Here is a 57671-nt window from a genome sequence, read left to right on the forward strand (position 1 = left end):
TTCAAAGGAAAGCGGCGGAAGCTCACTTTTGGGACCAAAGCCAAGCTCTAAGCCGACAGGTGCAAAACCGCTCACCTTTGCATGTTCACTTAAAATTACCGAAGCTCTTGTAATGATTTGCTCAAGCTTCCTTTTGATATAGGCGTGACGGTTTGAGCTCAATAGAATTTCATTTTGGAGCCTTGGCGCCAACGCTTCCACCGCTGCTTTTGCTAATTTTTCCGATTGTTCCTTAGTTAAATCTGCCCACGTTAGATTATTTGTCATAACGGTTTCAGCAATATATTTTAAAGCTGAATGGAACAAATCGCCAATATCTGGTGCTTCCAGACGGAAAACCTGCCTGTCTCGTAGGCGCAAACCATGCTGTACAAAATGCGAAAATGGACAGCTTTGGAACAGCTCCATCCTGGATACACTTGCTTGAATCACATCTCCGTATAACTCCTCTGCAACCTGCTCGGAAAGCGGTTTGACAGGGTTTTTATAGTCTAAACTGGAAAGAACAAGGACGGCACTTTCTTTATCACGGCCTGTTACATACCAGTTATAAACATCCCACCAAAAATCAGCTAAAGGATAATTCCGTTTTTTAAGCTGAAGCTGTGCTGTCAAATAAGACAAGCTTCTATTCCTGTGTGAAATGTAATTAAGCTGTTCTTCATCAGCCAGTTCAGATGGATCTGCCATATAGAGTAGCTCTTTATGCTCTGGGAATAAATCCTGAATTCTTTTTATATAAAGAGATGGGATTAATGCTTTGCCTTCTTCATTTGCTAACGGATAACTAATAAACAAGCTTTCAGATGGAGTCACGAAAGCCTTATAGGCGAGAAACTCCTCATCTAATAATCTTGTCTTGCTTGAAGGAGCTATTTTCAACCCATTTGTAAGCAATTTCTCCCGATCTTCGTCAGCAAGTATTCCATCCTCGGTAAATTTCGCCGGCAGGACCCCTTCATTTAATCCAATAATAAAGGCTACCTTTACATCTGACAGTCGTGATTTTTCCAAATCTCCTGCCAGTACTTGATCGATTGCCGGCGGAACAAGAGAGAATCGCAATGCTTCAAGCCCTGCATCCAGGATTTTTGAAAAGGACTTTAGAGATAATTCTTCATCACCAAGTATCTCGACAAATTGATCCAGTATATCCATAATTGCATTCCAGGCCTGATCATGCTCGCGTGCCTTAACAAGGTTTCCTTTTTCTTCTTCAGCAAATTTCCAATTCTCCAATTTTGCGGGAATATCTAATTCTTCAAGGAATAAATAAAGAGCTTCTGCGAGATTCCTCCCTGTTTCCCCTCTTTTCAACCTTCGTGACAATCGTAAAACAGGTGCTGTGACCATAAGTCGAAGCTCGTTTAATTCCTGCTCCTTTCGCTTCTCCCTATCGGTTTGTGCAATATTTTCATACTCTAATCCCCGAATTCGACGATAAATCCAGCGCTCCCGCCTCGTCCATTTATCTCCTTTGATTCCGTATGCTAATACATAGTTTTCAAGGTTATCCATTTGCTCACGAAGCTTATTGCTGTTTTGTCCGTGTGGAAACAACAGTTCGGTTTTAATGGCACGAAAAACAGGTTCATAGCGCCAATTTCCATCAATAATCTCAAGAACCGACCGTATCAGCTCCACTAATGGATGATGCAGCATGGTCCTTTTCTGATCAATAAAATAAGGAATCTCATAATCACGGAAAATCGTTTCAATCATTTCATGGTAATCTTGTCCATTTCTCATGAAAAGAGCGATATCACGATAGCGGTAATTCTTTTCCGATATAAGGCGCTTAATATTTCGGGCTATCCCTTCAATCTCAGTTCGCCGATTAACCGCTTGAGCAATATGAATAGATGGCGAATGAGGATATGCGAAAGCAGGTCTAGAATCGAAATGGGTTTCAAGATGCTGCAAAGCTGCATCCTTCCATCTTTTCGGCTCATTTAACATGACTTCTTCAACAGATACTCCGTTTACAGAAGCAATCTCATATAATGTCCGGCAGTTCTCCCCTGAAAGACGGAACAAATGTAATTCATCTGGTGCCTGACTATGGAAAGAGCGATCGAGTGTTAACGTAATCGTGACTTGCTTACAATGCTTCATTAACTGCTCAATAATCATATATTCCTGCGGTGTAAAGCTATAAAAACCATCTATATAGATTTCGGCAGTCTTTAAATAGTCGGATTGACCGATCTTTTCAGACAGCAGCCGAAAATAATCTTCTGTATCAACGTATTTATTTGATAAGCCTGCCTCAAAGCCTTCATAAATAAGCTGCAGGTCATGGAGCTTATCCTTTAATGTATGCTCAGACTGCTGGCTCTTCTCTGCCAATTCCTCCGGCTGCACACAGTAACGCTTAAATTCTACAAGCATTTGCTCCATTTGACTGATAAAGCCTGTTTTATCAGCAGCACGTCCGAATAGATGCAGCTCTTCCTTTTTCTCTTCAATTATTTTTTGAATCAGCATATTAATGCCTGTAGTGCTTAAGTGATAGCGGCTGATGCCACCTGTCTCTTGAAGAATTCTCCATGCGAGACGCGTAAAAGAGAAAACCTGTGCACGTATCATTCCACCAAGCCCAGGTGTATTAATTAATTGGTATTCAGATAAAAAAGTCATTTGGTCCGGCACTAAATAAATAAGCGGATCCCCCTCAGGATCAGCTGCTAATTTCGCTCGTATTTCATCGAGACACGCTGTGGTTTTCCCACTGCCCGATCGACCAATTAGTAAACGTACTGACATCCTTTCTCACCCTCTCTAGGTACAGTCTATTAAATATCTTATCATATTAAGGCAATAAAAAAAGACTCGCTGTTTTATCACGAATCTTTTCCTATCAATAATTAAAATGAGACAGCTACCTCATCCATTGGCCAGTATCTAAGGTTTACCTTTCCTACAACTTGCTCAACGGAAACAAAACCAAATTCACGGCTGTCCCGGCTCCCAAGACGATTATCCCCTAACACAAATATCATATCCTTTGGGACGTTCTTTTGGCCCGTCAACTCAAAAAGAGAAAAATTACCGGTCAGTCTTCCGCCAAATGTTTGTTTACGATATTTTTCTAAATAGGGTTCTTCATATTTTTTTCCGTTAATGAATAGTTGATCATCACGATACTCTACTTCGTCACCAGGCAACCCAATTACTCGTTTTACATAATCCTCACTCTCATTCGCATGAAAAACAATTACATCAAACCTGTGCAACTCACCAAACTGATAACCGATCTTATTAACAACAAGCTTATTCCCATCCTGGAGTGTTGGCATCATTGATTCGCCTTCAACCACATAATTCGAGAAAAAGAACATTCGTATAAATGCAAAAATCACAATGCCAATCGCGAGTGCTTTAATCCATTCAATGCTTTCCTTTTTGATTTCCTCCCTCATATGACTGATTCCTCCACTATCAAATTCGCCCGCCGAATTTGCGCCCGGATTTTTATCGAGCTTGCTCGATAAATTTCCGTAAAAAATCGCAAGGCTCGCCGGAGGCTTAACTTTATTCAGCCAGGGTTTACCCCCTCTAAATTAGAATATTTTTTTCATTTACCCCCACTTTTAGAAGTGGGAGATTTTTGCTGAATAAAGTTAAAATACACTCGAGACGTTTATCCATTTTGTCTGCTATGCTCTTTATCCATACTCTTATTTATTTTTACTTCGATTATCTTCCCAACATACCAAAGAATAAAAATAACAAGGCCCACTATAGCAGTCCTAATTGGCTGTGTCATAAGCGATTTTATATCATGCCCAACGAAGCTTATGATAAAAATCATCACGAGTTTCCCAGACATAACCGCTAACATATACTGATATGTACTGATTTTGGAAAGCCCTGCAACAATATTAACAATCGCCGAAGGAGTAAATGGAAAACAAAGAAGGATGAATAACGGGCCAAATCCATGACGTTCTACCCACAGCATCAGCCTTTGAACCTGTGGATGACGTTTTAAAAACTGCAGGATTCTTTTTTGACCAAACTTTCTAACCAGTAAAAAGACAAGAAATGCACCTGTACAGGCTCCAACCCATGAAAATAAAAATCCAAACCATAGCCCGAATGCATTTGCATTGGCCATGACAAACAGAAATAACGGTAAGAAAGGCAAGAAGGCTTCAAGCATTGGAAGTAATATACCTGGCAGCGGACCAAATGATCGATATTCATGAATCAATGCCATAATATTTTCAAATGTAAACCATTCTTTTAATACATTAAAATCCATTAATAGTAACTCCCGGTTCAGAACAACACAGATTCTTCAATTTGATGTACCCACCTATTTTCTCGAATTTCATTTGTTCTCATAATAACAGATAATATTCTATGGGTTATATTACTAACTTAAAAACGAATGAAATAGCCCTTTATCTCATTTTACACCTGGTCTAAAAAAATGGAAAAGAATAACTCCTATTTTGCTAAAAAATCTCCGATTGCGTCTGCATTATCTTCAATGTCCAGCCGGAGCACTTCCCCTATCCCACTGATTCTTTCTGGATTAAAGGTTCCATCAACTGGAATCCGAAATGTATCAATATCACGATTATCCTTTGAGATATAATCTTTTCCTATAAATATAATATCTGAAGTATCCATATTTGTATTCACATAAGGTTTCATAACACCAACTAATTTTGGCAGCTTTGATAGGGTTTGGAAAGAAGCAAATTGGGAAGATACCTCTTTCAATGCCTTTTGCTGTCGTTTAACACGGTCGAAATCCCCCATCGCATCATGTCTAAACCGAACATATGAAAGGAGATGCGCCCCATCAAGACGCTGCAGACCTGGCTCTAATGGTACATCTACATAAGCTGACATGGCTTTTTCCACCTCGATTTCGACCCCCGTTGGAAAAGCTTCATCAATTAAGTGAATAAATCCATCAAAATCAACAATGGCATAATATTTTATATCAACATCAAAGTTCTCTTTTATGGTCTGTCTCAATAATTCCGGTCCTCCGAGGGCAAAGGCAGCATTAATTTTGTTTTTCCCATGGTTTGGAATATCTACATAGGTATCCCGCATAATGGAAATCAATTTATAGCTGTGCTTTTTCGGATGGTACTGTGCAATCATGATTGTATCTGAGCGGGCACTTTCTTCACCTCTTGAATCACTTCCTATCAAAAGAATGTTTGTACCGCCATATTGGTCCTTTACACCATTAAATTCGTATACTTCCTGATCAATCGTTGACTCTTCCCCCGCTTTGTTTATGCCTTGTTTATATTGAAAATAGGCAAATCCAAAGGTAACAGCCATTAGCAAAAATAAGACTAAAACAGTTGTTTTAAGCAATCTCTTTCTTTTTCGTTTCTTCTGAAGCTTCTTTTCATGCTGTTTTTTTTCATATCTCATATCCATTAACCCTTCCTAAAATGATAACAGTATATAACTGTAATCATCTTCCAGTTTATGCTTATATAAGTTAATAATCTACTATTTTCATTTTACATTAAAAATAACTTGGAGACCTATACATTACTAGATTTATTTCTTCTTTGCAGGTGCATTGCATTAGTGCAAAATAACTTGAAATAAGTAATCATTTCCTTTATGATTAAATAGGAACAAATGTTCCTATTTATTTAAAGGAGGTTTTGGGGCTATGACCAGAATCCCGGAGTACGACCGAAATATTATGGAGCAGGCAATTTATTTACCTATGGTACTAACCATTCTTAATCGCGACCTTGCAATAGTAAACACAAGTCCCTTTAAATTAAAACAGCCTTACACAGAGTTAATCGAAGAAACCATGAAGGTCATTCAATATGAATTGAAAGAAATTAAGCAATATATGCTACAACAAAAACTAAAAGTCATGCAGGTCAGCCACGATAATGCTTTTACTGGTTTTCTATTCATGTATCAAGGCTTTGAAGAACAGCATAATTATTTTAATCCCCGTATTCGAAACAAGGTTCAAGAAATGCTAAGCTTCTATCTATTTAAAAGATATATTTCTCCAAAAACAGAAAAAACAATCCAATAAAACAGCTAAAAATAGAAAAACAGAAGTATGTTATATATTTCACATACTTCTGTTTCATTCTACCTTTTACTCTTCTTTGTTTGATCTGTAATCAAGACTATTTTCAGATGCCCTGAATATATAGCGAGATCTGGAGATCGTGTTTCGATCATGGCCGCCATTTTTTTTCGTTTGCATCAGATTAGTACGTAATAAGGCCGTTCTCAGCATTTGATTTTCAAATGTATAGGATGAGACAGGGATTATGGCTGTTTTTTTATTTCTAAAATATACAAGTGTATTTATTGAATCAACTTTTTCATAATGTAGTACATGAGCGTGAGAAACCCAGGCACAGCGCTTACTTAAAGGAGAAGCTGTTGGAAAAAAGTACATCATATTTGTGGAATCAATTGTAACGGGGATTTTGTGTGTGAAGCCAATTAGTTGTCTACTTCCTTCTTTACGACCTTCATAGCTTGAACAAAATGAACGGCAGCCCTTCTTAATCAGGTCAAGCGGCTTTAATGGAGAAAATTGATCGTTTTCAAGATCATAAATCTGTGAATACAACTTACTTCCATACTCAATTGGAAGTATTGCAAGTGTTGAACGACTAATCTGATATTCCTCGGTGATAACGGTTTTTACCATGTCAAATCTCATCTCCTTTTATATCAAAGTCAATTACCATCATACCATTTATATTCCATTATTTACTATATAATCATTCTTTTTTCTTAATATATACATATTTGTCGATATGACTAAATATTTTCTAAAAATTTTCAAAATTCAGTTGATTAATGAAGCATTATTCCATATAATATAAAAAAGCACCCGAGGTGATTTTCATGAAAGATAATTCTTACACAGAATTGATGAAATCCAGTGCCATGAACAAAAAGAAACTAAAAGAAAACTACATGTTAGATCTGTACATTGAAATGTTCCTAACTGAAATCCTATTAAAAGCGGAGAAAGAAAGTTTATTGGCGCGAATTGACAAAGCAATTGATGAGCGAAACACAGAAAACTTTTATCAGCTTTCTGAGCAATTCAGAGATCTTAGCAAACGCTTTGGTACGTAGGATTATTTGGAGTCTTACTAAACGTTTTAACCCCTCCATAACTCTCCTATTGCCTGTCTAGTTAACAACTGAACCGTTCCCTTTTTCCAAAGAAAACATCCTCCCTTATCCTTATAGGAGGATGTTTTTCCTTTTCCAAGGACTTTATTAATTTCCTTCGATTTCTTTTGTCCCCCTCTGCTTATGCTCATACTCCTCTAGAGTAGAAATTCGCTCAAGCATTGTTGGGTGTCCATAGATAAAAAACTTCACCAAAAATGGTGGATTTACTTGGCTTAATCCAGCTCGAGATAATTCTTGAAAAGAAGTGATCCCAGCTTCCGTATCCTTCGTCATTTCAATCGCATATCGGTCCGCTCTTGTTTCCTGATACCTAGAGATCATGTTTGACAACGGACTTGAGATAAACAGCAGCATAGATATAATCAACAAGAAAAGAGGCAGGGATCGTAAATCAGAGACTGCCGATATTTTAAAAGCATTTCCATATCGGACTACTGTCCAGTTCATTAATTTATACGTCAAATACATCCCAGCTAATGAGAATACTAAACTTGTTGCTATGTTGACATAAATATGCTTCTCAACATAATGGGCCATTTCATGTGCCATAATAAATAGAATTTGCTCATTAGACAATTTATCCAACGTCGTATCCCACAGAACAATTCGTGCATTCGATCCAATCCCTGTAACATAAGCATTTAAAGCGTTCGTTTTCTCTGACATATTCACTTCAAATACATGATCCGCAGGGATATCTGCCTTTTTTGCCAATTCAAGAATCTCTGTCTCTAACTCCTTGTTTTTTAAGGGGTAAAAATCATTATATAAAGGGTCAATGACAACAGGCTGTAGAAATGTTAAAAACAAGGTAAAGGGAACTGAAAGCAGCCATCCATACAGCCACCAGCGTTTTGTACTTTTCTTCATAAGCCAGTATAGAACCATAACAAGGATAAAGGTAATTCCATAATTCAGCCAAAAGTCTATTAGCTCCTCTTTCATCCAAGACGCGAAGCTTTGCGTGGATATATGGTAACTTTTTGATAAATGATAGCTAATATAGCTCAATGGAAGCATAGCAACATATGAAAAGATTGAAAGCCAGAATAAATAAACAGCGGTTTGCAGCCATTTTCTTTTAGTTGTCACTTCGGACCAGTCTTTAAATGCTTTTGACAGGCCAAGCAATAAAATAAACAAATAAAAAAGCCATTCGAATGGTGTGGATAAAAAGTACAATAAATAGCGGATTCGTGAGTACTCTTCACTCAGGAAAAGTTCCCGTTCATTTAAAAACGTGGCTGGGTCCGCTTGAGAGCCTTGATATTCAAATGGCAAACTTGAGTCGGCAAAATAAAACAGATACCAATAAAAAAATAATCCAAAAAGGAAGTATGCTAAAACTCCATACAGACCAATCTTTCTTGCCATTTGCCTCCCCCCTCCTCGAAAAATATGTACAAACCCCTTATTATTAGTGTAGTTAAAATGAGATAATTTAGAACAAGTTTATGTGTTTATCAATTAAAAGTACTGTTACATTTAGTTGTTAATCTCCGTTCCAGGCACTTCGCGCACCTTAGGGCGACCGCAGGACATTGAATTACTTCCTCGAATCCGCCCACGCACGAGAAAATTCGATAGAATTTTCGAGGAGTCTTCGTGCCTTCCACTACAATCAACAAAGACCAAAAATCAACATTGTCCTTTAACAAAGCCAAATAAAAAGGAGGCTGACAGCTATGGTCAGTCTCCTAGATTAATACTGCTCTGTCACTATTCATTTTTTCACCGCGGATGCGCTGGAACTCTTCTAGTAGCTTCTCAACTGTTAATTGTTTTTTATCCGCTTCGTTTGCTTTAAAGATTACTTGACCTTTATCCATCATAATAAGCTTATTCCCTAAATCAAGAGCCTGCTGCATATTATGCGTGACCATGAGTGTCGTTAGCTTATTCTTTTGGACAATTTCCCTTGTAAGGTTAGTAATTAGCTCAGCACGTGAAGGGTCAAGTGCTGCAGTATGTTCATCAAGCAACAGTATTTTCGGGTCTGTAAAGGTAGCCATTAACAATGAAAGTGCCTGTCTTTCCCCCCCGGAAAGCAAACCAACCTTTGCCTCCAAACGATTTTCTAAGCCTAAATGAAGTGATTCCAGCTTCGTTTTAAAATAGTCCCGACGTTTTTTTGTCACGCCGATTCGAAGTCCGCGAGTCTTTATCCGCGAATAAGCGATGGCTAAGTTCTCCTCAATCGTCATCGTAGGAGCTGTCCCGGCCATTGGATCCTGGAAGACACGACCTACTAATCTTGCGCGGTTATGTTCTTGAACACTTGTCACATTTTTACCATCGATATAAACAGTTCCGAGGTCCGTGATCATCTTTCCGGAAATAATATTCATTAATGTGGATTTACCCGCTCCATTACTTCCAATAACAGTTACAAAATCCCCTGGATTTAACTGGAGTGTTAACTCATGTAGAGCAATTTTCTCATCAGGTGTTCCTTCATTAAAGACTTTAAAAATTTGGTTTAAGTGCAGCAAGCGATCCACCTCCATTCTGTCATGCTTTAATAGCTTGCTCTTTATCTAACGACTGTGTCATTCGCTTCTTTTTCCGCTGTTTTTCTTTTCTACTGCTATTAATTTTCGGTAGTATTAAGGCAAAAATAACAATAATGGCAGTGATTAATTTCATATCTCCTGTTTCTAAAAAATCAACTCGAAGTGCCATTGTCACAATCAATCTGTATAAAATGGATCCTCCGATAACAGCAAGCGTTGCCCTGACAATTTTCTTTGCTCCAAAGACTGCTTCACCGATAATAACAGATGCAAGGCCAATCACAATCATACCAATACCCATACCGACATCACTAAAACCACTGTATTGTGCTACTAATGCACCTGAAAAGGCAACAACGGCATTGGAAAGACCAAGTCCCACTATTTTCAGCATGTCTGTATCTGCGGAAAAGCTTCGAATCATCGTTTCATTATCGCCAGTTGCCCGGATCGCCAAGCCAATATCTGTCTTAAGAAAGAAATCCAAACCTTTTTTCACAATATACGCTAATAAAAGCATGACAACGAGTATTCCCCATGTCTTTGGCACTGAATCGCCCATTCCAAGCATTTGCATTAGGCCATTAATGGCATCATCAATTTTCAAGCTCTGCCAAAAATTTGTCAGCTTTGTAAAGATGGTTTCCTCCTGCAGGAGCGGAACATTCGATTTCCCCATGATACGTAAATTAATAGAATAAAGTGCAATCATCATTAGAATTCCTGATAATAAGGGGTTAATTTTCCCTTTTGTATGAAGTAGTCCTGTCACACAGCCTGCAATAAAACCAGCGAGTATAGCGGCAATTGTAGCCAAAAACGGGTTCATACCGCCTACTATTAATACCGCCGCAATAGATGCTCCAGTAACAAATGACCCATCAACGGTCATATCAGGGAAATCTAATATTCTAAAAGATAAGTAGACTCCTAGAGCCATTAGTGCATAAATGGCACCTGCCTCAAAGGAGCCAAAAATGGCATTAAACATTATATTTCTCCTTTCTGCAAATCTCAGACACTGTAGCAAGCTTCATTTCAGAAAACGAAAAACCTGTAGCAGGACCTGCCTTCTAATGAACAAAAGGAGGGGCCCCAAGTAGAACCCCTCTTATACAATTACTCAATAAATTCAGCTTGATCGTTCCATTCTTCTTTAAGCTCGATATTCATCTTTTCTGCAGCCTTCTTATTGATTACTAGCTTTAAATTTTGTGGGTATTGAACAGGTAACTCAGATGGTTTCTTTTCTCCCCTAAGAATTTGCGCTGCCAGTAAGCCTGCTTCATAGCCGATATCTTCATAATCAAAGCCGTATGCTGCAAAGCCGCCGCGTTCAACTGAATCAAGCTCACCTACAAATAGTGGCAATTTATTGTCCTGTGCAACCTGGATAACCGATTCAAGTGCAGAAACAACTGTATTATCTGTAATAATGTAAATAATATCTGCTTTTCCAATCAGGGATTCAGCCGCCTGTTTTACTTCAGCAGATGTAGAAACAGTTGCTGTCTCAAGCTCCTTTAAGCCTAATTCTTTGATTGACTTTTTAATCGTATCTACCTGTGCTACAGAGTTTTGTTCACCTGCATTGTAAACCGTTCCGATTGTTTTATCAGGAAAGTTTTCGCTGATAAACTTCACCGTATTAGGTATTGCCTCTGGGTGGTTATCAATTGTTCCCGTTACATTCCCGCCTGGCTCTTCCATTGATTTAACAAGCTGTGCGCCAACTGCATCCGTTACAGAGGTAAACACAATAGGAATATCCTTTGTTGCATTTAATGCTGCTTGAGCGCTAGGTGTTGCATTCGCAAAGATTAGATCAACGTTGTCTCCCGCAAGGTTGTTCGCGATATTCTGGACGTTACTTTGATCTGCGTTCGCATTTTGCTCATCATATTCAACCTTTAAGCCTTCTTCCTTCAACGCTTTTTTAAATCCCTCAGTTGCAGCATCCAATGATGGATGTGTTACATACTGCGTAATGCCGACTTTAAATGTGTCTTTACTTTCGCTTGCTTCTTTTCCACCGGAACTCTCACTATTGCCGCAGCCGCTTAACATTAAAGCGCCCATTAATCCAAGTGCAGCAAAGCTCATTGACATTTTCTTCTTCATTTTTATCCCCCTTAAGATAATAACTTTATTACTACAACGCTTTTATACTTTTATACTTTTACGCTTTTGTGTAGTAAATTATAATATTAAAATAACATTATTTCAATCTATTTGTATGTTTTTTTGAAAAATAAAATGGATTCTGTAAATTGTGTATAAATTGTCACAGACTATTTCCCTTTAAAATTTGGTTTCCTTTTTTCTGCAAAAGCCGAAAGTGCTTCAACTCGGTCCTCTGTTGGTATCAACAGCTCATATGCCTTTTGCTCAATTTTAAGTCCTGTTTGCAAATCTGTGTTCATTCCTTGTTTAATAGCAAACTTCGCTTGTTTGAGAGCAATGGGGCCATTACTTAGCATCCGTTGAGCTAGTTTCATGCTTGTCTCTACTAAATCGTCCTGCTTAGAAACGTTATTCACCAGACCAATCAAGAGAGCTTCTTCTGCTGTTACTCTCTTTGCGGTTAATATGAGCTCCAGGGCCTTCGCTTCACCAATCAGCCTTGGAAGGCGCTGTGTACCTCCTGCACCCGGTATGATGGCTAGGCTTGTCTCTGTTAACCCCATGATTGATCCTGCCCGTGCAATCCGAAAATCGCATGCTAATGCGAGCTCCATCCCCCCGCCAAAGGCAAAACCATTTATGGCTGCGATTGTCGGCTGAGGCAGAGTGTCAATCGCGTTGAATACCTCGCCAATTTTATAGACATTTCTTCTCACTTCTTCTTCCGTTAATGACTTTCTCTCCTTTAAATCAGCACCAACACTAAAGGCTTTTTCACCTGACCCTGTAATGATCACAACCCGAATATCGGAGTATGTTCTGATTTTTTCAACCTGCTCGTGCAATTCACTTAAGAGGGCATAATCAAACGCATTCATGACCTCTGGCCGATTTAACGTCAAAACTGCAATATATCCCTTTTGATCAAAGGTCACATTCCCCACCACTAAACCCCCTTTTTGTAAATTCAAAACTTTATATTTATATATTACACGCAAATCCGATATATTGCATTATTCTTTCTATTCAAAAAGTAAGAAAAAAGAAGCAGACCCTTTTACCTGCTTCTTACCATCTGATAAATGAAGTCAATATAGTAATTGTAAAAAGTCATCCTTCGTGATATTGCCAAAATAATGTTTAATGTCGATTTCCTCTATGGCCTTTTCCAACGCTGCCCTTTCATATTTAACATCCTTTAAAAGGACTTCAATATCCTGTACATCTCCTACACCAAAGAAGTCACCGTAAATCTTACAATTTTCAATAACACCTTTATTAACGTCAAGTCTCACATCGATACCGCCGACAGGAAATCGGTGTGAATGCTGGAGATTAAATTTAGGAGATTTCCCATAATTCCACTCCCATGTTTGATAACGCTCTTTTGATAGCTGATGAATCTTTTCCCAGTCCTCTTCTGTCAAAACATACTCAGGAATCTCAGCCTCACCATCAAAGATATTCGATAACAATAATTGGCGAAATTCCTCCATCGTTATTTTTTCTGATAAAAACTCAGAAATATTGGCAACACGGCTGCGAATCGACTTAATACCCTTTGATTCAATTTTATCCTTCTTCACCTTCAACGCAGATACCACATGATCAATTTCAGAATCTAGCATTAACGTACCATGACTAAACATTCGCCCTCTAGTTGAAAATTGGGCATTACCGGAAATTTTACGTCCATCTACAACTAAGTCATTCCGCCCGCTTAGTTCAGCATTTACACCAATTTTTTTCAATGCATTTACAACAGGCTCGGTAAACTTCCTGAAGTTATGAAAGCTTTCACCGTCATCCTTCGTAATAAAGCTGAAATTCAAATTGCCTAAATCATGATAAACAGCACCACCGCCAGACAGTCTTCGCACAACAGTGATTCCATTTTTCTCAACGTAGTCAGTATTTATCTCTTCGATTGTATTTTGATTTTTCCCGATAATAATAGACGGTTTATTTATGTAAAATAGAAGATAGGTTTCATTTATATCAAGATTTTTTAAAGCATACTCCTCAATCGCGAGGTTAATTCTTGGGTCCGTAATCCCTTTATTATCTATGAATAACATTTTTCTGACACTCCTTTAATAAAATAGACAAATCCATTTCACTTTTCATCCCTTTTCTTGTCGAACAGAAAGGGATACAATAATAATCGTAACATAAGTAATTTAATAGTAAAAATTCAAGTTTATTCAGAATTTGAACAGAAAGTACATAGTAATTTGAATGGAGGCATCCTTATGAATCAAAGATTAACAAACATGTCTGAATGGATGTATCAGAATCAAGTTGACATTTCAATTATTACTTCAACGGAAAATGTCTTTTATTTAAGTGGCTTCTATAGTGATCCACACGAAAGATTACTTGCATTAGCCGTATTTCAGCAGGAAGAGCCGATCTTAATCTGTCCGGCCATGGAAAAGGAAGATGCGAAGGCTTCAGGCTGGTCCTATGAGATTATTGGTTATAGCGACGTCGAAAATCCTTGGGAAATGGTGCGGAAAGCAATTGATAAGCGCGTAAATAACGTTTCGAAGCTCGCTGTTGAAAAGGAACATATGAACGTAGAGCGTTATGAGGCACTCTCTGAATTATTCCCAAAAGCAGCCTTTATTTCAGCTGAAGAAAACCTTCGCAAGCTTCGCATGATCAAAGACGAGAAAGAAATTTCAAAAATCCGTGAGGCCTGTGCATTGGCAGACTACGCTGTTGAAGTGGGCTGTTCAGAAATTAAAGAGGGTAAAACTGAATTAGAGATATTAGCCGTTATTGAATATGAATTAAAGAAAAAAGGGATTACCAAGATGTCATTTGACACAATGGTGCTGACAGGAGCAAACGGAGCCTCTCCTCATGGCACTCCGGGATTAACGAAAGTGAAAAAAGGAGATTTTGTTCTGTTTGATTTAGGAGTCGTTGTCGATGGCTATTGCTCTGATATTACAAGAACTGTTGCTTATGGCGAGATCAACGAGAAACAAAAAGAGATTTATGATACGGTTTTAAAGGCCCAGCTTGCAGCAATTGATGCAAGTAAGCCAGGAGCATCATGTTCAGAAGTAGATCTTACAGCAAGAAATATTATTCGTGAGGCCGGATATGGTGAATACTTCCCACATCGACTTGGGCATGGATTAGGAATTGGTGTACATGAATATCCTTCATTAACTGAAACAAATCCTTTAATGCTGGAAAGTGGAATGGTCTATACCATTGAACCTGGAATTTATGTACCAAATACAGCAGGTGTCCGCATAGAAGATGATGTGTTTGTCACGGCAAACGGAGTAGAGATATTAACACAATTCCCAAAAGAACTGCAAATCATTAAATAAAACGGTGTCAGGCACCACAAAAAGACAAATGTGACACATTTGTCTTTTTGTGGTGCCTGACACCCTATTTTCATTTACATGGTACTAAGCACTGCTTTTACATCATGATAATCTAGCTTTAAGCTTTTTGCTACTTCTTGATAGGTAACTACTCCATTCAATGTATTGATTCCTTTTAATAATGCTTCATTATCAAGACATGCTAGTTTATAGCCCTTGTTAGCAATTTGAATGGCATAAGGTACCGTTACATTGGTTAGTGCAATGGTTGAAGTCCTTGGAACTGCTCCCGGCATATTTGCCACTGCATAATGCACTACACCGTGCTTACTATAGGTTGGATTGTCATGTGTTGTTATACGATCTGTTGTTTCAAAAATACCACCTTGATCGATTGCGATATCAACAACAACAGACCCTGGACTCATAGATTGGATCATTTCCTCCGAGACTAGAATAGGTGCTTTTGCCCCTGGAATTAGAACAGCTCCGATTACGAGATCAGATTCCCTTACCGCTTCTGCTATATTAAATGGATTGGACATAAGAGTAGAAAGCTCAGATCCAAAGATATCATCAAGCTGTCGCAAACGGTCCGGATTCACATCAATAATGGTCACCTTCGCTCCTAGACCAATAGCTATTTTAGCTGCATTGGTGCCCGCTACACCGCCACCGATTACAGTCACCTTGCCTCGTTTAACACCAGGCACACCGGATAGTAATATTCCTTTTCCACCGTTAACCTTCTCCAGGAATTGAGCACCTACCTGAGCAGCCATTCTGCCGGCCACCTCACTCATTGGTGTTAACAGTGGGAGACTCCTATTAGGCAGCTGAACGGTTTCATAAGCAATCCCAACAACCTTTTTTTCCATTAGTGCTCTCGTAAGCTCTGGTTCAGGGGCAAGATGTAAATATGTAAATAGAATTAACCCTTCTCTAAAATAGCCATATTCGCTGGTTAGTGGCTCCTTTACCTTCATCACCATGTCCATTGACCAAGCCTCTTCAGCAGTTGAAACGATAGTGGCACCTGCATCTATATATTCTTCATCACTGAATGCTGATCCCAGTCCTGCACCTTCTTCAATATAAACCTGATGTCCCTCTTGGATAAGATTCACGACTCCTCCAGGTGTCATTGCAACACGGTTTTCATTGTTTTTAATTTCCTTTGGTATGCCGATACGCATATTGCTCAAACCTCCAATCTCACTCTATTTCAAACCTATTTAATAATATCTATTATTTATTCCATTATTTTACTCTATCCATTTTTATTCGATTGTATTTATTCATAAATTTTTCTAAATTTTTTTACAAATATACATACCAAATAATGTATAATAAAAGTATAAGGAGGGATTAATCATGACACTAACGTATAAAAAAATCCTTGTTGCAGTAGATGGATCAAAGGAAGCTGAATGGGCATTTAAAAAGGCTGTTGCCGTGGCAAAAAGAAATGATTCAAAAATTATCATTGCCCACATCATTGATACACGAACATTTGCCACAGTTGAAGCATATGATCGTACAATTGCAGAAAGAGCAGAATTATTTGCAAAGGAACTAATGGAAAACTATAAGAAGGATGCCCTTCAAGCGGGTGTAAAAGACGTAGAATATGTAATCGATTACGGCTCTCCTAAAGTAAAAATCCCTAAAGATATTGCGAAAAAACATGAAATTGATTTAATTATGTGTGGTGCTACCGGCTTAAATGCTGTAGAACGTTTCTTAATTGGCAGCGTTTCCGAGCACATTACACGCCACGCCCGCTGTGACGTACTGGTTGTGCGCAGCGATACCGGCGAAGTATAAATACAAAAAACCACGCTGTTTTTTATACAGCGTGGTTTTTTATTTATTTATCTGCTAAGCATTGCTTTGCTTTCTCCAAAGCAATCTTAATTTGCGCAAATCCGGTACCGCCAGCACTGTTTCTGCGTGCAACAGCCGTTTCAGGCGCCAATACTTCATATATATCAGTTTCAAAAAGCTGACTTGAGTTTTTAAATTCTTCCATCGATAAATCACTTAGGTAACAGCCTTTTTCCACACAATGAAGTACAAGCTTTCCTACTACTTCATGCGCTTCCCTGAATGGCATGCCTTTACTTGACAAGTAATCAGCCAGCTCTGTGGCATTTGAAAAGTCCTGTTTGGTCGCTTGAACCATGTTATTTGTATTGACCTTCATGGTACGAATCATGCCTGCAAAAATCTTTAAAGATCCAGTAACAGTTTTAACAGTATCAAACATACCTTCTTTATCCTCTTGCATATCCTTGTTATACGCAAGCGGTAACCCCTTTAATACCGTTAGCAGGCCAAACAGATTACCATATACCCGCCCCGTTTTACCACGGATTAGTTCAGCCATATCCGGATTTTTCTTTTGCGGCATGATGCTGCTTCCAGTTGAAAAGCTGTCATCAAGATCAATAAAACGAAATTCTTGGCTGGACCACAGAATAATTTCTTCACTGAAGCGTGAAAGATGCATCATTAATATAGAGCTAGTTGAAAGAAACTCGAGAATAAAGTCACGGTCACTAACTGCATCCATACTATTTTCATAAATTCCATCAAACCCTAAGAGTTCAGCGCTGTAATGACGATCGATTGGAAAGGTTGTCCCCGCCAATGCACCGGCACCTAGCGGAGAAATATTGATTCTTTTGAGGCTTTCTGATAAACGCTGCTTATCACGTTCAAGCATCCAGAAATAAGCCATTAGATGATGCGCAAATGATATAGGCTGTGCTCTTTGCAGATGCGTATACCCAGGCATAATGGTTTCAATATGCTTTTCTGCCTGTTCAAGTAAAGCCTGCTGTAATTCAGCTGTTAATCCGATAATGTCGGATACCTGCTTACTCAAATACAAATGCATATCCGTTGCTACTTGGTCATTACGGCTGCGTCCAGTATGCAGCTTTCCACCAACAGGACCAATCAAATCAGTTAGCTTACTTTCTAGATTTAAATGGATATCCTCTAAAGCCACTGAAAATTCCAACTCATCTTTTTCAGCTTTTTCTTTAAGTGCTTCCAGTCCCTTTTTAATTTGCTGGGCTTCATCATCAGTTAAAATACCCGTTTTGGCAAGCATCGTCACATGAGCGATGCTGCCTGTAATATCTTCCATAACTAATTCTTGATCGAAGGAAATGGATGCCCCGAATTCATCGACCCACTCTTCTGCGGATTTTGTAAATCTTCCGCCCCAAAGCTTTTTCACGCTTTCACCTTCTTGCTTTGTTGAACGATACTTTGTACTTTTGTAGGAAGTCCCCATAATTGAATGAATCCTACAGCAGCAGAATGGTCAAATGCATCATCAGCAGTATATGTTGCTAATTTTTCATCATATAGAGAGTACTCTGATTTTCTTCCCTCTACAATCGCATGACCTTTAAATAGTTTAACCCTTACAGTACCAGTTACAAACTTTTGTGTTTCCGCAATAAAGGCAGCTAAAGCATTTTTCAATGGAGAGAACCATAAGCCTTCATAAATAAGATCAGTTAGTTTTAACTCTACAATTGGTTTGAAGTGTGCTACTTCTTTTACCAATGTTAAATCTTCTAATTCTTTATGTGCAGTAATCAAAGTCATAGCAGCCGGACACTCATATACCTCACGTGATTTAATCCCAACAAGGCGATTTTCTACGTGGTCGATTCTTCCAATCCCATGCTTACCAGCTAGAACGTTTAAATCTAAAATAAGCTGTGATAAAGAATCGTATTTTTTACCATCTAAGCTTACCGGAACACCTTGTTCAAAGGCAATTTCAATGATATCTGGTGTATCTGGAGTATCTTCAAGCTCCGCTGTAAGCTCATAAGCATCCTTCGGCGGCTTTGCCCATGGATCTTCCAAAATTCCACACTCATTTGCTCTTCCCCATAGGTTTTGGTCGATAGAAAATGGACTGTCTAGATTAATTGGAATCGGAATATTTTTTTGTTTTGCATATTCAATTTCCTCTTCCCTTGACCATGCCCATTCACGAACTGGCGCTACTACTTCTAAATTCGGATTAAGCGCTTGGATAGAAACCTCAAAACGCACCTGGTCATTTCCTTTACCTGTACAACCGTGTGCAATCGCAACAGCACCAACTTCTTCAGCTACCTCTACTAGCTTTTTAGAAATAAGCGGTCTTGAAAGAGCAGAAACAAGTGGATATTTTCCTTCATATAATGTATGAGCTTGTAGGGAAAGCAACGCATAATCCTTCGCGAACTCTTCTTTTGCATCGATTACATAGGATTCAACTGCTCCAACCTTTAACGCCTTTTCTTTAACAAACTCTAAATCTTTTCCTTCCCCTACATCTAAGCAGCATGCAACAACATCATACCCTTGATCCTTTAACCATGTAATTGCGACAGATGTATCTAAACCACCAGAGTATGCTAGTACTAATTTTGGATTTGCCATGAAAAATTTCCTCCTCGATATATAGCGAATAAATATTCATTTATTTATATTTTTATTCAATCTTTATGAATTACACTTTAACAACTTTTCTTAAAAAATTCAATAGTTATTTCGCAAATTGCATTAAAATAATTATTTTCGTATTAAAATAGAAAGAAATGAATGAGAGTACAAAATTGTATGGTAAAATTTATATGAATCTTTTGATAAATGAGATAGTTTATTAGTCTATAACTTCATAATAGGGGGTGCAAACAATGGAAGAATATTTTATTTATAATGAAAGATTAGGGATTGAACTACCTTCAAATGATCTTAAATGGGATATGCTATCAGATGAAACACAGGAGTCTGTATTATTATATTGGGAGAATATCCGAGGGGCAATACCTGACCGAATCATCAGCCTTGAAAAAACAATCAATAAGAAACAAGCACAGCTAGATAATGAAAGCAACTTCCAGGTTTCCTGTCAATTAAATAGTGAAATAGCTGAACTCGCTTCCGTAATCAATGATTTATGGCTATGGTTTAGACTCAATCAAAGTCTTTCAGAAAAGATGCATCAATAATACACAGGTGTCAGGCACCAGAAAAAGACAAATGAGACCATTTGTCTTTTTCTGGTGCCTGACACCCAATTACAAGTCTTTTTTTAATTCGCGAACAACATGGCCAAGTTCGGGCAGGATTAATTTATTCATTGCCAGCTTAACGGCACCTGATGAACCAGGAGTTGAGAATACCGCTTTATTCCCTATTACTCCGGCTACAGCACGGGAAAGAATCGCCGCTGATCCAATATCTTCTTGGTAGCTAAGCATCCTGAATAACTCACCAAAACCAGTTATTTCTTTATCAAATAGAGATTGAACCGTTTCAATCGTGACGTCTCTTAAGGCAATCCCCGTTCCGCCGTTTGTTAAAATCACATCTATTTCAGAATTTAGGCAGCCCTTTAAAACGGCTTCCCGAATTGGACCTTTCTCATCCTTTACAATGATATAATCCCCTATCTGGTGCCCCGCACCCTCAAGCAAATCAATCATTAGCTTTCCACTTTTATCTGTTTCTTTGTTTCTTGTATCACTAACCGTGATTACTTTACAGATTACACTTCTTTGTGCCTGCTTTTTATGTTCTTCAATACTCATTTGTACTCTCCTTTTTCTTTAGCAGATACCGCATTTGATAATACCTGTGAGCAAAGTCAGTTACCTTTCTTGTTAATTGGTAATTGACACCTGCACCAATGGCCATACTGATAAAAGGAATACCTTGAATTAATTTTTTTCGAAAAATCATAATTGCTATCCCCTTTAATCCCTGCTTCAACAGCTGCTCAACCCAAGCTATATTAGCGATTTCTTCTGCCCCTTCATAAAAATAATTGTCATGCTGGATATCATTCATTAATTCCTCCCAGCCCTGACTTTGCATTCGTAAAGGAAGAATAGAAACATTAAAGACCTTTAGCGCAGTCATCATCTCATACGGTGTATTCACTTCAATTCCATATGTCATGGCTATGAGCTGCACAATCCGCAAATTAATCACTGCCATTCCCGGAATATCCGCTCCCAAAAGAATAGCTCCTCCAGTCCCTGACATACTTCCTTGCGCGAACGAATAGAGGCGGTGACGAGCTATATGCTGTCCAGCTATGTATTGCAGCTGATCTATGGTCAGCGAATTCAAATCCTCTATCGTCTGAATATCTTCTTGAAAAATCCTTCCGCTCTCAATAACTCTCTTCTTCGCATCAAGCTGAAGCTCAGATCCTTGGATAAAGGCGTGAAGATGAAATAACCAGTTATCAAGAGAGTTTGAAAACTGAGCTCTCGTTTTTTCCGGTAAAAGCTGGAATGATCTTTCAATATACTTATCATAAACCAATTGAAAATCATTCGGTTCATACCTGTACATTTGACTTTCCCATTCACGGATTTCTTCATATACTTGTTTTTCCCGATCTGTTAATGTCACAAGAGAAACCTCCTAAATTACAGCAACCGTATATTTTGTATCAGTATACCATATCTTATAAGGAAAATCTTAGGTGTGATTGACAAGACGAACATTAAGACTTTATTGCTTATTAAAAAAAAACAATTTGAATCTAGCAGATATACCGCTAGATTCAAATTGCTTTCATATAAATTATTTACTTAAACGGACAACGTCTCTAGCAATCATTACTTCCTCATCCGTTGGAATTACCATTACTTTAACTGGGGAGTGCGGGTAGTTAATGAAACGCTCATCTCCGCGAAGGCTATTCAATGCAGGGTCCCAATATACACCCATAAATTCTAAACCATTTAGGACGCGAGCACGAATGGTATCACTGTTCTCACCGATTCCAGCAGTAAAGATAATGGCATCTACACCAGACATACGTGCAGCATACGCTCCAACATAAGCATGGATACGAGAAGCAAATACATTTAGAGCAAGCTCAGCTCTCTCATTTCCTTCTGAAGCTTGTAATTCAATATCACGAAGGTCGCTTGAGAAACCGGAAAGTGCCAGCATACCGCTCTTCTTATTTAATACTTCTAATACTTCATCAGCTGATTGATTTGTTTTCTCCATAATATAAGGAATAAGAGCAGGGTCAATATCCCCTGAACGAGTTCCCATTGTCACACCGGCAAGCGGAGTGAATCCCATTGATGTATCAATAGAATGTCCACCTTGAATAGCTGTAATACTTGCACCGTTTCCTAGGTGACAAGAGATTAATCGAAGCTGATCAAGTGATCTTCCTAGCATTTCTGCCGCACGCTCTGATACATATTTATGAGATGTTCCATGGAAACCATACTTACGGATTCCAAAGTCTTTATAGTATTCGTAAGGAACACTGTAAAGGAAAGAATCCTCAGGCATTGTTTGATGGAAAGCTGTATCAAATACTGCAATAGCAGGAACATTAGGCAGAACCTTTTGGAATGATTGAATTCCTGTTACATTTGCGGGATTATGCAATGGTGCCAGCTCTGATAATTCTTCAATCTTTTGTAGAACTTCAGGCGTAATAAGAACTGAATCAGAGAACGCTTCCCCACCATGAACAACACGGTGACCTACACCTTCAATCTCATTTAAAGACTGAATAATTCCTAAATCAGTTAGCTTACCTAATAGTAGTTCAACTGCAACGTTATGATTTGGTATATCAGTCGTTTCTTTAATTTTTTCACCATTAACAGTAATATTGAACACAGCATCATCTAGCCCGATACGTTCAATTAATCCTTTAGTAATAACTTCTTCACTCGGCATATCAAATAATTGGAATTTTAAGGATGAGCTGCCGGCGTTAATCGCAATAATTTTAGCCATATTTATAAACGCTCCTTTATAAAACAAGTCATTAGTACAATGTCAATTGGATAATTAATTAGAAAACTCATTGTTATTGTCATACAACGATAGTTTATCCAATTAAAAAAATTAATATCTCCAATTTCTCATTTAATCACTGAAGGACAGGTAATTCAAGGAATACTTTTACAAAAATGGCTTTCAGCTAAAAGTAATTATATTCTGATATTTCGACAAATTTCCACAAAAATCGATTTTATTTTTTATAAAGAAAGTTACTTTTTATTTTCAATCATCCAGCGGTCAATTTTTGTAAGTATTTTATCAACCTCATGACCGTTTGAGAATGATGGCATATTGACTAATAGTACCTGCTTCGGAGGCTCCAACGAGTCTTCCTTTTTTTGCAGGATTAAAATGCTTTTTGCTGATTGTTTGGTCTTAAACATCGTTTCAGGCAATTGAATAATCCCTTGTATAAATGCAGTTTTTTGGAAAAACTCGTGGAGCTTTTTAGCCTGCTCGGATTCAAATAAACCATTTGGTATGATAAAAAATAAATAGCCGCCGGGTTTCACATGACGGACGCTTTGCTCAATGAATAAATGATGGGCGTATGAATGTCCTTCGTCTGCTTTTAATTCGTAGTCCGCTGCTCTGATATCATTTGGGTAGTAGCCGACAGGCAAGTCACTGATTACCGCATCAACCGCCTCAACGAATAAGGGCTCCAGACTGTCCTGGTTAAAAAATTCGATTGGATGCTCTTGTAGGTTAGCGTTTATATACGCTAATTTAATAAGAAGGTCATCTATTTCGATTCCAATCCCCTGAATTGTTTTATTCACTTCTTGATTCATCGCTGCTGTTAATAAATTTCCCGTACCGACTGCTGGGTCCATTAACCGATAGGCCTCTTTCTTAACGAACTTATGTAGTAAATATCCAACAAACATCCCTACTGAATCGGGGGTCATTTGATGATTAGGCTGTGCACTTTCCTTCATTCCTTTTAAAATCGCTAATTGGAATGATTTACGAATTTCTTCTTTTGTATATTTTGTTATTTGGGTGCCTTCATAAATCTTTTTAAGTCTTTTAAGTGTTAGTTCACTAAGTTCATCCTGTAGGACGGATTGATGAAATATATTTTCTCCTGTTTCCGCCAATGCCTCTAAGAAACTAACGTTTAATTCTTCCTGTAAAAGAAGGGCCGTGTCATTTATGATTGTAAATAATTCTTCAACCGGAGTGGTCTTCACAATATTTTCCTCCTGTTTTTCATTTCTTTTACTATTGTAGCGGGGTTTGTGTAGATGTACAAGTTTGGCAGGCTAGGGGATGTTGGGAAGGTGCTTAAAACAAAGTTGATTTTTGACTCAATGATTAAAAATGAAAGCCAGCTTATCAAAAAGCTGGCTTTCAGTAGATGTTGTATGAGATTATTTCGCTTGTTTAGCTGCTTCTAAAGCTGCTTCGTAATTAGGGTGAGTTGTTACTTCGTTTACATATTCAGCGTATGTTACTGTGTCGTTTGAATCAACAACAAATACAGCACGAGCTAATAAACGTAGTTCTTGAATTGCTACACCGAATGCTTCTCCGAAAGAAAGGTCACGATGATCTGAAAGTGTTTGAACATTTTCAATGCCCGCAGCTCCACACCAGCGTTTTTGAGCAAATGGTAAATCAACGCTTACAGTAAGAATTTTAACATTGTCTAATTTAGAAGCTTCTTCGTTAAAACGGCGTGTTTGCGCATCACATACGCCTGTATCTAGTGATGGAACAACACTAATTAAACGTACGCTTCCTTTTGAATCTTCTAATGTTACTGGTGATAAATCATTAGCTAGTACAGTAAAGTTAGGAGCTTTGTCTCCGACCTTTACTTCATTTCCAATTAGTGTTACTGGGTTTCCTGCAAATGTAATTGATGCCATAATCATTTCCTCCTATAACAATATATGTACATTGTAAACTATAGCTCCTCAAAGTGACTTTTGCAACAAATATGTATTGAAATTCAAAAACAAATAAAAATTCAGATAATGGAACTCTTCAAGATAAAAGGTTAACTCTCTAATATGAAAGTTAACCTTATTTTATTAGAATTCTAATTCTTGCTTTTGTCCATTATATTCATTTGACTGACCGGATTGGTTCTGATCATTGGATTGTTTTTTATCACCTGATTGATTGTTGTTGTTATCTTTATTGGACATCATTTGCTGGATTTTATCTACGGCCTGTGGCGCTAGGTCTAAAATTCGTTCATATAAATGAGTGCTTTCATCAAGATGTACCATTTTAACCCCATGGGAATTCACAATTAAAAAGGCAATTGGCGTGATGGAAACACCGCCCCCGCTACCACCGCCAAATGGCATCTTTGGCTTATCTCCACTTTGGCCGCCACCGGTATCAGCTGTAAACTCACTTCCTCCGGCTGCAAAACCGAAACCAACCTTCGAAACCGTTAAAATCACACTGCCATCAGGGGTTTCAACCGGATCCCCAATAATAGTGTTAACATCAATCATTTCTTTTAAATTCTCCATTGCGGTCGTCATTAATCCTTGAATTGGATGATCGGACATTGTTTACTTCCTCCTCTTCTAGACTGGTTTTGTTTTATCATTTGATAGAGCGGATAAAGGCTTCGTCTTAAACTGCGGTCGCCCGCCCTTCCAAAATTTAAGCAATTTGATTCCTGCTACCATAGCATGCCCGATTCTAAAATGAAGCATACATTTAAAAGAGGTTTGTGCAACAGCAAATTGAAAATGCGGCTGAACGATCATTTGGGGTATAACCAGAAGCTTGAAATAGCTGCTGATAACCCCGATAATGCTGCCTTTTACAGCCCATGCTGCACCAGTAACCATTCCTGTCAATGCTGCATCACCTGTCCCAAGCAGCGTATTCCATTCTAATTCAGTGACCTTTACCTTCTTTAAAAAACGGCGGATGATTTTATGTAATGAGATCACATGTTCTAACAGCAATTTAAAATCTTTAAAGCTTTCTATTAGATCGTGTGGTGTAAATTTTAAAGCACCCTTTTTCTTCGTTTTTTCTTCTTCACCTGATTCCAATTTCCCTTTAGCCACAATTGACGGTGAATCATCGTCTATTTTAATAACCGGAATTTCAACTTTATATTTGATAAGTCCAAATAAAGCCTTGAATTCTATCTTTAATGAATCATTATCTTGGGCATGAAAATAGTTGATCATTACTTTTATCTTTGTCATGATGATGAGTACGAACAGAAGCAGAATAACTAAACAAACGACCAAGATCCATTTCAATATTGTTCACAACCTTTCAGCCTCTTATTATTGGCAATTAAAGGCATAAATAAACCTGTCATCCTATGATGACAGGTTTCATTTTAATGAATTATGATCGAACATGGACCACTGTAGTATCTGCAAATAAATCATGTATTCCTTGTCTTCTTGGTAAAAAAGCAACCACAACATATAAAATTAAAATACTTCCGGATATAAAACGTCCAATCCACTCACGAAACATAATTGTTGACCAGCTTAAAGGAGTCTGATCCAGTGAAATGACCTTCAACCCAAACACCATTTTGCCTAGAGTTTGTTTAAAGAATTTAGTCATCAGCACAAAATAGGCATAGAAAATAACTGCGGTTACAATGGATGCAGGTGCAAACATACTCGGGTCACTAATTTTTATATCCAAGGCTCTGAAAAGTGGATAGACGAGAATTCCATTCAAGCTGGCGATAACCACTAAATCCAGTAAATAAGCCCAGAATCTCATCCAAAATCCTGCATATCTATAGTCAACTTTTTCAGCTGCCGATTCATTATCTGCTTGAACGACTCCTCGGTCCGAAGATTCTAGCAATTCTCTCTCACCATTGGAAAGTGTGACGTCCTTATTTCCAACTACCTCTTTTTCAATGTCTTGTTGATTTGAATCCAATTCTACACCCCCTTATTCAGCATACAAGTACATTAGTCGTGGTGAATTTCGCTGCGATAAAACATTCATTAATCCTGCAAGCTCAATATCCTCCTGACCCGCAAGCTTTCGTGCCCCCATAGTGAATAGTGAAGCAAAGCCAAGGTCTTCCGTGTATTGAATGATTTGTGCATCCTTTAATTTATAATCTTTTTTCATAACATCAACAACATCCTCAAAATAACCAAAGTCATCGATTAGATGTAATTTCTTTGCCTGTCGTCCGTCATAAATTCTTCCGTCAGCTATGCGTCTTACTTCTTCTTCTGGAAGATCCCTGCCCTCCGAAATAACCTTCACAAAACCATTATAGGAGCTGTTAATCATTTCTTGCAGGATCGCTCTCTCTTCTTCTGTCATTTCTCTTGAAGGGCTCATAATATCCTTGAATTCACCGCTCTTAATCGTTTCAAATTTCACACCATATTTTTCAGCAAGTCCAGCATAATTGATTCCTTGCATGATGACCCCAAGAGAGCCTGTTAATGTTTCAGGACTGGCAAATATTTTATTCGCCGGTGCAGATATGTAATAACCACCAGATGCAGCCATGGATCCCATTGAAATATATACTGGTTTTTTTGTTTCCTTTTGAATCTCTACAATTTTATCGTGTATTTGCGCACTCTCTACAACACCACCGCCAGGACTATTCACGCGAATAATAATTCCTTTAACGGCATCATCCTCTTTGGCGTAATCTAGGTTTTCTAGAAAAGCTTGATGATTATAGCCCGCTGCAGCAAAGATGGATGAAGTATCTCCGGTATCCTGAATCGTTCCATTTACGTCGAGTACAGCTATTTTCTTCATCATATTTCCTTCTTCAATGACTTCCTCTGTCACAAGGCCACTTGTAGGATTCATAAATTCATCCATCGTGGTTTGAAAATCTTTACTAAAAATGGTTGTAAACGTATTAATGACAACTGAGAAAATAAATAGTGCAGCTGCAATCCCTAATGCTGCCCACCGTTTTCCATTCACATATTCGTCCTCCTTTAATTTCATTTACTTGTATTACGGATAAAAACGGCAAAATGTTTCAAAAAATAATAACAAAGAAAGGAATAGAAAAATTCAATAAATTTTAGTACGATAGGAAAAAGGGGGGATATTCATGCCAGAGCGCCGTAATCTTTATTTTTTCCACAAAGAAGAACCAATGATACGAGAGAAAATCGATGAAATGCAAAAACTTGCTGTAAATCTTGGCTTCACAATCGTAAAGGATTATAAAAAAGCCAATGTAATTGCCTGCTTTGGTGGGGATGGAGCGTTTTTACAAGCTGTTCGTAGAACCGGTTTTCGTGAAGATTGCCTATATGTCGGAATTTCAACAACAGATCAATTAAGTCTCTATTGTGATTTTCATATAGAAAATACGAAGGAAATGATTGATGCGATGACCGAAGAGGTAATTGAAGTTCGCCGCTACCCAACAATCGAAGTAACGATAGATAACCAAGCCTCTTTTTATTGTTTAAATGAATTTAGTATCCAATCAAACATTGTTAAAACCTTTATTATGGATGTTTATATTAACGATCTTCAGTTTGAAACCTTTAGAGGAGATGGAGTCATCGTATCTACTCCAACAGGCAGTACAGCCTATAATAAGTCTGTGAACGGTGCAGTTGTAGACCCGCTGCTCCCTTGTATGCAGGTTACAGAGCTGGGTTCATTGAATAACAATCAATACCGAACGCTTGGATCACCTTTTATCTTAAGTGATGATAAGGTCTTAACCTTGAGGGTGGCCAAGGAAGGAAATGAGCATCCAACAATGGCGATGGATAATGAGGCACTAAGTATACAACATGTTGAAAAAATTCAAATTAAGTTAAGCGATAAAAGAATTAAAACAATCAAGCTAAAGCATAATTCATTTTGGGATAAAGTAAAAAGAAACTTTCTATAACGAAGACTGTACACACAGTCTTCGTTTTTGTTGAAACATACCTAGGCACTGATTTTTCTTTCCTTTTTCCGTTTGTCACGTTTCATAAAACTTACGTTAGATACTGAGTAAATAATCAGCGCAAACCAAATAAAAATAAATGCGATAAAATGTCCCTTTGAAAAATGCTCCCCGTAAACAAAAATACCCAATAACAGACTGATAGTAGGGGCTAGGTATTGAATGTATCCAAGCATAGAAAGCGGAATTCTTTGAGCACCTTTAGCAAAATACAGAAGCGGCACAGCGGTAGCAACACCGGATAGGATTAGTAGAATATCCGTTTTAGGTGAAACAGTGAGAAATGTATTCATGCCTTGGGAAAATAAGTAGAAGATATAAATGATTGCAATGGGTGTAACCACCATGGTTTCTAACGTTAAGCCTATGGATGAATCTACTTTAATCATTTTTTTCGCCAAGCCGTAGAAACCAAATGTAAAGGCTAACCCCAATGATATCCATGGCAGCATACCATATGATACAGTTAGAATAATAACTCCTATAGCAGCAAAAAAGAAAGATATATACTGGGCAGATGATAGCTTTTCTTTTAAGACAATCATGCCAAGCAGGACACTCACAAGCGGATTAATATAATATCCCATACTTGCTTCAATAATTTTGTCATGATTAACAGCCCAAATATAGATAAACCAGTTACAACTGACCAGTAAAGACGCTACTGTTAAAAATATCAGCTGCCTTTTATTTTGCAGCAGACTTTTTAATGTAATGATGAAGCTGTTCCATTTTTTAGTGATTAGCAGAAGCAACACCATAAATAAAAAGGACCAGACAATCCGGCTTGCTAATATCTCATCTGCCCCAATACCTTCAAGCAGCTTCCAGTAGATCGGCAATAATCCCCATAATAAATAAGAAATGACGGCATAAATAACCCCCATTTTCTCCCCTTTACGATCCATTTCTTTTCCCTCTATTCTTATTAATTTAGACTCTGTTAAAGAATCAGAGCCCTTATAGTAAAATAATAATCATTATAAATGAGAAGCTCCATTGTGACAACAAGCAGTTAATTGAAATCCTTTGGTCTATGCAATTAGAAAAGCAGACGCCCCATGCGTCTGCTCCTTTCATCACATTACAGATATTTTTTCAATTCATCATTTCGCAATTCAACACGACGAATTTTACCTGAAGATGTTTTCGGTAGTTCCTCAACAAATTCTATTCTCCGAGGATACTTATAAGGTGCTGTCATTTCTTTCACATGCCTCTGTAAAAGCTTTATTAAATCATCTTCGTTTTCCTTAACCCCTTGTTTTAACACGATAAAAGCCTTTACTACATTCCCGCGGTCTTTATCAGGACTTGCTACCACTGCACATTCTTTGACAAATGGATGTTTGACAAGTGCATCTTCCACTTCAAACGGCCCAATTGTATAACCTGAGCTGATGATAATGTCGTCACTTCTTCCTTCAAACCAGAAATACCCTTCCTCATCCTTCTTCGCACGGTCACCTGTCACAAAATAATCTCCGCGATATTGCGCCATCGTTCTTTCAGGCTCTTTATAATATTCTTTAAACAATGCCGGCGTATCTTTATGGACAGCTATATCTCCGACTTCCCCGACAGGACAAATCTCACCGGCATCATTAATAATTTCGACGTGGTTTCCGGGTGTAGGTTTCCCCATTGACCCCGGCTTTAACTCCATGTCCTTCAAAATACCAACTAACAGCGTGCTTTCAGTTTGACCATACCCGTCCCGGACTTTCAGATCAAAATGTCTTTGGAAGGTTTCGATTACTTCCCGATTCAATGGTTCACCAGCCGAAACAGCACTATGTAAGCTAGACAGATTATATTCGCCGAGATAGTCAACCTTTGCCATTAAACGATACTCAGTTGGTGTACAACAAAGTACATTCACTTTATATTTCTCAAGAAGCTGTAAATACTTCTCCGGTTCAAATTTCCCATGATAAGCTAAACCAGTCGCACCCGAACCTAAAACTGCCAAGAACGGACTCCAAATCCATTTCATCCATCCAGGACCTGCTGTAGCCCAAACAGTGTCTCCTTCACCGATAGAAAGCCAATGCGGTGCAGCAGTTCTAAGATGCGCATATGCCCATCCATGTGTATGTACAACTGCCTTTGGATTACCCGTTGTCCCTGAGGTATAAGATAAAAATGCCATATCATCACGACTTGTATCAGCCAAACTAAGCTCAGCAGAAGCAGTTTTCATTTTTTCATCTAAACGCTCCCAGCCTGCTTTCTCTTGACCAATAGTAAATTTAATGACTTGCTTCATTTCAGCGATCGGCTCAAATTCATCTACATAAGGATGATAGCTGATAACGCCTTTTACACCTCCGTGTATAATACGGTATTGCAGATCCTTCGTCCGAAGCATTTCTGAACTTGGTATAACAACCAAACCCAGCTTAAGCGCAGCAAGATATACCTCATATGCATTAAGTAAGCGAGGGATAATAACTAATATAACATCGCCTTTTTTTAAACCACTATTAAGTAAAATATTTCCAATTTTATTAGCACCAGCCATTAATGCCTCATATGAGATTTCTTCTGTCTTTCCATCCTGACTTTCCCATTTAACGGCTATTTTATCTTTTTGTTTTGCAAAACGTTCCATTTCAGAAACAAGATTGTACTGTAAAGGTGCAATCAAATCTTCACGTTTCATGTTACTCGCCTCCAAATCTTCTGCTTTTCATCATACCACATTTTAAAGATTTTACTAAGAGGAAATTAAACCAGTTATTATGACTAAGTACTAATTATTAGTATCATTTTACGCAAAAAAAGACAAGGCAAAAAAAGGAGCGGGATTACTCCCACTCCTTGTAGCCATCTTCTATTTATTTTTCATTATTGTTGTGAAAATCCAGCCATTTGTTGTTGAGCTGTTTGAACTAGACGTTTCGTAATTTCTCCACCAACAGAACCGTTAGCACGAGAAGTTGTATCAGCACCAAGATTAACACCAAACTCAGAAGCAATTTCATATTTCATTTGATCAAGAGCTTGTTGTACACCAGGAACTAGCAGTTGATTTGAGTTGTTGTTGTTTGCCATGTGATATCACCTCCTTGTGATAATAGAATGTGTAGTATCACATGGCTTCATACTGGTAAATTGTAGTTGTTATGTAAGAAAAAACAACTAATCTTAAAAAAGCCCCTCAAATGTATCTGTTTTACTTTCCTGCGGCCTGATATCGATTGTTTCAATGTTATCAACTGCCTTTTGTATATATGGCTCAAAGTCAATATAACTTTCATAATGAATAACCTTCTCACGTTTCGGCTTCGTTTTTGGAGAGGCCGGAACAAATATCGTACAGCAATCCTCAAAAGGTCTAATCGATATATCATGTGTATCGATGGACTGTGCAATGTCGACAATATCAGATTTGTCCATCATAATCAGCGGTCTTAGGATTGGTGTATTGGTTACTTCATTAATGGCATACATACTTTCAAGCGTCTGACTAGCCACCTGACCAAGGCTTTCTCCCGTTACAATGGCAAGGGCTTCCTGCTTCTCACGAATTTTATCTGTTATACGAAGCATTAATCGTCTCGTTGTTGTCATTGTATAATTTTCTGGTACCTGCTTTTGGATTAATTGTTGTATTTCAGTAAACGGAACAATATGTAAGCGAAAACGTCCGCTAAAGGAAGCCAATTTCTCTGATAAATCAATTACCTTTTGCTTCGCACGTTCACTTGTAAATGGAGGACTAAAGAAATGAACCCCTTCTATATCTAGCCCTCTTTTCATTGATTCATACCCTGCTACAGGGCTGTCAATCCCACCCGAAAGCATAAGCATGGCCTTCCCGCTCGAACCAGCCGGAAGCCCGCCTGCACCTTGAATGGTTTCACAGGAAATATACGCAGCTTCAGATCTGATTTCTACCTGCATGTTAATATCCGGATTTTTGACGTTAACTGTTAAATTCGGAACATTTTGCAGGATGTGAGAGCCAAAGACATGGTTTAATTCATTTGTTTCCAAAAAGTACGTTTTATCGGCTCGCTTCGTTGTGATTTTAAAGGTCTGCCCTTCCCTATGTACCTTTTCAAATAGCTGTAGAACTGCAGCTTTTATTTCTTCGATATCCTTATTTGTCTTTATAACAGGGCTATAGGATTGGATTCCGAAGACACCCTTCAGCCGTTCAACGATTTGACGTCCATCCTCACCATTTAATATGACGTAGGTGCGGTCCCTCGTGCTTCTAATTGTCACTTTAGGAAATTCATGTAAAGTTCCTCTAATACTATTTGCTAATTTCTCGATAAATTTGCTGCGGTTTCTTCCTTTTGTTGAAAGCTCTCCGTAGCGAATTAAAATGCGGTCATAGTTCATATTATTTCATTACCTTTCTTAACTCTTCAATCGTTTCCTGTATTGCAGACAGTACTGCATCGGCTTCACCCACTGTATTAGTATAGGACAAACTTAACCGGATTGCACTTCCAGCTCTGTCTTCCGTCATTCCCATAGAAGCAAGTGTGCCACTAAGTGTTTTCAGCTTTGAAGAACAAGCAGATGTCGTCGAAACATAGATATTCTTTTCTTCAAGCGCATGAACAAAAACCTCTGATTTCAAATGTGGAATAGAAAAATTCATTATATGTGGAGCAGCATATATTTCTGGTGTGTTGACGACAACACCTTCTATTTTAGATAGGCCTTCCCGCAATTTTCTGGAAACCAAATTCAAATGACGCGATTCCTTATCCTGTATTTCCATAATCATACGAAGCGCTTTTGCTAAACTAACTGCACCCGCAACATTTTCTGTACCGCTTCTGAGATTCTTCTCCTGGCCTCCTCCATTCAATAACGGGTTTATTTTAACCCCATCTCGAACAAACAGCAAACCGGTGCCTTTTACACCATGGAATTTATGAGCAGAAATAGAGCAGAGGTCAATAGAGCAATCATTTAGATCTAGTGGGACCTTCCCAATACCCTGAACATGATCAACATGAAACCTTATTCTTGGATACTTCCTTAGCAATTGTCCAATCTCTTTTATTGGTTGAATAGTGCCGACTTCATTATTCACATGCATAACAGATACAAGTATGGTATCTTCCCGAATCGCATTTTCTATTGTTTTTACATCGACCCTTCCGCTTGAATCAACAGGAACTTCTGTCACGTCAAATCCAAAGCTTTCCAGCTGCTTCATGGATTCCCGGACAGATGGATGCTCAATAGTCGTAGTGATTAGATGACGTCCCGATTTTTGATTGGCAAACGCGGTCCCTTTGATAGCTAAGTTATTTCCTTCAGTTCCTCCGGAAGTAAAATAAATCTCGTTCGGTTGAACAGACAGGAGCTTGGCCGCTTGCGACCTTGCCTGATTGAGCAGTTTCTCAGCAAGACCGCCAAAATTATGAAGTGAAGAGGGGTTGCCAAAATACTCCGAAGAAACCTTCAGAAAGGAATCAAGCACTTCGGGAAATGGCTTAGTAGTGGCGCTATTATCAAAATAAATCATTATTTTTCTTTCTCCCTTTCGTTGCGAATCATCCAACTAAAAATGTTAACATAATCATTACCATTTGAAAAATGTTATTAAAAAAAGACTTGCTGTTTAGCAAGCCTTTTTCATTATACCTCTAAAAGATCTTCCAATCTTTTTAATGCACCAGGATCCACTTTTTCGATGGTTGCTGAAGCAAGTTCGAAAGCTTCTTTATATTCGAAGGATCTAAACAGACTCTCCGCTTCTCTTAAACCTTTATCAACTGAAGCGTATCTGCTTCTATAGCGGTTTCCGTATTGTATAACCTGCTCGGCAAGCTTAACCATTTCAAAAAGTTCTTCTGTCTTTTTCGTTACCTTATCAACTGTTAGAACTGCCAGTTCCAAGAACTCCTGAACATCCGGAATATCCAATGGCTTTTCTTCCAGCTTCTTAATCACATCTTTTATGCTGTCATGTGCATCTTCTAGCAGATATTTAAATTCCTCTGGCACACCGGGAATATTGCTATTCGAAATCAAACGAATCGTTTCAGCTACCTTTTTCCTAAGGGCCTGTACTTTATCCCTTGCAGCCAGTTCATCTTTACGTAATGCCTGAAGCTTCTGGCTAAATGCCCCTTGTTCTACAACAAGCATGTCTAACATCTCTTTAACCGCTATCATTTCTTTACTCAAATGTGAGTATGCAGTATGATTCTCGTCCATTTTATATTCCAGCAGTTCATAGCGTTTAAATAACTGATCCAGCTGTTTTGCTAAGGATTTCACAACCTCTAAATCAGCATCTTGTAGATGGTAGCTTGCTTGAACATGTGCAATTTCGTGATTTAATTCACTATTTACCTTTTTAGCAGACTGAAGCATTTGTAAAATTTCCCGATCTCGCTGATTAATTTCATGCTTTGCCAAAACTTCCTTTTCAAGCAAGTCATAAACAGCATCAATACTTTCTTTCCATGAAACTACTTTCTCTTGTACTTCTTCCATATCCGATTCTTCCAGTTTGTCGATAACTTCTGCAAGTTCTAGTGAGATTCTTTCCACTTCAGTTTCAACTTGGATATGCTCTAGTACATATCCTTGTGAAAGCATTTCTTTATAGCCATCCCGTAGTTCGTCTAGTTGCGACGGAAGAGTTGATTGGCATTCCATTAGGAGATTTGGAATTAATTGCATATCCTTTCTTGTTTTTTCTAAACAATCGTGGATATTGATTACGAGCTCCCGTGCCTGCAAATAATTACCGTTATTTGTCTTTTCGTCAAACTCTACAAACTTTTTTGATACTTCCTCAAGCCCAGTTTCAAGACTTTTTTCCATTTTGGCAAAGGAATACCGGTGTGCAAGCAGTGTTTTTTTACATTCCCGATAAATTTCCTTCAAATCTTCTATTTCAATTCGATTCTTTTCCTCACTGCCAATCAGCTCTTGTAATTCATTCAGCAATTCTTCCATTTTCTTTTCTACATTTGCTAACACGGTACTTATCTCTGTTTGGACAGCTTTGGCCTTTTTAAATCGATATTTATCAATATGCTCTTCTGCATCAAACAGCAGTTCTTCAAGATCCGGCAGTTGAACCGCAATAATCTCATCCCACGTACTGCGCCATCGTTCAAAACGTTCTTCCGTTTCACCGTTCATATTTAATTGCTTAACCTTTTGCAACTCATCTAGTACAGGGCGGGTGGTTATGTCGATTTTCCACGCTTCTAGCCGGTCTGTTTCCTTATAATATTTTTTCTTCATAAAAAATCCCGCTAGGAATATACAAATTACTATTGCAATTCCTCCGATTATGTATTCCATTGTAAGCCCCCTGTTCTATAACGAGCTGGTTCCATTTTATATAAATTTTATTGTGCAAGCTGTACGATTTATTTTCAAGCAGCACTCTAGCGTTGATTACACTTATGAAAACTAGCTTTGAAGTGGATTTAAGAAGAAGTATGAAGAGCCGAGGTTATATTGAAACTATGTGAGGCTCTGTGCATGTTCTTTTCAATGTTTTTATGATACCATGTAAACGACGATTTTTGACTATTAAAATTTAATTTTTTGTAGAATTATTTACATGACTTTGTTCAGCCAATTATAAAAGTTACATAAATAACATTTTAAAAACATTATTAATAGTAACATAAAAGTACAAAATATTTAAATAATTAAACTCTTTAAAAAAGAAAAAATTTTGGGGGATTACCATGGTAAAAAAGGACGGTCATATTCACACTTTATTTTGTCCACATGGGTCAAATGACAGCTTTGAAAAATATATTGAAAAGGCTCTATCACTGGGGTTTGAGGAAATATCCTTCACAGAGCATGCTCCGTTGCCGGATGGATTTACCGATACGACTCCAACAAAAGATAGTGCTATGTCCTGGGCAGATTGGGACAATTATGTCGAAGAAATTGACCGTGTAAAGCAATTGTATAAGGGTAAAATGAAAATTAATTGCGGTCTTGAGATTGATTATATCGAGGGGTTTGAACAAGAAACAACAGCTGCTCTCAACAAATTTGGTACAAAGCTTGACGATGCGATATTATCCGTTCATTTTCTGAAAATGAATGATAGATATGACTGTGTGGATTATAGTCCGCAGGGGTTTGAGGAAATGGTTTCTGTCTATGGCTCTGTGGAGGAAATATACAAAAGGTATTATGAAACCGTACAAAAGTCTGTCGAAGCCGATTTAGGCTCATTTAAACCAAAGAGAATTGGTCATATTACACTTGTCCATAAATTTCAAAACCGTTTTCCTTTCGAAGGTGAAGAGAAAACTGTTCTTTTTCATCTATTAAAATCCATAAAAAAAGAGGGCTATGAACTGGATTATAATGGTGCCGGGACTAGTAAACCATTATGCCGCGAGCCATATCCCCCTCATTGGGTTATACAGGAAGCAATAAAACTGCAGATTCCGCTTGTGTATGGATCTGATGCACATCAAGCAAAAGAACTTGGACAAGGCTATCATCATCTGCTTCTAAATCAATGACGCTCTACTATATAACGAAGACTGCCGCCTTCTTCTTGTTTATGTTTCCGTCTCCCAAGCGGAACCCTTTTCATGGCAAAAGGCGGCGCCGTAACGTTATATTGTTTTTTTGCAGAAGTGGAAGAAGGCGTTAATATATTCTCTAGCCAATTTGACATTTCCAGATAGTATTTATCAGCAAAATACTTTTCCTGTGGAAAGGTATGAAGTACTTCAGAAAGATATTGACTATTCAAGAAAGGCATTGATAATAACCCCTTTAATTGAATAATAAAAAAGTTAATATTTACTTTATTAAATTCCTTGTTTATCATCCCTTTTTCGAGAATTTCTGTAAGTAGATAACGTTCTTTTGTCAAATACGTAGACATCATCTCACGAACCACTTGGGTATCAAGTGACAATTCCCGCAAAATAAATCTTGTTAAATGAACATTCTGACTTTGGAAACGGATAATATTCTCCACAACCTTTTGCATACAGACATAGGCGTCTTCCTCAAGTACAGCCATTGCCTTTTCTACCTCAAATAAATAGTTTTCATAATAGTGAATAAAACAGTATTCTAATAGTCCATTTTTATTTTGAAAATAGTAAGAAATATTCGCAACATTTACCTTTGCTTTTCCGGCTATATCTCTCACTGTTGTACCTTGAAATCCCTTCGTATTAAACAAGAAAATAGCAGCTTGGATTATATCCTCTTTCGAGTTTTTCCTCATAATAAATCCCTCACTATTAGTGATTTAATCATTCAAAAGGCAAAGGTTCCCTATCCTAAACAAATTCGCGATATAGCTCAGCAATCCTTCAAAAAAATCTCGACAAAAACCATAGTGATTCCGGTGATTTCGCTGCTGTTAACGTATTTTTACACAAATGATGTAGAAGTATGACCAAACTAGAAACGACTCCTGAAGACACAGGAGTCGTTTCTAGTTTCTATTATCTAGGCCGTGTGACCACTCTATTTTTTCCAGTTTTTTTCGCTTGGTACAGCGCATGATCTGCACGTTTAAATAGGTTTTGATAATTATCCTGATCTTCCCTTTTCCAGCAGGTAACGCCGCAGGAGATGGTAACCGTTGGATTTGTGGCTTCGCTTACCCTTTGGACCAATCTTTCAGCAATCATTACGCCTGTATCAATTGACACTCTTGGTAAGTAGATAGCGAGTTCTTCGCCGCCCCAGCGTGCCCCAATATCTGTACCGCGGATATTATCATGAATCACATTAGCCACTTGAATAATGACTTCATCACCTATTTGATGTCCATAGGTATCATTCACAACTTTAAAATTATCAATGTCTATGAGTATGAAGGTTGCACCTTCATCAACCTGCATAGACTGCTGAATTTGTTCATCAAGATACTTTCGTGAGTAAAGCTTTGTTAGATGATCCGTGACCACTAACTTTTCAAGCTTTTCTCTTAATAGTGTATTTGTAAAGGCTAGTGTTGAATGATGGACTAATGAAAGAAACAGCTTAAATGTATCAAATGAAAAAGCATATGATTGATGGTGCAGGACGAGAACAAATCCATTTATTACATTAGACTGATTCATTGGTACTGCCATCGCAGATTTAAAAAGAGAAGGATTGTTCGTATCAGCTGGCAATTTTAAATCACCAATAAATATTGAATCATTCTCTAACAGTATTTTTTCTTTAAAATAATCGATATATGGTTTTGCCTCATCCGTAAGAAAGAAACTCGTGCTTCCTTGCTGTACATCATATGAGGAATCGCTTAAGGTAAATTGGATAAAACCGACCTCTTCAGCCGCAAGTGATTTGACTATTTGGTCTGACATATAGGCCATCGTTTCAGTCAGCCGAAGCGTAGAATTCAGATGATGACTTGTTTCATTAATCAGCTGCAAATCCTCAATCAGCCGCTTCGACTGCTCATAGAGCTGGGCATTTTCAATTGCCCCTCCTGCAGTATTTGCGAGAAGAGTGATAAACTCGACTTCATTTTTGGGGAATACCAGGGCATTAGGAGATGTTACCTGCAGTACCCCGTAGACGCCTTGTTTTCCTTTCAGTGGTGCATATAAATTCGCTTTACGCTCAGTCACAGAAACTTCGAATTGAATCGTGCCAGTCACATACGATTCCATGATGGCCTGATTTTTACTAGTATAATTAAATTCCTTTATTGGTAAACCTTCAAAACCCTTATGATCCTGTGAAAGAAATAGCAGATATGCAAAGGATGGGTATACTTCGTGTAAGGAATCAATAATTTCTCCAAGCACTGATCTCATATTCATGGTAGAATGGACCTTTTCCGTCACACGAAATAGCTGTTTATAGCGCTTTTCCTCAACTAGCAGCTTCGTTAATTTTTGAGCCTTTTGAAGAAAAAGCCCGCATTCAATACTTAATTTCTCAAGTACCTTTTCTGTTAATTTCGAAAAAAATTGACCTTTTTCTTTCAGTACAAGGTAACTTTGAATACTGTTTTTATTTCTAATAGGGATTAATAAATCATATTGTTCAAAGGCGAGAATATGGAAGGGTCTCCGGTATACCTTATGACAAATTTCCAATTCTTGATGATCTTTAAAGGAAAAGTTTACCGCAGCTAGGTTTCGTTTAACATCTGAATTCGTTGAAGACTCAACTACGAGCTGTTGAAGGTTTTCATCAAAATGATAAAGTGTTACCTCTTCAGCCTGCATCAGCTCCTTTATTATCACTAGCATTTCTTCAAGAATTGACTCATATTTCAGCTGATGATTTTCTGTCGAAATCAAGTCAAAAAAACGACTTTTCAAATTCAGAATAATACGTTCCTCAAGTAATTCCATGTTAAACCTCACCTAATTATTAATGCTGATATTATTTCATTCTGCATGTACTTTCCTATGATATATTATACATGCATTTAACTAAATTTACCAAGCATAGTAATAAAGTCTATGATTTTCTTATTAGCTAGACTCTCTCTGTTAACACGGTTATAAATTTGTATTCAAGAGGCAATTCGATTGCTGCCAATCTACTACAGGAATCTTCTTACTATAATGTCTCTATCAGAAAACAACCTTGACATTCGTGTGAATTTAATTATATAATAGCGTTTGTGTAAAATATGCAGCTTATGTGAATACTTTTTTGGCATCATTTTGTTCCTCAAATGCATTCGATGGTGTATTGAGTAACCCTTGCTGCAGGGCGAAGGTACATGAAAACAAAATGTCTAAGGAAGATCTCACATCTGTTTTTATTTTACCAAAAATAAAAACATAGAGGAGGAGTCATTCATGGCTCGTTATACAGGTCCAAGCTGGAAACTGTCTCGTCGTTTAGGTATTTCCTTAAGCGGCACTGGTAAAGAATTAGAAAAGCGTCCTTACGCTCCTGGACAACATGGTCCAAACCAACGTAAAAAACTATCTGAATATGGTTTACAATTACAAGAAAAGCAAAAGCTTCGCCATATGTATGGTGTAAACGAGCGTCAATTCCGCAACCTTTTTGATAAGGCTGGAAAGATCGCTGGTATCCATGGTGAAAACTTTATGATTCTTTTAGAATCTCGCTTAGATAACGTTGTTTACCGTTTAGGTTTAGCTCGTACTCGCCGTCAAGCTCGTCAGCTTGTTAACCACGGTCATATTCTAGTTGATGGAAAGCGCGTTGATATTCCTTCATACCGTGTGCAACCAGGTCAAACAATTGGCGTTCGTGAAAAATCACGTAACCTTGACATCATTAAAGAAGCAATCGAAGTGAACAACTTTGTTCCTGATTTCTTAACTTTTGATGCTGACAAACTAGAAGGTACTTTCACTCGTTTACCAGAGCGTTCTGAATTACCAGCTGAAATTAACGAAGCATTCATCGTTGAGTTCTACTCTCGTTAATATTAGCATTATGCATAATAATGCTAATAAAGCCCTTGAAATGTTGTTAAATCAACGTTTCAGGGGTTTTTTCGTTTCTATATTAATAAGAAAATATATCATAGGAATTAGAGTAAATATGAACTCCATGCTAAAAGCAACAACTAACCATAGTTGTAAATCTGATGGCCATGGCCAAATGAGCTGTATTATTATTCTTGAAAACCATATAAGAGAAAAGAATGCATAGAATATTTTTAATTCCCTTGAACCATCAAATAATTTATTTTGCACTATTAAAAACAGCAAACTAACTCCGGCTAACAAAAAGGAAAAGCAAAAATTGATGTAGTTAATTGAATGATATATCTCAATCGGAGCGTCCGGTATATAAGAATACCATTTAAAAGAATACGGTGCAAAAAAGTGCAATATCCCAACCAGGCTACTTATCATGCAAGCAGCATTAAAAAATACCATTACGATTTTTTTCATTTCAACCCCTCACCAACATACGGAAATAATAACCATAAGTATACGTTAATCACATACATCCACATTACATTAAACATTTCGTTATATACATATTTTACCACTAATGTTACATTACTTTAATCTCACTTTTAAAAATACTCAAAGTGTTCAATTTTATTATTCTGTACATTAACATTGTCCCAAAGTGAACCAAAAAAGGTTAATGATACGTATAAAAAACCTTGCCGCTTTAAAATTGGCAAGGTTTTTTATTATGGTGTCAGGCACCACAAATGGACATTATTAAGCTGTTGTCTTTTTGCGGTGCCTGACACCAATCATGATTAGTATTTGATTAGGTAGTATTTCTTTTTGCCGCGGCGAATGACGGTGAACTGTCCTTCTATACGGTCCTTAGCAGAAATAACGTAATCTGTTTCTGTTACACGTTCTCCGTTAATCGATACTGCCCCATTTGTTACATCTTCACGGGCCTGTCTTTTGGATGGGGCAATTTTTGCTGCTATTAATAGATCCACAATGCTGGTATCTTCTCCAGATGTATGTTCATAAGATGGAACATCTTTGAAGCCTTGCTTAATTTCGTCTGCTGTTAAGTTTTGAATATCACCTTTAAACAGGGCATCTGTAATTTTCATTGCCTGGTCAAGTGACTCCTGGCCATGAATTAATTTTGTCATTTCCTCTGCTAATGCTTTTTGCGCTTTACGTAGATGTGGCTCTGTTTGAACAGCTGCTTCTAATCCTTCAATTTCTTCCTTTGATAAGAAAGTGAAAAACTTCAAATATTTGATAACATCCGCATCAGCTGTATTGATCCAGAATTGGTAAAACTCATATGGAGATGTTTTTTCAGGGTCAAGCCAAACAGCTCCGCTTTCTGTTTTACCAAACTTTGTTCCATCTGCTTTTGTAACAAGCGGTATCGTTAATCCAAATGCTTTTGAGCCTTCCGGAGCCATTTTGCGGATTAACTCAAGACCTGTGGTGATATTCCCCCATTGGTCACTACCGCCGACCTGCATTTTACAATCATGCTTCTCATAAAGGTGCAAGAAATCCATAGCTTGTAAAATGGTATACGTAAATTCAGTAAATGAAATCCCTGTTTCAAGTCTGTTTGCAATTGTATCCTTTGCCAGCATATAGTTCACACCAACATGCTTTCCATAATCACGCAGGAATGTAACAATGTCCATGGAACCAGCCCAGTCATAGTTATTAACCATAATCGCCCCATGTTCGCCTTCAAAATCGAAAATGTGGCTCAATTGCTTCTGGATACACTCCACATTATGCTGAATCGCTTCCGTTGTTTGAAGTTTACGCTCCTCGCTTTTCCCACTCGGATCACCAATCATCCCTGTTGCTCCACCGACTAGTACGATTGGGCGATGGCCGTGCTGCTGGAATCGTCTTAAGGTCAAAAAGGGTAATAAATGACCAATATGCATACTGTCTGCAGTAGGATCGACACCGCAATATAAGGAGATTTTCTCTTTTGCCAATGTTTCTTTAATACCTTCTTCATCTGTTTGCTGGTAAACAATACCTCTCCACTGCAAATCTTCAAGTAATGTCATGATTTAATTTCCTCCTCTAAAAAAATAAAAAACGCCCCTGCAAACATGCAGGGACGCAAATCATATATGCGCGGTACCACCCAAATTAGAGAATAAATAAATTCTCCCACTCAAAAAAGATAACGGATTAACCGGTCACTGCTACTAAATGGCAAAGGAAGCTAAATAAACCGAATAGCGGGTGGATTTTAGCCAATTGTTCTCAGTGAAAGCTCAGGGAGGTAATTCATCACTTCTATTTGCACCAGCTTACAGCGGCCGCTGGCTCTCTTTGGCAGGGATAGAAGCACTACTGGATTCCCGTCAATGCTGTTTTATAATTAGTAATATTGCATTATTTTTATCATAGACAGCGAATAAAGTCAAATAGTAACAGGAAAATTCCACAAATAGCAACAATCTTTTCGGTTTCACTCCGCTGTTTATGCTATAATGAAGGGTGATTTTGGAGGGGATCAATGAATGAAAATTGAAAAATCAAAATATAGCGGTAAAATTAAATCGTTTTTTAATCTATTAAAAGATAAACAAACAGTCAAAAAGATTCGCATCACCTACCAAGTTGTTTGGAATTTAGCCCTTATTTTTATTATAGTCCTTGTACTTGGATTATCTTTTGGCGGCGGTCTTGGCGCTGGTTATTTTGCATCATTGGTAAAAAATGAACCGATACGATCCTATGATAACATGAAAAAAAATATTTATAATTACGAAGAAACCTCCGAATTATATTTTGATCATAACGTCTACCTTGGAAAGCTTTACACTGATCTGGAAAGAGAAGAAGTAAAGCTTGAAGACGTATCACAGGATTTGATTAATGCTGTTGTCGCAACAGAAGATGAATATTTTTATGAGCATGGGGGCGTTGTACCCAAAGCCATCTTACGGGCTATCATTCAAGAGGTTAGTAATTCCTCCGTCCAATCTGGCGGAAGTACACTTACACAGCAACTAATTAAAAATCAAATTTTAACAAATGAAGTATCATTTGAGCGAAAGGCAAAAGAGATATTGCTGGCCCTACGGCTTGAAAAGTTCTTTTCAAAGGAGGAAATCCTTGAAGCCTATTTAAATGTATCTACCTTTGGCCGTAATTCTTCAGGTCGAAACATTGCCGGCGTTCAATCGGCAGCAAAGGGTATTTTTGGCAAGAATGTAAGTGATTTAAACCTGCCTCAGGCGGCCTTTATTGCCGGTCTTCCTCAAAGTCCATTCGGCTATACACCGTATACAAATGGGGGCGAGCTTAAACAAAATCTTCAACCAGGCATTACAAGAATGAAAACCGTCCTAAATCGTATGTACACAGACGAAAAGATTACGAAACAGCAGTACGATGAAGCACTTGCCTATGATATTACAAAGGATTTTATCACCATCCATGAGAATCCAGTTGAGCAATATCCATGGGTTACATTTGAAATTGAAAAACGTGCAGCTGAAGTAATGGCCTACGTGCTGGCAGAAAAAGACGGAATTTCGAAAGAAAAGCTGGACGCGGACGATGTATTAAAGGAAAAATACATGGCACTATCTGACCGAGACATTCGTCAAAATGGATATAGAATCCATAGTACGATTAATAAGGACATATATGATCGTTTCACAGAGGTCGTAAATAACTTCAATTATTACGGTAATGATAAAACAAAAACATATACGGACCCAGAAACCGGAGAAGTAAAAACAATTAGTGATCCGGTCGAAGCTGGAGCCATTCTAATTGAAAACAAAACCGGGAAAATTATTAGTTTTGTCGGGGGCAGGGATTATAATCGAGAACAAATCAATCATGCAACAAGCGCAAAACGATCAAATGGATCCACGATGAAACCATTGCTTGTTTATGCTCCAGCATTTGAACTAGGATCGATTTCTCCGGGCAGCATCCTGCCTGATGTTCCATTAAAATTAAATCCTGGATCAAACAAACCATGGCCAACCAATTACGGCGGCAGCACGCATGGGCTTGTGACAGCAAGGGAAGCACTGGCTAAATCCTATAATATTCCTGCTGTGAAAGCATATGTTGATATTCTTGATTCGCAGCCTGCACAATATCTTGTGAAAATGGGCTTTACCTCCTTAGCGGAAGGTGACTATGTGAACCGCTCCGCTGCACTTGGCGGTCTGACAAACGGTGTTACTGTTGAGGAGAACACAAATGCCTACGGGACTTTTGCAAATGGCGGTCAATTTATTGATGCCTATATGATTGAAAAAATTACTGATAAAGAAGGAAACATTGTATATCAGCATCAGGTAACGCCAGTACCGGTATTTAGCCCGCAAACAGCCTACTTAACCTATGATATGTTAAGAGATGTTATAAGCGGAGGTACAGCCACTTCTGTAAATGGACGATTAAAATTCAGCTCTGACTGGGCCGGAAAAACAGGTACAGGTCAGGATTATAAAGATTCATGGTTTGTCGCAACAAATCCAAACGTATCCTTTGGTGTTTGGAATGGCTACGATGAGCCAAAACCGTTAGAACTCAGCTATAAAGGATTATCCTATGGAGTCAGAAATATTTATCTATGGGCAGATTTAATGAATGCCGCTTACGATATTGCACCAGAACTGGTAGATCCAAGCGAAACGCTGCCAATGCCGGAGGGAATCGTTACTAGAACCTTCTGCGCTGTATCCGGAGGCTTAGCAACTGACGCTTGCTCAAATGCCGGACTTGTCCGAACAGACCTTTTTAACGCGAAGTTTGTACCGACAAAGTCGGATAGTAGTTTTGACAGTGGAAGATTTGTAACAATCGGTGGAAAAAAATATCTAGCGCTTGATTCTACACCTGCTGAATTTGTACAAACAGGGGTAGTCTTAGATTCAGCAGCGATTCAGAAAATGCTAGGGATATCGGCAAATCAATTATCCTCCTATAATAGCGGTATAGCGAATGCAGTTGTTCCAAATGCCAGCATGCAAGACAATGGAAGTGCCCCTTCTGCTCCAGGTATTTCTCTATCAGGCAGCACCATTTCATGGGGTGGAAGCTCAGATAATGATGTTGTCGGCTATCGAGTCTATTCTGGAGGCCAAAGAGTAGGGACGATTAAGGTAGACGGATCCCATTCATTCCAGGTAGGGTCAGGAACCTATTACGTTACTGCAGTCGATATTGCAGGAAATGAATCAGCACCATCTAATTACATTACAGTTGAGCAGCATCATACAACACCGGTTGATTCTGGAACAACATCTGGAGAAACGGGTGCAGAGCAGCAGCCTGCAGCCTCCCCTCCTACTGAAACCGGGGAACAGGGTACACAAAATCCAGCAGCACAACCAGCTCCATAACTAAAATATATGAATAGCAAAAAAGCGGGTGTCCATGTTAATTTAGGACACCCGCTTTTTGTTATTAATCTTCCATTGTGGAAAGATCACCTGTTGGTAAATTAAGCTCCCATGCTTTTAACACACGACGCATAATTTTACCGCTTCTTGTCTTCGGCAATTTATCACGGAACTCAATTTCTCTTGGCGCAGCGTGTGCAGCAAGACCCGTTTTTACAAATTGACGAATATCTTCAATTAACTCCTCTGATGGCTCATAACCATCGATCAGTGCAACAAACGCCTTGATGATTTCACCACGCACAGGATCTGGTTTTCCAATTACACCTGCTTCTGCAATGGCAGGGTGCTCTAAAAGCTTACTTTCAACTTCAAATGGACCTACACGTTCTCCAGCAGTCATGATCACATCATCGACACGGCCTTGGAACCAGAAGTATCCTTCTTCATCCATATATGCTGAATCACCAGATACATACCAATCTCCCGGCATAAAGTAAGAATCATACTTTTCTTGGTTATTCCAAATTGTATGCATCATAGACGGCCAGCCCTTTTTAATTGCTAGGTTACCCATTCTATTTGGAGGAAGCACATTTCCTTGATCATCAACAATCGCAGCTTCTACACCAGGAATTGGTTTACCCATGGAACCAGGCTTAACCTCCATGCAAGGATAGTTACAAATAACTTGAGCACCTGTTTCAGTCATCCACCACGTATCATGGATTCTTAAATCGAATACTTTCATTCCCCAACGGACAACCTCTGGGTTAAGCGGCTCACCAACACTCAAGATATGTCGTAGGTTAGACAGGTCAAATCTCTTCACTACTTCATCACCAGCACCCATCAGCATACGGAAAGCAGTTGGAGCACTGTACCAAACTGTTACACCGTAATCTTCAAGCATTTTATACCAAGTTTCAGGATTGAAACGACCGCCTACGATTAGGTTTGACGTACCTGTCAACCAAGGTCCAAAAATACCATATGCAGTACCCGTAACCCAGCCTGGATCTGCTGTGCACCAATACACGTCATCTTCTTTTAAATCAAGAACCCATTTTGCAGTTTGATACTGCTGAATCATTGCATTATGAATATGTAAGACACCTTTTGGCTTGCCAGTTGAACCAGATGTATAATGTAGAAGCATACCATCAGTACGCTCAACCCACTCAATATCTAGCTTTGAGCTGGCTTCAGTCATTTTTTTATTGAAATCAATAATCTGACTGTTCTCCTCTACATCCTCGCCAACTACAAAAATATGTTTTAAATTCGGAAGATCTTGAACAGGTATGCGGTGTAACAGTTCTTTAGTTGTAACAATCACTTTTGCATCACTGTCTTCTAGACGGTCACGAACAGCACCTTCCATGAACGCCTCAAATAGCGGCCCAACAATGGCACCAAGTTTAATAGCTCCTAATACAGCAAAATATAATTCTGGAGATCTTGGCATGAAAATAAACACACGGTCTCCTTTTTCAACCTTTGCATATGTTTTAAAAACATTCCCAGCTTTATTAGAAAGCTCTTTCATTTCTTTAAATGTATATTTTTCTTTTCTTAAACCTTCATGATAATATAAGGCCACTTTATTTTTTCGATAGCTTTCAGCATGTCTATCAATTGCTTCATAGGCAATATTTACTTTTCCCGTTTCAGACCAAGAGAACATCTTCTCTGTTTCTTTCCAGTCAAAATTATTGTACACCTCTTCGTAACTAGTAAGATTAAAGTCTCCTCTTTGGGATGGTAAAATTTCCAATTTCATCTAATTTTTTCCTCCTTTTTTGTAATTATGAACCTATTATATAACAATTTTACAATTTTCTCAATTTTTAAAATATTATTTATTAAAAAAATTTTCCGATACTGTTCTATTATGTCCAAAAATAATTAATAATGTAAATAGATGTAAGTAATATTTATTAATTAAAAATTGTGTATAATGGTGTTATTACATCCTTAATTCCTTTAAATCCCAACTAATAAAAAAATATCCATCAATTTTATTAAAAGTATTAAGGGGTAGAGTATATTTATGGCGGTGAATAGAAATATATGGAACACAAGAAAACCTATTATTCAAAAGAGTTAGCAACCCCTGTTGGCACTTTAATTGTTGAAGGACCTATGTCACCCGAGCAATTGAAACATTTTGAATTTGATGCTGGTCTGATCGCCTTTAGACCGCCTGCAAAGCAGCATGAGGCAATTATTGAGATTGCAAGTTTACCAGAAGGCAGGATTATCATCGCTAGAATTGAGAAAAAAATCATCGGCTATGTGACCTTCTTATATCCTGATCCACTTGAACGCTGGTCAGAAGGTAATATGGAAGAGCTGATTGAATTGGGTGCAATTGAAGTTAGTTCACATTATCGTGGAATCGGGGTCGGCAAAGCACTTTTAACGGTTTCCATGATGGATGATGCAATGGAGGACTATATTGTTTTTACCACTGAATATTATTGGCATTGGGATTTAAAAGGAACAGGCTTAAATGTTTGGGAATACCGAAATATTATGGGGAAAATGATGAACATCGGTAATCTAGAATGGTATGCAACTGATGATCCGGAAATCTGCTCTCATCCAGCCAACTGTCTTATGGTTCGGTTTGGAAAAAGAATAAATTCAGAATCTATACAAAAGTTTGACGAATTACGTTTTATGAACCGATTTATGTATTAAAATATAGGTAGAAAAGGGGGAAAAAGAGATGATTGTTGAAGAAATTATGAAAACAAAGATTATTACTCTTACTCAAGATCAGCCTATACTAGATGCAGCCAATCTCATGCTGCAGCATAAGGTAAGGCATCTTCCTATTATCACAGAGGACAACCAATTAATTGGCTTAGTATCTGACCGTGATATTCGTGACGCTACACCTTCCATTCTAACAGACCCTGAAGAACAAAAGGACGTCCTGAAGAAACCGATTAAATCCATTATGACAACCAACTTAATTACAGGTCATCCTCTCGATTTTGTTGAAGAAATCGGTGCCATTTTTTATGAACATCATATCAGCTGTCTGCCAATTGTAAAGGATAAAAAGCTTGTCGGTATCATCACTGAAACCGATCTTTTACATACATTAATAGAACTAACCGGAGCCCATCAGCCTGCATCACAAATTGAGATTAAAGCCCCAAATCGGGCGGGGGTCCTTAATGAGATTACAACTGCTTTTCGTAAACAAAAGGTCAATATATTAAGTGTACTCATTTACCCAGACAAAAAGGATGAAAGCTATAAAATTATTGTTATTAGAGCACAGACCATTAACCCTATTCATTTAATAGAGGATATTAAAAAGGCCGGATATCAGGTTCTTTGGCCAAATTTACCAGGTATCGAAAGATGAACGACGATTCAATCTTTATTTACTCACCAGCTCTATTAAACTATCGATTTAATGCACACCATCCTTTTAGTCCAATTCGTTTACAATTAACGCTTGATCTATTAGAAAAAAGCAATGCCATCGATACGCGAAATATCGTACCACCACGACCTGCAACAAGAGAAGAATTAACACTTATTCATGATCCACAATTTGTTGACGCTGTAAAATTAGCGGGAAATGGAATGCTTTCTTCAGAGCTTGCAGAAAGCTATGGTTTCGGGACTGAGGATACACCCATATTTCCCAATATGCATGAGGTAACTTCATTAATTGTCGGGGGTGCCTTAACCGCTGCTGATTATGTTATGAGCGGAAAAGCAAAGCATGCCCTGCATTTAAGCGGAGGCTTGCATCATGGTTTTAGAGGCAAGGCTTCTGGTTTTTGCATCTATAACGACATTTCAGTTGCGATTAAATATATTCAGGAGAAATATCATGCACGTGTTCTCTATATTGACACAGATGCCCATCATGGTGATGGTGTACAATGGGCCTTTTACGATGACGCGAATGTATGTACTCTTTCCATCCACGAAACGGGGCGTTATTTATTCCCTGGAACCGGTAATATCAGTGAAAGAGGACAGGGCTCAGGATATGGCTATTCCTTTAATATTCCCGTAGACGCCTTCACAGAAGATGAATCATTTCTAGACTGTTATAGAACTGCCTTTTCAGAGGTAGCTGAATTTTTTAAACCAGATGTAATTATTACCCAAAACGGTGTCGATGCCCATTATTTAGATCCATTAACCCATTTGTACTCAACAATGAATACATTCATGGAGGTTCCCAAGTTGGCACATCAGCTTGCACATCAATATTGTGATGGAAGATGGATAGCTGTCGGGGGTGGAGGCTATGATTTATGGAGAGTTGTACCAAGAGCATGGGCGTCCATTTGGTTTGAAATGACAGAGAATCGAACAAATACAGGGATTCTTCCAGAGAACTGGGCTGTGAAATGGCAGGAGCATGCTGATTGTGCGCTTCCAATATCCTGGGAGGATGAACAACAAATGTATGAACCCATCCCAAGAAAAGTTGAAATCACTGAGAAAAATAAACAAACTCTTGAAAAAGCTTTATATTCCATTCGAAAAGAAAGGAAAATAGAGTAAAAAATCGGGGAGCCCATGATATGAGCTCCCCTTTACCACTAAAAATGTCTATTTAGTCGAATTCCGAACTTCAATCCGGTGCGGAAGAACAACAATTAAATCATCCACTTCTTCTTTATTCATCAATTTCGTCAATAAACGCATAGCTACAGCTCCAATATCATATAAAGGCTGTACAATTGTCGTTAACTGCGGACGAACCATCAGCGACAATCTTGTGTTATCAGATGTGATGACTTCAAAATCCTCTGGAATGTTAAATCCTTTATCCTCAGCACCGTGTACAACACCTAGTGCCATTTCATCAGAACCTACCATGATTGCCGTAGGACGGTTTTCTGCTTCAAGAAGTTTTTCAAAAGCCTCAATCCCTGAATCATATGTATAATCACCCTCGGCTATTAGGTCTTCGCTGTATTCAATACCGGCTTCACTTAACGCTCTTTTATATCCAGCAAGTTTTTTATGGCTGTTAATCGGGTCATGTAATGGTCCAATCACAAGTCCAATATGCTTATGGCCTTTTTCAATAAAGGTAGTTACAGCATCAAAAGCCGCCTGCTCATGATCAATATTAACAGAAGGAATTTTACCTGTTTCCTCAATGGAACCCGCTAGAACAATCGGAACTGGAGATTTTCCAAATTCCTCCACATGCTCTTTCGTGATGTTTCCACCCATAAAAACAAGTCCGTCTACCTGTTTGCCAAGCATTGTGTTTAACAAATGCAATTCCTTGTCTTTATTTTGGTCTGAGTTACTTAGGATAATGTTGTATTTATACATTGTCGCAATATCTTCTATTCCCCTGGCTAATTCGGCAAAGAATACATTCGAAATATCCGGAATAATAACCCCGACGGTTGTTGTTTTCTTGCTTGCTAATCCTCTTGCCACCGCATTCGGTCGATAACCTAAACGATCAATAACCTCCAAGACTTTTTTCCTTGTTGTAGGTTTTACATTTGGGTTTCCATTTACTACACGTGAAACAGTTGCCATAGAAACATTTGCTTCTCGTGCAACATCATATATCGTAATATTCATGTCAACACTCCTTTATATTCTTATTAGTAAACATTTTTCAGATGGTTTATTCTCATTATATTACTTTGTTCCGCATTTCACGAACAAATTTATAGTTGAATGAAGATTTGGTCCATCAAGCTTTAGCAATGAATATACATACTTATGTTCTTTATCATACGATAGACAACAAGAAGTCGCAATGTTAACCGATTTCTTTAACATATATTCATAATTTAAAGCCTTTTCTCATCATTCTGTCGAATATTTAACAATGATTTACGAAGAAAAAACTTCCCACTTTGATTGTGGAAAGCTTCTCCGGCTGTTGTTTTATGCTTTTATAAATACAGATTTTTGAATTTCATTATAAAAGTCATCGAATTGCTTCAGATCCATTTGCTGCGCTGAATCAGATAGTGCCACAGCAGGATCCGGATGTACTTCAGCCATTACCCCGTCTGCTCCAATCGCAAGTGCCGCTTTTGCACATGGCAGTAATAAATCTCTTCTTCCTGTTGAGTGTGTCACATCAACAAATACCGGTAAATGTGTTTCTTGTTTTAAAATTGGTACAGCAGAAATATCTAATGTATTTCTTGTTGCTTTTTCATATGTCCGTATTCCACGTTCACATAGTATGATCTGTCCATTTCCTTGTGACATAATATATTCTGCAGCATTGATAAATTCTTCAATAGTAGCAGCAAGACCGCGTTTTAACAGGACTGGTTTATTTACTGCACCAGCTGCTTTAAGCAATTCAAAGTTTTGCATGTTGCGCGCACCAATTTGAATCACATCGATATAATCAAGAGCTGTTTCAATGTCTGCTGGTGTAACAATCTCACTGATGACTGCTAAATCATATTCATCCGCTACTCGTTTTAATATTTTTAATCCTTCCACACCAAGACCCTGGAAGTCATATGGAGACGTTCTAGGTTTATAAGCTCCTCCGCGAAGAAGTTTAAGCCCCTTTGCTTTCACAGAAGCCGCAACAGCAGCAACCTGCTCATACGATTCAACCGAACATGGACCGAATACGAAGGAAGGAGCTCCTGCACCAACGATTTCGCCTTTTAAATTAATAACAGTATCTTCTGATTTTTTCTTCCGAGACACAAGCAATGCTTTGCGGTGATCATCCTGCTGCAGTTCAAGTCCCGCTTTAAAGATTTGTTTAAATAGATGTAATATGGTTGAATCCTCGAATGGACCATTATTATTTTCGATTATTTGATCAAGCATATGACGCTCACGAACTGGATCATATCGGTTTACCCCTTGTGTTTCTTTTACACGTCCGATTTCCTGCACCGTTTTCGCCCGCTCATTAATTAATTGTAATATTTGCAGATTTTGTTCCTCGACTTTTTGTCTCAATTGTTCCAATTGATTATTACTCATGTATGTCCGCCCCTTTTAAGTCGATAACAAAAACATTCGCTTCTTTATCGACCAACTAAAATGTGATACATTTTTTATGATTACGGTTATTATATATGAATTATAAGTTAATGTCACGCATTTTTTCTTTTTCGCTTAAACGCTTTTAAGTATTAAAGTATTTTGCATAAACCACTAAAGAAGGTGCATCCTCTTGGAAGAACAAAACAAGCTTTTTGCTTTAGATATTGGTACACGCTCTGTTGTCGGAATCATTCTAGAAGTTGATAGTGCTAAGAACTATCATGTCATTGATATTTTATCAAAGGAGCATTCAAAACGTGCTATGCTCGATGGGCAGATCCATGATGTGGCAGCTGTGGCAAACATCATTTCTGACATAAAAGAGGAACTTGAAAAAACCCACGGACCACTAAAAAAAGTTCATGTGGCCGCAGCCGGGAGAGCGTTAAAAACAGAACGTGCTGCAGTATCAGTAAATATTGCCGGAAAACCAATGATTCAAAAAGAAGATATACTTCATTTTGAGTTAAGCGCCGTGCAACAGGCACAGGCAATTGTGGCAGAAAAGCAGCATAATGCTGAAAACCGGCAATTTTATTATTGTGTTGGCTACTCTGTTCTATCCTATAAACTTGATAATGAAGAGATTGGTAATTTAATTGATCAGCAAGGGTATGAAGCTTCCGTTGAAATTATTGCTACTTTTTTACCGAGGGTAGTCGTTGAATCTTTAATTGCTGCTCTTAACAGAGCTAATTTAGAGATGGAAGCATTGACGCTTGAGCCGATTGCTGCCATTAACGTGCTTATTCCACCGTCGATGAGGCGATTAAACGTAGCACTTGTTGACATTGGTGCTGGTACATCCGATATTGCCATTACAGACTTAGGCACTGTCATTGCCTACGGGATGGTACCGATTGCAGGTGATGAAATAACAGAAACCATCAGTGATCAATACCTGCTTGATTTTCCATTAGCAGAACAAACAAAACGAGCACTGCTGACCCAGACTTCCCTTACCATAACAGATATTCTAGGATTCGAAACCGAGGTATCGCGAGAAGAAATGATTTCGAACATCACACCTGCCATTGATTCTTTAGCGAAATCCATTTCTAATGAAATATTAAACTTAAATAATCAAAAGCCGCCGAAAGCCATCATGCTTGTCGGGGGCGGAAGTCTGACTCCAAACATCACGAAATTACTGGCTCAAAATATGCAGCTCCCTGAGAATCGAGTCGCTATAAGAGACCTTAATGCCATACCCTCTGTCTCATTTGCCGACCATATTGATAAAGGTCCAGAACTAGTGACACCTATTGGAATTGCGATAACCGCACAAAAATCACCTGTGCATTATCGTACCGTTTATGTCAATGAACAGCCTGTCCGCCTTTTTGAGGTAAAGAAATTAACAGTCGGTGACTGCTTACTTACAAGCGGAGTCAAATTAAATAAGCTGTATGGAAAACCTGGGATGGCCATGATTATCACTCTTAATGGGCAAAATATTACCATACCAGGCGAGCATGGGAAAGCACCTTTATTATATAAGAACGGTGTTCCCTGCAGTCTTGATGATCCAATTGAAAACGGAGACCAGATAGAAGTGATTACCGGGAGTGATGGGAAAAAGCCAACCGTCTATATCATGGATTTGCTGGATGGGTTACCACAAAAGACGATTACAATAAATGAAAAATCATACACCGTGTATGCGCAAATTACCTGCAATGGTCTTCCTGCTCATGCCGATAAACAAATTTCTGATCGAGACCAGATTGCCTGTAGATTTCCTGAAACCATTGAACAATTACTTACCGGCCTAAACCTTCAGCATGAACTCGATAAGCTGCGTCCCTTTCATATCAATTTAAATGGAAAAGAAACGTTTATCCCTCCTTTTTCAGGAAAGCTCTACAGAAATGGATTGGAGACTAAATTAGGAAATAACTTTGAACATTTAGATGTTATAACAATAGAAAGCAAAAAACAGCCTACAGTAAGAGAGCTTGCAGAGGTAAAACAAATCCTGCTTTCACAAAGTATCCCTGTATCATTTAATGGAAAGCCGCTCACCATGACGAAAAGATTAACTGAGTTTAAACGAAATCAGGAAATACTTTCAGAAAGTGATCTTATTTTCGAAGGCGATCATATTGTATATGAACATAGGAAAATGGAGCCGTTCATCTTTCAGGATTTATTTAATCATGTTCAAGTCAATATGCCTAATCATTCAACAGGTCGATTTACATTGCTGCGAAATAATCAACAGACAACCTTTTTCGGGAAAATTGAACCTGGAGATGATTTAAAAATTGTCTGGCCCACTACCAAAACTTGATTAGCAAAATAAAAAAGGGAGTCAGAGACCCCCTTTTTATTTTGTTTGCTGTAATGAATCGGTTAATGATTTCGTTGTAATATTTCGGTGAGAGGTATGCCATACCGCTTCATTTTCAGTAAAAAGAATGGCTTGTGGTGATTCATGCCTAATTTCAAATTTATCAGCGATATAATTCGATAATGGACGCGACTCTTGAACCGTTAAATAATATGTAGGAAATCCTTGTTGTTCTTTTGTAAAGCTTTCATACTCATCATATGCAGCTTGGCTGATTGGACAAGTGATACTATGTTTTAAAACAAAAAGAGCTTGTTCCTTTTCTAAAGCTTGATCGAATTCTTCTATTGAATTAAGTTTAATCATTTTTTCCCCTCACTTATCCTTTAACGATTTATTGAGTATTGAATTTACTCTCAGTTTCATCAAATGCTCTTTTCGTTTCCTCCAGTTTTTTTTGAATATCTGATTCAGAATGGTTATTCCGCTCAAATAGTTCATCGACCGGATTTGTTGAAGCATCTGTTTCAGACTCAGATGCGAACCCCTTCACTTTCTTAACAAGATCAACTGATTGCTCTGAAACCTTTCTTGAAATCGCAGATGTTTTGTCCTTAACCGTTGAGGTTAATTCATTTCCTTTAATTGATACAGATTCACGAATATGATCTGTTTTTTCTCTTAGCTGGTAGGCTTGATTATTTAGATCAACTCGTAATTCTTTACCTGATTTAGGCGCTAACAATAAGGCTGTAAGAGAACCTACCGCTGCACCAATCAAACTACCAAGGAGAAAATCCTTTGTACTCATACGAGATTCTGATGATTTATCCTTTTTCAATTCATAGTTCATTCTTTCATTTCCAGCCATACATACGCCTCCCTATTCTACTTACTATCTTGCCCTCTCCTTTTTAAAATCATAGCCTTCTTCAAGTGAGCGTTCAGTGTTTTTCTTTTGTTTTCGATCCTGCCATTTATCCTTCAACTCAAGAATAATATTGCTCCACTGAATCACCTGTGCCATTTTATCCTTGTTTTCTTCAACCTGATGGGTCATAGAATTTGTAATAGACTGAATCGAGCCGCTAAACTTCCTTACTGACTCACCTACATCCTTCACTGCATCCACAACACTATTTAAATCCTCAGCTTTCTTCTGCACGTCGCTGGCAAGTTCATTTGTCTTATGTAATAAAATAGTGGTTTCCTTCGTTACACCATCTAATTGCTGCTCCAAGCCTGATAATGTCTTTGAGACACTGTTTAGCGTTCCCTGTAATGACTTTAATGTCCTTGTTAGATAAATAACTAAAATAAAAAAGGCGATAGCAATTAAAGCTACACTTAAATATAAAATAATACTCAAAACGACTGACACCTCCCTGTCTTATTTCTAACTATATCCTGTAATGTCAGGATATAAACATCCAACAAAGCTTTTGTGGACTTCCCTTTCGTCTATCTAAAATCTTACCATAATGGTGGATACTTTCAATTCATAACTGCTTAAAGCAGATTAGATTTTTGCAAGTCCTTCTCAACAAAAAACGAAAGTACTTGTAGACAAAGCGTCTATAAAATACTTTCGTTTTCCGATGAATCTTCTATAAGGTTTGTTCATATGCAGCCTGAAACTTCTGAATAT

General features: G+C 38.1%; 53 protein-coding genes and 1 other annotated feature (2 of these 54 running past the window's edge). Of the genes, 13 read left to right on the forward strand and 40 right to left on the reverse strand.

Features of this window, described 5'->3' with window-relative positions; all coding sequences use genetic code 11:
- The 4 genes from addB to ACHUFV_RS15055 all read right to left on the reverse strand — a co-directional run.
- Positions 1 to 2766, reverse strand: the 5' portion of a protein-coding gene (addB, locus tag ACHUFV_RS15040; protein ID WP_394235510.1) for a helicase-exonuclease AddAB subunit AddB. The gene continues 729 nt to the left of window position 1, outside the view; only the first 2766 of its 3495 coding nucleotides appear in the window; it begins with the start codon at positions 2764 to 2766; its stop codon lies off the left edge, out of view.
- A 101-nt stretch (positions 2767 to 2867) separates the two neighbouring features.
- Positions 2868 to 3422, reverse strand: coding sequence for a signal peptidase I (gene lepB, locus ACHUFV_RS15045; protein WP_394235511.1), 555 nt, complete (start codon positions 3420 to 3422; stop codon positions 2868 to 2870).
- A gap of 221 nt (positions 3423 to 3643) precedes the next feature.
- A complete protein-coding gene (locus tag ACHUFV_RS15050) occupies positions 3644 to 4267 on the reverse strand; it encodes a TVP38/TMEM64 family protein (protein WP_394235513.1) in 624 nt (207 codons plus the stop codon).
- A 188-nt stretch (positions 4268 to 4455) separates the two neighbouring features.
- On the reverse strand, positions 4456 to 5409 hold the full coding sequence (locus tag ACHUFV_RS15055; protein WP_394235515.1) for an LCP family protein: 954 nt from the start codon (positions 5407 to 5409) through the stop codon (positions 4456 to 4458).
- A 250-nt stretch (positions 5410 to 5659) separates the two neighbouring features.
- Between ACHUFV_RS15055 and ACHUFV_RS15060 the strand changes: the two genes are divergently transcribed.
- Complete coding sequence (locus tag ACHUFV_RS15060) at positions 5660 to 6046, forward strand: hypothetical protein (RefSeq protein ID WP_394235517.1); 387 nt, start codon at positions 5660 to 5662, stop codon at positions 6044 to 6046.
- 66 nt (positions 6047 to 6112) lie between these two features.
- On the opposite strand, the gene ACHUFV_RS15065 is transcribed toward ACHUFV_RS15060, so the two are convergent.
- On the reverse strand, positions 6113 to 6679 hold the full coding sequence (locus tag ACHUFV_RS15065) for a competence protein ComK (protein WP_394235519.1): 567 nt from the start codon (positions 6677 to 6679) through the stop codon (positions 6113 to 6115).
- A 200-nt stretch (positions 6680 to 6879) separates the two neighbouring features.
- Here ACHUFV_RS15065 and ACHUFV_RS15070 point away from each other — a divergent pair, with 200 nt between their 5' ends.
- Complete coding sequence (locus ACHUFV_RS15070; RefSeq protein WP_394235521.1) at positions 6880 to 7116, forward strand: IDEAL domain-containing protein; 237 nt, start codon at positions 6880 to 6882, stop codon at positions 7114 to 7116.
- Positions 7117 to 7263: 147 nt separating this feature from the next.
- Here the strand turns inward: ACHUFV_RS15070 and ACHUFV_RS15075 are convergent, their stop codons facing one another.
- The 6 genes from ACHUFV_RS15075 to ACHUFV_RS15100 all read right to left on the reverse strand — a co-directional run bounded on the left by ACHUFV_RS15075 (position 7264) and on the right by ACHUFV_RS15100 (position 13894).
- A complete protein-coding gene (locus ACHUFV_RS15075; protein ID WP_394235523.1) occupies positions 7264 to 8553 on the reverse strand; it encodes a M48 family metallopeptidase in 1290 nt (429 codons plus the stop codon).
- Between the two features lie 323 nt (positions 8554 to 8876).
- Complete coding sequence (locus ACHUFV_RS15080; protein ID WP_394235525.1) at positions 8877 to 9671, reverse strand: ABC transporter ATP-binding protein; 795 nt, start codon at positions 9669 to 9671, stop codon at positions 8877 to 8879.
- 19 nt (positions 9672 to 9690) lie between these two features.
- The gene (locus tag ACHUFV_RS15085) at positions 9691 to 10683 is read right to left on the reverse strand and encodes an ABC transporter permease (RefSeq protein WP_394235527.1); all 993 of its coding nucleotides are present in this window, start codon (positions 10681 to 10683) and stop codon (positions 9691 to 9693) included.
- Positions 10684 to 10811: 128 nt separating this feature from the next.
- Entirely contained in the window at positions 10812 to 11813 is a 1002-nt protein-coding gene (locus ACHUFV_RS15090; RefSeq protein ID WP_394235529.1) for an ABC transporter substrate-binding protein, read from the reverse strand.
- A gap of 170 nt (positions 11814 to 11983) precedes the next feature.
- A complete protein-coding gene (locus ACHUFV_RS15095; protein WP_394235531.1) occupies positions 11984 to 12760 on the reverse strand; it encodes an enoyl-CoA hydratase-related protein in 777 nt (258 codons plus the stop codon).
- Between the two features lie 144 nt (positions 12761 to 12904).
- The gene (locus tag ACHUFV_RS15100) at positions 12905 to 13894 is read right to left on the reverse strand and encodes a lipoate--protein ligase (RefSeq protein ID WP_394235534.1); all 990 of its coding nucleotides are present in this window, start codon (positions 13892 to 13894) and stop codon (positions 12905 to 12907) included.
- Between the two features lie 174 nt (positions 13895 to 14068).
- Here ACHUFV_RS15100 and ACHUFV_RS15105 point away from each other — a divergent pair, with 174 nt between their 5' ends.
- Positions 14069 to 15166, forward strand: coding sequence for a M24 family metallopeptidase (locus tag ACHUFV_RS15105; protein ID WP_394235536.1), 1098 nt, complete (start codon positions 14069 to 14071; stop codon positions 15164 to 15166).
- 74 nt (positions 15167 to 15240) lie between these two features.
- Here the strand turns inward: ACHUFV_RS15105 and ald are convergent, their stop codons facing one another.
- Positions 15241 to 16362, reverse strand: a complete 1122-nt coding sequence (ald, locus tag ACHUFV_RS15110; RefSeq protein WP_394235537.1) for an alanine dehydrogenase — start codon at positions 16360 to 16362, stop codon at positions 15241 to 15243.
- Between the two features lie 178 nt (positions 16363 to 16540).
- Here ald and ACHUFV_RS15115 point away from each other — a divergent pair, with 178 nt between their 5' ends.
- Positions 16541 to 16993, forward strand: a complete 453-nt coding sequence (locus ACHUFV_RS15115) for a universal stress protein (protein ID WP_394235539.1) — start codon at positions 16541 to 16543, stop codon at positions 16991 to 16993.
- A gap of 43 nt (positions 16994 to 17036) precedes the next feature.
- Here the strand turns inward: ACHUFV_RS15115 and argH are convergent, their stop codons facing one another.
- Together argH and ACHUFV_RS15125 are read right to left on the reverse strand one after the other, a co-directional pair.
- Positions 17037 to 18416: an argininosuccinate lyase gene (argH, locus tag ACHUFV_RS15120; protein ID WP_394235541.1), complete on the reverse strand. Its 1380-nt coding sequence runs from the start codon at positions 18414 to 18416 to the stop codon at positions 17037 to 17039.
- The gene (locus ACHUFV_RS15125; RefSeq protein ID WP_394235543.1) at positions 18413 to 19624 is read right to left on the reverse strand and encodes an argininosuccinate synthase; all 1212 of its coding nucleotides are present in this window, start codon (positions 19622 to 19624) and stop codon (positions 18413 to 18415) included. The genes argH and ACHUFV_RS15125 overlap by 4 nt, the downstream gene beginning before the upstream one ends.
- Before the next feature lie 257 nt (positions 19625 to 19881).
- Here ACHUFV_RS15125 and ACHUFV_RS15130 point away from each other — a divergent pair, with 257 nt between their 5' ends.
- Positions 19882 to 20196, forward strand: a complete 315-nt coding sequence (locus ACHUFV_RS15130; protein WP_394235544.1) for a hypothetical protein — start codon at positions 19882 to 19884, stop codon at positions 20194 to 20196.
- Between the two features lie 69 nt (positions 20197 to 20265).
- On the opposite strand, the gene ACHUFV_RS15135 is transcribed toward ACHUFV_RS15130, so the two are convergent.
- From ACHUFV_RS15135 to sppA, 9 genes are all read right to left on the reverse strand, one after another.
- Positions 20266 to 20778: a MogA/MoaB family molybdenum cofactor biosynthesis protein gene (locus ACHUFV_RS15135; RefSeq protein WP_394235546.1), complete on the reverse strand. Its 513-nt coding sequence runs from the start codon at positions 20776 to 20778 to the stop codon at positions 20266 to 20268.
- Complete coding sequence (locus tag ACHUFV_RS15140; protein ID WP_394235548.1) at positions 20768 to 21610, reverse strand: EcsC family protein; 843 nt, start codon at positions 21608 to 21610, stop codon at positions 20768 to 20770. The genes ACHUFV_RS15135 and ACHUFV_RS15140 overlap by 11 nt, the downstream gene beginning before the upstream one ends.
- A 174-nt stretch (positions 21611 to 21784) precedes the next feature.
- Positions 21785 to 22972, reverse strand: a complete 1188-nt coding sequence (locus tag ACHUFV_RS15145) for an acetate kinase (protein WP_394235550.1) — start codon at positions 22970 to 22972, stop codon at positions 21785 to 21787.
- Between the two features lie 257 nt (positions 22973 to 23229).
- Positions 23230 to 24216, reverse strand: a complete 987-nt coding sequence (locus ACHUFV_RS15150) for a class I SAM-dependent methyltransferase (RefSeq protein ID WP_394235552.1) — start codon at positions 24214 to 24216, stop codon at positions 23230 to 23232.
- A 180-nt stretch (positions 24217 to 24396) separates the two neighbouring features.
- A complete protein-coding gene (gene tpx / locus ACHUFV_RS15155) occupies positions 24397 to 24897 on the reverse strand; it encodes a thiol peroxidase (RefSeq protein WP_394235554.1) in 501 nt (166 codons plus the stop codon).
- 165 nt (positions 24898 to 25062) lie between these two features.
- On the reverse strand, positions 25063 to 25554 hold the full coding sequence (gene ytfJ, locus ACHUFV_RS15160) for a GerW family sporulation protein (protein WP_394235556.1): 492 nt from the start codon (positions 25552 to 25554) through the stop codon (positions 25063 to 25065).
- An 18-nt stretch (positions 25555 to 25572) separates the two neighbouring features.
- Complete coding sequence (locus ACHUFV_RS15165; protein ID WP_394235558.1) at positions 25573 to 26268, reverse strand: DUF2953 domain-containing protein; 696 nt, start codon at positions 26266 to 26268, stop codon at positions 25573 to 25575.
- Positions 26269 to 26359: 91 nt separating this feature from the next.
- Positions 26360 to 26917 carry an RDD family protein gene (locus ACHUFV_RS15170; protein WP_394235560.1) on the reverse strand — a complete coding sequence of 186 codons (558 nt, stop codon included), beginning with the start codon at positions 26915 to 26917 and terminating at the stop codon, positions 26360 to 26362.
- Positions 26918 to 26929: 12 nt separating this feature from the next.
- Positions 26930 to 27943, reverse strand: coding sequence for a signal peptide peptidase SppA (sppA, locus tag ACHUFV_RS15175; protein ID WP_394235562.1), 1014 nt, complete (start codon positions 27941 to 27943; stop codon positions 26930 to 26932).
- 133 nt (positions 27944 to 28076) lie between these two features.
- Here sppA and ACHUFV_RS15180 point away from each other — a divergent pair, with 133 nt between their 5' ends.
- Positions 28077 to 28877, forward strand: a complete 801-nt coding sequence (locus tag ACHUFV_RS15180) for an NAD kinase (protein WP_394235563.1) — start codon at positions 28077 to 28079, stop codon at positions 28875 to 28877.
- A 41-nt stretch (positions 28878 to 28918) separates the two neighbouring features.
- On the opposite strand, the gene rarD is transcribed toward ACHUFV_RS15180, so the two are convergent.
- From rarD to ezrA, 6 genes are all read right to left on the reverse strand, one after another.
- Positions 28919 to 29845: an EamA family transporter RarD gene (gene rarD, locus ACHUFV_RS15185; protein WP_394235565.1), complete on the reverse strand. Its 927-nt coding sequence runs from the start codon at positions 29843 to 29845 to the stop codon at positions 28919 to 28921.
- Between the two features lie 176 nt (positions 29846 to 30021).
- Complete coding sequence (mbcS, locus tag ACHUFV_RS15190) at positions 30022 to 31602, reverse strand: acyl-CoA synthetase MbcS (protein WP_394235567.1); 1581 nt, start codon at positions 31600 to 31602, stop codon at positions 30022 to 30024.
- Between the two features lie 185 nt (positions 31603 to 31787).
- Complete coding sequence (locus ACHUFV_RS15195) at positions 31788 to 31994, reverse strand: alpha/beta-type small acid-soluble spore protein (protein ID WP_150439021.1); 207 nt, start codon at positions 31992 to 31994, stop codon at positions 31788 to 31790.
- Positions 31995 to 32087: 93 nt separating this feature from the next.
- Complete coding sequence (gene thiI / locus ACHUFV_RS15200) at positions 32088 to 33293, reverse strand: tRNA uracil 4-sulfurtransferase ThiI (RefSeq protein WP_394235570.1); 1206 nt, start codon at positions 33291 to 33293, stop codon at positions 32088 to 32090.
- A gap of 1 nt (position 33294) precedes the next feature.
- Positions 33295 to 34437: a cysteine desulfurase family protein gene (locus ACHUFV_RS15205; RefSeq protein WP_394235571.1), complete on the reverse strand. Its 1143-nt coding sequence runs from the start codon at positions 34435 to 34437 to the stop codon at positions 33295 to 33297.
- A 113-nt stretch (positions 34438 to 34550) separates the two neighbouring features.
- Positions 34551 to 36236, reverse strand: coding sequence for a septation ring formation regulator EzrA (ezrA, locus tag ACHUFV_RS15210; protein ID WP_394235572.1), 1686 nt, complete (start codon positions 36234 to 36236; stop codon positions 34551 to 34553).
- Between the two features lie 395 nt (positions 36237 to 36631).
- Here ezrA and hisJ point away from each other — a divergent pair, with 395 nt between their 5' ends.
- The gene (gene hisJ, locus ACHUFV_RS15215) at positions 36632 to 37432 is read left to right on the forward strand and encodes a histidinol-phosphatase HisJ (protein ID WP_394235573.1); all 801 of its coding nucleotides are present in this window, start codon (positions 36632 to 36634) and stop codon (positions 37430 to 37432) included.
- Here hisJ and refZ read toward each other — a convergent pair.
- Together refZ and ACHUFV_RS15225 are read right to left on the reverse strand one after the other, a co-directional pair.
- Complete coding sequence (refZ, locus tag ACHUFV_RS15220; RefSeq protein ID WP_394235575.1) at positions 37426 to 38154, reverse strand: forespore capture DNA-binding protein RefZ; 729 nt, start codon at positions 38152 to 38154, stop codon at positions 37426 to 37428. The two genes, hisJ and refZ, sit on opposite strands and share 7 nt — an antisense overlap.
- A gap of 223 nt (positions 38155 to 38377) precedes the next feature.
- On the reverse strand, positions 38378 to 40252 hold the full coding sequence (locus ACHUFV_RS15225) for a sensor domain-containing diguanylate cyclase (protein ID WP_394235576.1): 1875 nt from the start codon (positions 40250 to 40252) through the stop codon (positions 38378 to 38380).
- Between the two features lie 456 nt (positions 40253 to 40708).
- Here ACHUFV_RS15225 and rpsD point away from each other — a divergent pair, with 456 nt between their 5' ends.
- Entirely contained in the window at positions 40709 to 41311 is a 603-nt protein-coding gene (gene rpsD / locus ACHUFV_RS15230; protein WP_394235577.1) for a 30S ribosomal protein S4, read from the forward strand.
- A 51-nt stretch (positions 41312 to 41362) separates the two neighbouring features.
- Here rpsD and ACHUFV_RS15235 read toward each other — a convergent pair whose 3' ends face one another.
- On the reverse strand, positions 41363 to 41785 hold the full coding sequence (locus ACHUFV_RS15235) for a hypothetical protein (RefSeq protein WP_394235579.1): 423 nt from the start codon (positions 41783 to 41785) through the stop codon (positions 41363 to 41365).
- Positions 41786 to 42108: 323 nt separating this feature from the next.
- Entirely contained in the window at positions 42109 to 43368 is a 1260-nt protein-coding gene (gene tyrS, locus ACHUFV_RS15240; protein WP_394235580.1) for a tyrosine--tRNA ligase, read from the reverse strand.
- A 46-nt stretch (positions 43369 to 43414) separates the two neighbouring features.
- Positions 43415 to 43684 (reverse strand) — a binding site (T-box leader).
- A 146-nt stretch (positions 43685 to 43830) separates the two neighbouring features.
- Between tyrS and ACHUFV_RS15245 the strand changes: the two genes are divergently transcribed.
- Positions 43831 to 46683, forward strand: a complete 2853-nt coding sequence (locus tag ACHUFV_RS15245; protein WP_394235582.1) for a transglycosylase domain-containing protein — start codon at positions 43831 to 43833, stop codon at positions 46681 to 46683.
- 64 nt (positions 46684 to 46747) lie between these two features.
- Here the strand turns inward: ACHUFV_RS15245 and acsA are convergent, their stop codons facing one another.
- On the reverse strand, positions 46748 to 48466 hold the full coding sequence (gene acsA, locus ACHUFV_RS15250) for an acetate--CoA ligase (protein ID WP_394235583.1): 1719 nt from the start codon (positions 48464 to 48466) through the stop codon (positions 46748 to 46750).
- 290 nt (positions 48467 to 48756) lie between these two features.
- Here acsA and ACHUFV_RS15255 point away from each other — a divergent pair, with 290 nt between their 5' ends.
- The 3 genes from ACHUFV_RS15255 to ACHUFV_RS15265 are packed head-to-tail and all read left to right on the forward strand — an operon-like array spanning position 48757 to position 51231.
- On the forward strand, positions 48757 to 49389 hold the full coding sequence (locus tag ACHUFV_RS15255) for a GNAT family N-acetyltransferase (RefSeq protein ID WP_394235584.1): 633 nt from the start codon (positions 48757 to 48759) through the stop codon (positions 49387 to 49389).
- A 28-nt stretch (positions 49390 to 49417) separates the two neighbouring features.
- Positions 49418 to 50068 carry an acetoin utilization AcuB family protein gene (locus ACHUFV_RS15260; RefSeq protein WP_394235585.1) on the forward strand — a complete coding sequence of 217 codons (651 nt, stop codon included), beginning with the start codon at positions 49418 to 49420 and terminating at the stop codon, positions 50066 to 50068.
- On the forward strand, positions 50065 to 51231 hold the full coding sequence (locus tag ACHUFV_RS15265; RefSeq protein ID WP_394235587.1) for an acetoin utilization protein AcuC: 1167 nt from the start codon (positions 50065 to 50067) through the stop codon (positions 51229 to 51231). Before ACHUFV_RS15260 ends, ACHUFV_RS15265 begins: the two co-directional genes overlap by 4 nt.
- A 48-nt stretch (positions 51232 to 51279) precedes the next feature.
- Here the strand turns inward: ACHUFV_RS15265 and ccpA are convergent, their stop codons facing one another.
- Together ccpA and ACHUFV_RS15275 are read right to left on the reverse strand one after the other, a co-directional pair.
- The gene (gene ccpA / locus ACHUFV_RS15270) at positions 51280 to 52278 is read right to left on the reverse strand and encodes a catabolite control protein A (RefSeq protein ID WP_394235588.1); all 999 of its coding nucleotides are present in this window, start codon (positions 52276 to 52278) and stop codon (positions 51280 to 51282) included.
- Between the two features lie 312 nt (positions 52279 to 52590).
- On the reverse strand, positions 52591 to 53667 hold the full coding sequence (locus ACHUFV_RS15275) for a bifunctional 3-deoxy-7-phosphoheptulonate synthase/chorismate mutase (RefSeq protein ID WP_394235589.1): 1077 nt from the start codon (positions 53665 to 53667) through the stop codon (positions 52591 to 52593).
- 193 nt (positions 53668 to 53860) lie between these two features.
- Here ACHUFV_RS15275 and ACHUFV_RS15280 point away from each other — a divergent pair, with 193 nt between their 5' ends.
- The gene (locus ACHUFV_RS15280) at positions 53861 to 56023 is read left to right on the forward strand and encodes a cell division protein FtsA (RefSeq protein ID WP_394235590.1); all 2163 of its coding nucleotides are present in this window, start codon (positions 53861 to 53863) and stop codon (positions 56021 to 56023) included.
- A 36-nt stretch (positions 56024 to 56059) separates the two neighbouring features.
- Here the strand turns inward: ACHUFV_RS15280 and ytxJ are convergent, their stop codons facing one another.
- From ytxJ to murC, 4 genes are all read right to left on the reverse strand, one after another.
- Positions 56060 to 56389, reverse strand: coding sequence for a bacillithiol system redox-active protein YtxJ (ytxJ, locus tag ACHUFV_RS15285; protein WP_394235591.1), 330 nt, complete (start codon positions 56387 to 56389; stop codon positions 56060 to 56062).
- A gap of 28 nt (positions 56390 to 56417) precedes the next feature.
- Positions 56418 to 56894: a YtxH domain-containing protein gene (locus ACHUFV_RS15290; protein ID WP_394235592.1), complete on the reverse strand. Its 477-nt coding sequence runs from the start codon at positions 56892 to 56894 to the stop codon at positions 56418 to 56420.
- 24 nt (positions 56895 to 56918) lie between these two features.
- Positions 56919 to 57392: a DUF948 domain-containing protein gene (locus tag ACHUFV_RS15295; protein ID WP_394235593.1), complete on the reverse strand. Its 474-nt coding sequence runs from the start codon at positions 57390 to 57392 to the stop codon at positions 56919 to 56921.
- Between the two features lie 238 nt (positions 57393 to 57630).
- Positions 57631 to 57671: the 3' portion of a UDP-N-acetylmuramate--L-alanine ligase gene (gene murC, locus ACHUFV_RS15300; RefSeq protein WP_394235594.1), read on the reverse strand. It continues 1255 nt past the right edge of the window; only the last 41 of its 1296 coding nucleotides appear in the window; its start codon lies off the right edge, out of view — the gene reads right to left on this strand; its stop codon occupies positions 57631 to 57633.

Source organism: Niallia oryzisoli (assembly GCF_043641075.1).
Lineage (GTDB): Bacteria > Bacillota > Bacilli > Bacillales > Cytobacillaceae > Bacillus_BD > Bacillus_BD oryzisoli_A.

Bases quoted from the DNA above. Each gene is read 5' to 3' on its own strand.
- lepB (WP_394235511.1), bottom strand. From the start codon at position 3,422: ATGAGGGAGGAAATCAAAAAGGAAAGCATTGAATGGATTAAAGCACTC.
- ACHUFV_RS15050 (WP_394235513.1), bottom strand. From the start codon at position 4,267: ATGGATTTTAATGTATTAAAAGAATGGTTTACATTTGAAAATATTATG.
- ACHUFV_RS15055 (WP_394235515.1), bottom strand. From the start codon at position 5,409: ATGAGATATGAAAAAAAACAGCATGAAAAGAAGCTTCAGAAGAAACGA.
- ACHUFV_RS15060 (WP_394235517.1), top strand. From the start codon at position 5,660: ATGACCAGAATCCCGGAGTACGACCGAAATATTATGGAGCAGGCAATT.
- ACHUFV_RS15065 (WP_394235519.1), bottom strand. From the start codon at position 6,679: ATGGTAAAAACCGTTATCACCGAGGAATATCAGATTAGTCGTTCAACA.
- ACHUFV_RS15070 (WP_394235521.1), top strand. From the start codon at position 6,880: ATGAAAGATAATTCTTACACAGAATTGATGAAATCCAGTGCCATGAAC.
- ACHUFV_RS15075 (WP_394235523.1), bottom strand. From the start codon at position 8,553: ATGGCAAGAAAGATTGGTCTGTATGGAGTTTTAGCATACTTCCTTTTT.
- ACHUFV_RS15085 (WP_394235527.1), bottom strand. From the start codon at position 10,683: ATGTTTAATGCCATTTTTGGCTCCTTTGAGGCAGGTGCCATTTATGCA.
- ACHUFV_RS15090 (WP_394235529.1), bottom strand. From the start codon at position 11,813: ATGAAGAAGAAAATGTCAATGAGCTTTGCTGCACTTGGATTAATGGGC.
- ACHUFV_RS15100 (WP_394235534.1), bottom strand. From the start codon at position 13,894: ATGTTATTCATAGATAATAAAGGGATTACGGACCCAAGAATTAACCTC.
- ACHUFV_RS15105 (WP_394235536.1), top strand. From the start codon at position 14,069: ATGAATCAAAGATTAACAAACATGTCTGAATGGATGTATCAGAATCAA.
- ald (WP_394235537.1), bottom strand. From the start codon at position 16,362: ATGCGTATCGGCATACCAAAGGAAATTAAAAACAATGAAAACCGTGTT.
- ACHUFV_RS15115 (WP_394235539.1), top strand. From the start codon at position 16,541: ATGACACTAACGTATAAAAAAATCCTTGTTGCAGTAGATGGATCAAAG.
- ACHUFV_RS15125 (WP_394235543.1), bottom strand. From the start codon at position 19,624: ATGGCAAATCCAAAATTAGTACTAGCATACTCTGGTGGTTTAGATACA.
- ACHUFV_RS15130 (WP_394235544.1), top strand. From the start codon at position 19,882: ATGGAAGAATATTTTATTTATAATGAAAGATTAGGGATTGAACTACCT.
- ACHUFV_RS15135 (WP_394235546.1), bottom strand. From the start codon at position 20,778: ATGAGTATTGAAGAACATAAAAAGCAGGCACAAAGAAGTGTAATCTGT.
- ACHUFV_RS15145 (WP_394235550.1), bottom strand. From the start codon at position 22,972: ATGGCTAAAATTATTGCGATTAACGCCGGCAGCTCATCCTTAAAATTC.
- tpx (WP_394235554.1), bottom strand. From the start codon at position 24,897: ATGGCATCAATTACATTTGCAGGAAACCCAGTAACACTAATTGGAAAT.
- ytfJ (WP_394235556.1), bottom strand. From the start codon at position 25,554: ATGTCCGATCATCCAATTCAAGGATTAATGACGACCGCAATGGAGAAT.
- ACHUFV_RS15180 (WP_394235563.1), top strand. From the start codon at position 28,077: ATGCCAGAGCGCCGTAATCTTTATTTTTTCCACAAAGAAGAACCAATG.
- rarD (WP_394235565.1), bottom strand. From the start codon at position 29,845: ATGGATCGTAAAGGGGAGAAAATGGGGGTTATTTATGCCGTCATTTCT.
- mbcS (WP_394235567.1), bottom strand. From the start codon at position 31,602: ATGAAACGTGAAGATTTGATTGCACCTTTACAGTACAATCTTGTTTCT.
- ACHUFV_RS15195 (WP_150439021.1), bottom strand. From the start codon at position 31,994: ATGGCAAACAACAACAACTCAAATCAACTGCTAGTTCCTGGTGTACAA.
- thiI (WP_394235570.1), bottom strand. From the start codon at position 33,293: ATGAACTATGACCGCATTTTAATTCGCTACGGAGAGCTTTCAACAAAA.
- ACHUFV_RS15205 (WP_394235571.1), bottom strand. From the start codon at position 34,437: ATGATTTATTTTGATAATAGCGCCACTACTAAGCCATTTCCCGAAGTG.
- ezrA (WP_394235572.1), bottom strand. From the start codon at position 36,236: ATGGAATACATAATCGGAGGAATTGCAATAGTAATTTGTATATTCCTA.
- hisJ (WP_394235573.1), top strand. From the start codon at position 36,632: ATGGTAAAAAAGGACGGTCATATTCACACTTTATTTTGTCCACATGGG.
- refZ (WP_394235575.1), bottom strand. From the start codon at position 38,154: ATGAGGAAAAACTCGAAAGAGGATATAATCCAAGCTGCTATTTTCTTG.
- ACHUFV_RS15225 (WP_394235576.1), bottom strand. From the start codon at position 40,252: ATGGAATTACTTGAGGAACGTATTATTCTGAATTTGAAAAGTCGTTTT.
- rpsD (WP_394235577.1), top strand. From the start codon at position 40,709: ATGGCTCGTTATACAGGTCCAAGCTGGAAACTGTCTCGTCGTTTAGGT.
- ACHUFV_RS15235 (WP_394235579.1), bottom strand. From the start codon at position 41,785: ATGAAAAAAATCGTAATGGTATTTTTTAATGCTGCTTGCATGATAAGT.
- tyrS (WP_394235580.1), bottom strand. From the start codon at position 43,368: ATGACATTACTTGAAGATTTGCAGTGGAGAGGTATTGTTTACCAGCAA.
- ACHUFV_RS15245 (WP_394235582.1), top strand. From the start codon at position 43,831: ATGAAAATTGAAAAATCAAAATATAGCGGTAAAATTAAATCGTTTTTT.
- acsA (WP_394235583.1), bottom strand. From the start codon at position 48,466: ATGAAATTGGAAATTTTACCATCCCAAAGAGGAGACTTTAATCTTACT.
- ACHUFV_RS15255 (WP_394235584.1), top strand. From the start codon at position 48,757: ATGGAACACAAGAAAACCTATTATTCAAAAGAGTTAGCAACCCCTGTT.
- ACHUFV_RS15260 (WP_394235585.1), top strand. From the start codon at position 49,418: ATGATTGTTGAAGAAATTATGAAAACAAAGATTATTACTCTTACTCAA.
- ACHUFV_RS15265 (WP_394235587.1), top strand. From the start codon at position 50,065: ATGAACGACGATTCAATCTTTATTTACTCACCAGCTCTATTAAACTAT.
- ccpA (WP_394235588.1), bottom strand. From the start codon at position 52,278: ATGAATATTACGATATATGATGTTGCACGAGAAGCAAATGTTTCTATG.
- ACHUFV_RS15275 (WP_394235589.1), bottom strand. From the start codon at position 53,667: ATGAGTAATAATCAATTGGAACAATTGAGACAAAAAGTCGAGGAACAA.
- ytxJ (WP_394235591.1), bottom strand. From the start codon at position 56,389: ATGATTAAACTTAATTCAATAGAAGAATTCGATCAAGCTTTAGAAAAG.
- ACHUFV_RS15290 (WP_394235592.1), bottom strand. From the start codon at position 56,894: ATGGCTGGAAATGAAAGAATGAACTATGAATTGAAAAAGGATAAATCA.